Genomic DNA, 54,626 nt, shown 5'->3' on the forward strand with positions numbered 1-54,626 from the left:
CAGGCCGGGCGATGCGCAACGTGCGCCAGATGGTCAAGCGGATCGAGCGCAACGGCTACTCCTGCCAGGTGCGGCGGGTCGCCGACCTCACGCCGGACGAGAAGTACCGGATCGCCGACGCCGCCTCCCGCTGGCGCGGCACCGACACCGAGCGCGGCTTCTCGATGGCCCTCGGCCGCTTCGGCGACCCGGGCGACGACGCCTGCGTGGTGGTCACCGCGCACAAGGCGCCGGAGGAGGGCGAGGACGGCGACGACCTGAAGGCCGTGCTGCACTTCGTGCCCTGGGGGCCGGACGGCATCTCGCTGGAGCTGATGCGCCGCGACCGCGCCGCCGACCCCGGTCTGAACGAGCTGCTGATCGTCGCCGCGCTGCAGGCGGTGCCGGCGATGGGCGTGCGCCGGGTCTCGCTCAACTTCGCGATGTTCCGCTCGGCCCTGGCGCGCGGTGAGCGGATCGGCGCCGGCCCGGTGCTGCGGGCCTGGCGCGGGCTGCTGGTGTTCCTGTCGCGCTGGTTCCAGATCGAGTCGCTGTACAAGTTCAACGCCAAGTTCCAGCCCGAGTGGGAGCCGCGGTTCCTGGTCTTCCCGAACACCCGGGACCTGCCCCGGATCGGGTTCGCCGCGATGCAGGCGGAGGCCTTCATCACCCTCGGCATGCCGCGCTTCGGCCGCAAGCCGCAGCGCCAGGGCCCGCTGCCGGCCCCGGGCCGCCCTGAGGTCACCGAGGCCGCGTAGGCCGGCGCCCGCCCCCGGACCCCCGTCGGAGACCCGGCGGGGGTCCGGTCGTCTCCGGGGGAGCGGGGACTTGAACTGATAATGGGGTTATGAGCACTTCGCTGTCCTTCTCGCTGCCTGCCGGACTGCCGCGGCTCGACCGCTGCTCCGTGATGGGCGTGGTCAATGTGACCCCCGACTCCTTCTCGGACGGCGGGATGTGGCACGACCCCGCCCGGGCCATCGCCCACGGCCTGGCGCTCCGGGCCCGCGGCGCGGACCTGGTGGACGTCGGCGGCGAGTCCACCCGCCCCGGCTCGCAGCGGGTGCCCGAGGAGGAGGAGCTGGGCCGGGTGCTGCCGGTGGTGCGCGAGCTGGCCGACTCCGGGGTGGTCGTCTCGGTCGACACCATGCGCGCCTCCGTCGCGGAGCGGGCCGTCGCGGCCGGTGCCCGGATCATCAACGACGTCTCCGGCGGCCTGGCCGACCCCGCGATGGCCCGGGTGGTGGCCGAGACCGGCGTGCCCTTCGTGGTGATGCACTGGCGCGGGCAGTCCGCCGACATGGACAGCCTGGCCGTCTACGGCGACGTGGTCGCGGACGTGGTCGGCGAGCTCACGGCCCGGATGGACGCGCTGCTGGCGGCCGGCGTCAAGGAGGAGCAGCTGATCCTGGACCCGGGCCTGGGCTTCGCCAAGACCGCCGAGCACAACTGGGCCCTGCTCGGCGGGCTCCCGGCGCTCACCGCGCTCGGCCGTCCCGTCCTCGTCGCCGCATCGCGCAAGCGGTTCCTGGGTACGCTGCTCGCCGACCCGGAAACCGGGGAACTGCGCCCGGCCAGGGAGCGCGACGACGCGACCGCCGCGGTGTCGGTGCTGTCGGCCGGGGCCGGGGCCTGGGCGGTGCGGGTGCACGACGTGGCCGGCACGGCGGACGCCGTCCGGGTGGTCGCCGCCTGGCAGCGGGCGGCCCGGCAGGACCCCTCCGGCCCGTCGGCGGGCCGGAGCGGCAGGTGAAACGGGAGGGTCTGTGGCAGGTGACGGCAGGGTGAGCGGCGAGACCGCGGGTCAGCGCGCCCGGGAAGCGGACCGGGAGGCCGTACTGGAGGCCAACCGGGCGCTGTACGAGGCGTTGGAGAACGGCGATCTGGAGGCCGTCGAGGAGGCCTGGCTGGGGGCCGACGAGGCCGACGACAAGGGCGGCGTGGTCTGCGTGCACCCCGGCTGGCCGGTGCTGCGCGGGCGGGCCCAGGTGACCCGCTCCTACATGTTGATCATGGCGAACACGGAGTACATCCAGTTCATCCTAACCGACGTCGAGGCCGAGGTTCAGGGGGATGTGGCCCTTGTCACGTGCACCGAGAACATCCTTTCCGGCGGCGAGGCGGAGGAGGAGGGCGAACTCGGCCCGCTGGTCGGCGGAAAGGTCGTCTCGACCAATCTCTTCCGCCGCACCCCGGCGGGCTGGAAGCTCTGGTCCCACCACGGTTCACCCGTTCTGACCAGCGGGGACGACGAGGACGAGGACTGACCCGGGGCCCGCTGGGGAAATGCCCGCCGGAGGCGGCCCGGGAATTCCCGGAGAGCCACCGAACGTTCACGTCAATCGCCGATCCGGCGCGCGTGGCGTCGGTTCGTGCCGGGTAGGACGGTCAGGCGTTGTCGGCGCTCGCGGGTAGATTCGAAACGCAGTGGCGGCCGTCGTGTCCGCCTCCGCCCTGCCTTCCCCCCGCTTTCCGGGGCAGGGCCCGTCCGAGTGGGAGCAGTGATTCGTTTGCTGGACCGCGTCACCCTGCGGGGCCTGCGTGCCCGGGGTCACCACGGTGTCTTCGAGCGCGAGCGCGTCGAGGGCCAGACCTTCGTGGTGGACCTCGTGCTCCACCTGGACACCCGCCCCGCCGCGTCCGGCGACGACCTCACCCGCACGGCGCACTACGGCGTCGTGGCCGAGGAGGTCACCGCGATCATCGCCGGCGAGCCGGTCGACCTGATCGAGACCCTGGCGCAGCGCATCGCGGACCAGTGCCTGGCGCACGAGGCGGTCGAGGAGGTCGAGGTCACCGTGCACAAGCCCGACGCCCCGATCACCGTGCCGTTCGACGACGTGACCGTGACCATCCACCGGGGCCGCGCATGACCCGCACCGCGTACCCCGTGCCAGCCGCAGAGCCCGTTCCAGTTGTAGGGGAAGCCCGATGAGCACCAGCGACCCGACCGCCTCGCCGAGCACGTTCGACCTGGAGAACCGGGTGGACTCGGCCGACGCCACGCTGCACAGCCAGCGCTGCGCCGTGATCGCCCTCGGCTCCAACCTGGGCAACCGCCTGGACACCCTCCAGGGCGCCGTGGACGCCCTCGCCGACACCCCCGGGCTCAAGATCAAGGCCGTCTCCGGCGTGTACGAGACGGAGGCCCTCGGCGGCCCCGACGAGCAGCCCAACTACTACAACGCGGTGGTGGTGCTGCGCACCACCCTGCCCCCGCGCGACCTGCTGGAGCGCGGCAACGCGATCGAGGACGCCTTCGGCCGGGTCCGCACCGTGCGCTGGGGCCCGCGGACGCTGGACGTCGACATCCTGGCCTACGAGGGCGTCACCAGCGACGACCCGCAGCTGCTGCTGCCGCACCCGCGCTCGCACGAGCGGGCCTTCGTGCTCGCCCCCTGGCTGGACGCCCAGCCGGAGGCCGAGGTGCCCGGCCACGGCCAGGTCGCCGCGCTGCTCCAGGCGCTCGGCGGCGCCGACGCCCAGGGCGTCCGGCGGCGCGAGGACATCGGGCTGACCCTGCCGGAGTAGGCCCCGCCGGCCCGTACGGCCGGGAACTCGGACGAGGTCCCGGCCGTACGAGTAGGTGTCCGCCATCCGAGCGGGTGCCCGCCGGCCCGGGCCCGGTACGGTGGCCTGGCGCCGTCGTACCGTCCGCCCCGCCCCGTCGCCGGGTCGGGGCGCCTCCCAGCCGTCGGCCGGGGGGAGCAGGGCCGGGCCCGGGGGCGGCCGCCCGACACCGCAACCCCGGGAAGGACCACGTCCGAGTGAAGCTGCTTCGCCTCCGTCTGCTGGTCGGCATCACCGCCGCGACCACGGCGCTGTCCTGGGCCGGTGCCAAGCTGTGGGCCTCCCTGGACACCCTGCCCGCGGTGCCGGGTGCGGCTCCGGTGGTGCTGGCCGCGGTGGCGGTGATCCTGCTCGCCACGGCGATCTCGCTGCGCTCCCGGCTGAAGGCGGCGCGCGAGCGCCAGCCCGGGGCGAAGGGCGTCGACCCGCTGGGCGCCGCCCGGGCGGTGGTGCTGGCGCAGGCGAGCGCGCTGGTCTCGTCGGTGGTCACCGGCATCTACGCGGGCGCGGGCGTCTACCTGCTCGGCGAACTGGACGTGCAGGCCCGCCAGGACCAGGCCGTCACGGCCGGCTTCGCGGTGCTGGCCGGGGTGGCGGTGATCGCGGCGGCGCTCTGGCTGCAGCACGTGTGCAAGCTGCCGGAGGACCACGACGACCCGAGCGGGCCGGCGGCGACCTCGCACCGCTGAGCGGACCCGCTTCGGTGATCTTGGGTGAGGGCCCGGGCACAAGCGGTAAAGCTTGCGCAGTGTCAAGGGCCAAAGCGGACCCTGGGCTGACACGGCCCCAATTCGCACGCTAGTTTCTTGGCATGTCTCGCGGACGCCACCGTCATTCCTCCGTCCTCGGCCGGATCCTTCCTCCCACCGCCGCCGGCGTGCTCATCGTCGCCGCGGTGGCCGCGCTGCTCTTCAGTCAGGACACCGTCCTGGTCCGCTCGGTGGGCGTCGCCGCCGTGCTGGCCTCGCTCGGGATCGCCGTGCTGCTGCGCCAGCGCGACCGGGCCGCCCGGGCGGCCGCCGAGGTGTCCGTCGCGCAGCGGCTCCGGGCCGAGGAGCGCTTCGAGGAGCAGCTCGCCGAGGCCGAGTACGCGGCGGAGGTCGCCGAGGAGCGGGCCACCCGCTTCGGGCGGCGGCTGACGGCCGAGAAGTCGCGGCTGGCCAAGGCCGAGACGGAGATCGCCAGGCTGCTGCGCGAGCGCGCCGTGGCGGTCGCCGAGCAGGCGCTCAAGGAGGCCGAGGCGGCCCAGCGGGCCCTCGCGGCCGCCCGCCCCAAGTACCCGGCCAGTCCGGCCGCGTTCGTCCGCGCCGCGGCCGTGCTGCGGCAGCTGCAGCGGCAGGCGGCGGCCCGGGACGCCCAGCGTGAGCGCGCGGCCGGTGCGGAGGTCGCGCTGCGGGCCCGCACCGCGCCGGCGACCGTCCCGGCGTCCGCGCCGGTGGCGCCCGCCCGTCCGGTGCCGGCTCCGGTGGCTCCGGCCGTCCCCACCCCGGCCGCGTCGGTGCCCGCGGCGGCCGCCCCGGCAGCCGTCGCTCCGGCGCCCGCGCCGCGGCCCGCGCTGACGGCGACGGTGGGCCAGCTGGGCGGGACGCCCAGCGCTCCCGTGGTGGCGGCCGAGCGGCAGCGCCCGCGCCCGCAGCAGGCCCGTGGGCAGGGCTTCAGCTTCTTCGGCCGCTCGGGAGCGGCCGGCCGTCCGGCGGCCCCGGCACCGGCCCTGGGCAGCGTCGCCGAGCTGGGCGAGCGCGCCGACCTGGCGGACGTGGTGGGCGACGAGGCGGTGGCCGCGGTCAGGGCCGTGCCGCCGGCCGCCCTCCCGGACCGGGTGCGGCCCTCGGTCGAGCCGGCCGACCTCGACCCCGAGGCCGGGCAGGCCGAGGCCGAACCGGCCGACGCGGACCAGGACGCCGAGCCGGAGGGCGTCGAGCCGACCGTGGTGGACCTGACCCCGGACGAGGAGACCGAGCTGCTCCAGCTCCCGGAGCTGCGCGCCTCCCGCTGACCCAGCCCGGGCGGCGCGCCGGGGCGTTCGTGGCCGCACCTCCGGGGTGGTGCGCGGCGCGGGAACGGCGAAGCGCCCGGCCGCCGAGATGGAGGCCGGGCGCTTCAGCGTGGCGTCAGAGCTGGACGCCGAAGTCCTGGGCGATGCCCGCGAGGCCGGAGGCGTAGCCCTGGCCGACGGCGCGGAACTTCCACTCGGCACCGTTGCGGTAGAGCTCGCCGAAGATCATGGCGGTCTCGGTGGCGGCGTCCTCGGAGAGGTCGTAGCGGGCGATCTCGGCACCGCCGGCCGCGTTGATCACGCGGATGTAGGCGTTGCGGACCTGGCCGAAGTTCTGCGAGCGGGCGACCGCGTCGTAGATCGAGACCGGGAAGGTGATCTTGACGGCCTCGGCCGGCAGGCCGGCGAGGTTGACGTTGATCGCCTCGTCGTCGCCGGCGCCCTCGCCGGTGCGGTTGTCACCGGTGTGGACGACGGTGCTGTCCGGGGTGCTGGTGTTGTTGAAGAAGACGAAGTGGCTGTTGGACAGCACCTTGCCGTCGGCGTTCAGCACGATCGCGCTGGCGTCGAGGTCGAACTCGGCGCCCGTCGTGGTCCGGACGTCCCAGCCGAGACCGACGGTGACCGCGGACAGGCCGGGGGCCTCCTTGGTCAGCGAGACGTTGCCACCCTTGGAGAGGCTCACTGGCATGGTGTTTGCTGTCCCTTCGTTGCTTTGCCGGGATAACGCGGGAGACCGTGGACTTGGTTCCACGCCGCGCGGCACACATTCTTCGGAGCGGATGACCGGTGGGCAATGGCCGGGGCCGAGCTCGCTCAGATTCGGCGGAAGCGGCCCTGAAGTGACCAGATGTTCGGATTGTCGGCCAGCTCGGGGTGCATGTCGAAGAGATCGGCCAGCGTGTCCTGGAGGAAATCCCGGGCCTCGCGGCGCAGGTCGCCGTGGCGGACCACCGCGGGCGCCTCGTCCGGCAGCCAGGTGGCGCTCACCTCGACCCAGTTGAACCGGCGGGCGAACCGCAGCAGCTCGGTGTTCTGGGTGAAGTCGAGGTCGCAGGCCTGCACCCGGGCGGCGCGGCCGCCGTCCGGGTCCCGGTCCAGCTCCTCGACGATGTCGCAAAGCGCCCAGGCGAAGTCCAGCACCGGCACCCAGCCCCAGGCGGTGGAGAGTTCCGAGCCGTCGGCGTCCAGGTAGACGTCGCCGCAGAAGAGGTCGTACCGCAGGGCGTGCACCGAGGCGCTGCGGTAGTCGGTCTGCGGGGGGTCGGGGAAGCGGTTGGAGAGGGAGTAGCCGAGCTCGATCACGTACGCCATTGTCGGGGCTGCGGGCGGTCCCGGATAACCGGGTGACCGGATAACCGCGTGACCGGGGGCGCGGGGCACGGGATGATGGACGCATGCCCGAGCCCATTCGCGTCCGGGGATCGGTGGTCGTCCCCGACACCGAGCTCGTCTGGCGCTTCTCCCGTTCCTCCGGCCCCGGTGGCCAGCACGTCAACACCTCCGACACCCAGGTCGAGCTGCGCTACGACCTGGCCGCCTCCGCGGCGCTGCCCGAGGTGTGGAAGCAGCGCGCCCTGGAGCGGCTGGCCGGGCGGCTGGTGGACGGGCGGGTGCTCGTGGTGCGCGCGTCGGAGCACCGCTCGCAGTGGCGCAACCGCGAGGTCGCCGCGGCCCGGCTGGCGTCCCTGCTGGGGGAGGCCACCGCACCGCCGCCGAAGGCCCGCCGGGCGACGAAGCCCAGCCGGGGCATGGTGGAGCGGCGGCTGACCAACAAGCGGCACCGCGCCGAGCTGAAGCAGGGCCGGCGCTCGCCGAAGGGCGAGTAGCGCGTCGGCCGTGGTCAGCCGAGCTGCCGGTAGCCGCCGTGGAAGTAGAGCAGCGGGCGGCCGCCGGCGTGCGGTACCGCGGCCTCCAGGACGCGGCCGAGCAGCAGGGTGTGGTCGCCGGCGGCTATCCGCTGCTCGGTGCGGCACTCCACGGTGGCGAGCGCGCCGTCGATCAGCGGCGCTCCGCTGCGCCGGCCCCGGTGGTGCGGGGCGTCGGCGAACAGCAGCCGGTCGCTGAGCCGGCCCTTCATGGCGAACCGCGAACCGAGCGCCTTCTGCTCCTCGGCGAGCAGGGAGACCGCCCAGGTGTCGGCGCGGGAGAGCACCTCGTCCATCCGGGAGTCCTCGCGGACGGAGATCAGCACCAGCGGCGGTTCCAGCGAGACGGAGAGGAAGGACGTGGCGGTCATGCCGACGTCCTCGCCGTCCTCCGGGTCGTGGACGGTCACCAGGCTCACGCCGGAGGCGAGCTGGGAGAGGGCCGCCCGGAACTCGTCGGGCGTCGCTTGGGAGGCAGCTTCGGGCTGCGGAGCCGAGTACACGTACCGCACGGTAGTCGGCGGCCGCGCGAAACGGCATCGGGCCGTGGTCGTAGGACCATCGGCGCAGAGGTTACGTTCCGCGCCGAGGCTCACCCTCAGGGGTGAAGTGGAGGGACTGCCGGGCGGCAGGCGGCTTCAGTGCACGGGCAATGCGGCCGACCACCAGAAATGTTCCTATAAAGCCTTATGTCCCGTTATGGGGCGGATGAGCTGATTAAGGGCGCATAAGTGTCGTGTGATTTAAGTCACAAGTGGTGGCCTATTGCTGACCGAGCGTGCCGAACGCTGTGCTCCCTGTGATTCAGTTCTTCTGGCAATCGGACGATAACCATTCAAGAACTATCCGAAGCAGCCGGGGAGCCCCCGCATGGAAGCCGAGTCGGAGCCGTACGTCCGCCTCGCGACCCTCCGCACCTTGCACCGGGTCGTGGCGGACCTCAACGCTGCCCGCAGCCTGGCGGGCACGCTGCAGGCTGTGGTCGAGGGTGCGGTCCACGGGCTCGGATTCGACGCCGCGGCGGTCAGCCTGGTCCGTCCGGACGGCGACCTCGTGGTGGCGGCCGTCTGGGAGCTGGAGGAGAGCGCCATGGGCGGCCCCTCCGTCCTGCTCGGCCAGGTCGGCTCGCGCGAGTCCTGGGACCGGCTGCTCGGCGTCAGCGACCACTGGGGCACCCTGCGATTCCTGCCCTACGACCGCGGCTGGGCCGTGGCCAGCGACATCCCGCGCTGGATCGGTGACGGCCCGATGCCCGTCTACGCCAACGACTGGCACCCCGCGGACGGGCTGCTCGCCCCGATGTACAGCGCCGGCGGCGACCTGCTCGGCGTGCTCTCGGTGGACCGCCCGCGCAGCGGCAAGCGACCCGGGGCCTGGACCCGCGAGGCGCTGGAGATGTTCTCGCTGCAGGCCTCCATCGCGATCGGCAACGCCCGGCTGCGGGCCGAGATGCAGCGCGCGCTGGCCCGCCTGGAGAAGGAGCAGCAGGCCCTGCGGGCCAGCGAGGAGAGCTTCCGCCAGGCCTTCGAGTACGCGCCCAGCGGGATGGCCATCACCGAGCTGCACGGCGCCGGGCGCGGCCAGCTGACCAGGGTCAACGACGCGCTCTGTCGACTGCTCGGCCGCCCCCGCGCGGTGCTGCGCCAGCAGAGCTTCGCCGACCTCGTCCACCCCGACGACCGGGCCCTGCTGGAGCGCACCAGTGCCGAGAGCGGCCGGGCCGAGCTGCGGCTGTCCCGCCGGGACGGCGGATACCAGTGGGTGTGCCTGCGCAACTCGATCGTCGCGGACGCGGCCGAGGGCCCGAGCTTCCTGCTCACCCACGTCGAGGACATCGAGGACCGCAAGCGCCACGAGCTCCAGCTCGCCCACCGGGCCAGCCACGACGCGCTCACCGGACTGCCGAACGGTGCCGAGCTGAAGGCCCGGCTGGGTCGGCGGCTCTGCAACGAACCGCAGACGGTCGGCGCCGTCGCCGGACACCCGGCCGGACACGGCGAGGGGGCGTACTCGCCGGCGTACGGCGGCTACGCCGTCGACTCCTACAGCGCGCACGCCGCCTACGAGGGGCTGGACGGGGCCGACCCGCGGACCGGCGGGACGCACGGCTACGGGCTGCCCGACGGTTACCCGGTGGCGGCCGCCGGCTACGGCGAGCACGAGCACGCGGTGGTCCCCGCCGACCACGGCCCGGGCGGGGACGTCTGGTCGGGCCCGTTCCGGTCGGGCGGCGCGGCCGCGGCGGACAAGGGGCTCGCGGTGCTCTTCTGCGACCTCGACGGCTTCAAGTCGATCAACGACCGGTTCGGCCACAACGCGGGCGACGCGGTGCTGGTCGAGGTCGCCCGCCGGCTGAGCCAGGCCGTCCGGGAGGGCGACACGGTGGCGCGCCTCGGCGGCGACGAGTTCGTGGTGCTGGCCGACGGCATCGGCCGCGAGGAGGCCAAGGACCTCGCCCACCGGCTGCGCAACGCGATCATCCCGCCGATGCGGATCGACGGCCGCGGGATGCGGGTCGGGGTCAGCCTCGGCGTCGGCTGGGCCGGCTGCGGGATGAGCATCGAGGAGGTGCTGCACACCGCCGACGAGCGGATGTACGACGAGAAGCGGGCCCGGGGCGGCGCGGTGCGCGGGGCCCGGGGCGAACGCTCCCACCGCCGGGCGGGTTAGGCCCGGACGACGGCCCGGGCGCCCGGTGTCCCGTGGCCTGAGGTGAAAGCTACTCGCAGGTTGTCAAGGGGTCTTTTCGGCGGATCGGCTGCGGCAGGTAGGGTTCCCGGGTACGAGCGACCACCACGTGCGCCGACGGCAGGGAAGTCCGGCGGCGCCACCGCGATGGGGAGTTGACCACCGTGACGACCGCCGGCAGCAACGGAGTGCCCGAGGGCCCGGAGGGCGGTGCCCCCCAGGACGACGATCCCTTCGGCTACCTCTACCGTCCGGCCGGCGGCGGCGCCGCGCAGCCGGCCGAGCCGCAGCAGGGCGTACCCCGTACGTCGTACAACCGGCCGATGGAGGTCGGCCGTGCGCAGTACGGGCAGCAGCGCCAGCAGCCGTACCCGCCGCAGCAGGGCTACCCGCAGGGGCAGCCGTACCCGCCGCAGCAGGCCGAGTACGGCGGTGCGCCCACGCAGCACCAGCCGCCAGTGCCGCACCAGCCCGCGCAGCACCTGGAGTACGGCGGCGACGCGCCCACCCAGCAGACCCGGTACGCCGAGCGCTCCCGGCCGCAGCCGGGTGAGGAGCGGGCGAGCAGCGGGAGGAGCAAGGGCGCGGTGATCGGCGCGGTGGCGGTGGTCGCGGCCATCGCGATCGGCGCGGGCATAGCGCTCTCCACCGGAGATCCGGACGGCGGCAAGAGCGGAAAGAGCGGCACCCAGACCACGGCCCCGCCGGCCCCGAGCGCCACCACCGCGGGCCCGTCCGCCTCCGGCACGGCCTCGCCCGGCGCCACCGCCACCTCGGGTCCGGCCACCGTCGACGCGGGCCAGCTGCAGGGCCAGAACGCCCCGTCCGGCAACACCGTCAAGGGCGCCAAGTCGGCGGACGGCAGCTACCTGACCCTCCAGCCGGGTGCGATCGTGAGCTGGACCGGCGACATCGCCACGGCCGGCACGTACAAGCTGACCGTGCACTTCAACAACGCGGGCAGCGACGTGAAGGCCTCGGCCGCGGTCAACGGCAAGGACTGGCCGAGCGGGCTGTCGCTCAAGAACTACTCGCCCGGCAAGGACCCGGCGTCCTCCTGGTACACCACGTTCATACTCCCGCAGTTCCAGGCGGGCTCGAACACCGTCGCCATCATGAACCCGAGCGGCGGCCCGGTGCTGATCGACCAGCTGACCGTCGAGCCGTACGGCGGCTGACCGGCGCGCGGACGCGAAACGGCCGCCCGTTCCCGAGGGGGAGCGGGCGGCCGTCGGGCGTCCGGTGTCAGGCGGGCCGCACGGCGGCGAAGGTGTCGCCGCCGGTGATCCACTCGCCCCGGCGCATGACGGCGACGAGGTCGTAGCCGTCGGAGTCGAGGACGACGAGGTCGGCGTTCTTGCCGGCCTCCAGCGAGCCGGTCGAGTCGGCGAGACCGAGCAGGCGGGCCGGGACGGTGCTGAGCGATTCGACGGTCTCGGCCAGGGAGAGGCCGTTGACGGTGACGGAGCGCTTGAACGCGACGTCCAGGGTGAGCGTCGAGCCGGCGATCGCGCCGCCCTCGACCAGCCGCGCGACGCCGTCCTTGACCTCGACCTGGAGCGGGCCGAGGGGGTAGAGGCCGTCGCCCATCCCGGCGGCGCCCATGGCGTCGGTGATCAGCGCGACCCGGGAGGCGCCGGCCGTGCGGTAGGCGAGGTCGAGGACGGACGGGTGCAGGTGCACGCCGTCGTTGATCAGCTCGACGGTGACCCGCTCGTCCTCCAGCAGCGCCACGATCGGGCCCGGGGCGCGGTGGGCGATGCCGGGCATGGCGTTGAACAGGTGGGTCGCGACGGTGGCGCCGGCGTCGACGGCTTCGAGGGTCTTGGCGTAGTCCGAGTCGGTGTGGCCGACGGCGGCGATCACGCCGAGGTCGGCGAGCATCCGCACCGACTCCAGGCCGCCGGGCAGCTCGGGGGCGAGGGTGACCATCTTGGCGTGGCCGCGGGCCGCGTCGACGAGCTTGCGGACCAGCGCGGGGTCCGGGTCGCGCAGTAGGTCGGGGCGGTGCGCGCCGCAGCGGTTGTGGGAGATGAACGGGCCCTCGAAGTGGATGCCGGCCAGGACGCCGTCCTCGACGAGTTCGGACAGCACGCCGGCCTGGCGGGCGACCTCGTCGATCTCGCCGGTGACGGTGGAGGCGACCGTGGTGGTGGTGCCGTGTTCGAGGTGGACGCGGGCGGCCCGCAGGGCCTCCTCGGCGATCCCGGAGGCGTAGGAGGCGCCGCCGCCGCCGTGGACGTGCAGGTCCACGAAGCCGGGGACGACGGTGTACCCGGTCAGGTCGAGATCGCCCGGCCGCGCCGCGCCGCCCGTGATGCCGGCGATCCGGTGGCCCTCGACCGTGAGCCGGTCGCCCTCGACGACACCGCCCGGCAGGACCAGCCGGGCGCCGGCCAGGGCGATGCCCGCGGGCCGGGCCGCCGATTCGATTCGCGCGGTGGTCACGCGGTCACCTCCATGGAGAGCAGATCCCAGGCGAGCAGGCCGGCGCCCAGGGACGCGGCGGTGTCTTTGAGCATGGCGGGTACGACCTCGGGGGGCATCTGGAAGGTCAGCCGCTCGGAAACCGCCGCGCGCAGGGGCGTGAAGAGGGTGTCGCCGGCCTCGGCGAGGCCGCCGCCGACGATCACCGTGGACGGGTCGAGCAGGCTCTGGGCGAGCACGATGCCGTCGGCGAGGGCGTCCACCGCGTGCTGCCAGACCGCGACCGCGCGGGGGTCCCCGGCGTCCACCGCGACGGCGCAGGATGCCGCGTCGGCGTCGGGGTCCCCGCTGGCCGCGGCCCAGGCCCGGGAGACGGCGGAGGCGGAGGCGAGGGTCTCCAGGCAGCCCCGGGCGCCGCAGCCGCACCGCGGCCCGCCCGGGCGGACCACGACGTGGCCGATCTCGCCGCCGTAGCCGTGGGCGCCGGCCTCGATCCGGCCGCCGATGCCGATGGCGCCGGCGATCCCGGTGCCCAGCGCGACGAACAGGAAGCGCTCCACACCCCGCCCGGCGCCGAGGCGGCCCTCGGCGAGCCCGCCGGAGCGCACGTCGTGGCCGAGTGCGACCGGCATCGCGGTGCCGCCCGCCCCGGCCAGGCGCGCGCCCAGCAGTTCGCGCATCGGGAGGTCCCGCCAGCCGAGGTTGGCGGAGAAGACCGCGATGCCGTTCTTCTCGTCGATCGTCCCCGGGACGGCGACGCCCGCCGCCAGCGGGGCGACGCCGAAGCGGCTGCGACCTTCGTCCGCCAGGTCGGCGGCGAAGTCGAGGATGGCGGCGACGACGGCATCAGTGCCGTGCTCCCGCCCGGTCGGTCGGCGTGCCTCGAACAGCACGGAGCCGTCCTGGGCGAGCAGCGCGGCCTTCATGCCGGTGCCGCCTACATCGAGTGCGATGACGTGCTTCACGGAGGACAGTTTCCCTTGGCTGGGTCGGAGAGGTCTAGTCCAGTTGTCGGATTGGTCTGGTCCAAAGTAGGTGAGCTTTGTCGCAGAACCATGTGGTGTGCGGCACTTTGCGCCCGCCCGGAGAGGGCGGTTTTCACGCGGATTCATTGCGCATCGTGCAATGACCTCCGCACTTCGATAACTACCCGGCGGGGACGGCCCACAGGTGTGGACCACTGTGCACCGCATTTGGCAGGGTTGCCGCCTCCCCTCCGCCGGATTCCCCCCTCCGGCCCCCCGCTTCCTTTCACCCCCCGAAGGCGGTACCCGCGTTGATCAGGCGCGCCCAGGCCCCCACCCGGCTGCTCGGCACCGCGCTGGCCGGAGCGCTGCTGCTCACCGGCTGCGGCGGCCAGGACGACAAGACCGTCACCCTCAAGCTCGTGGCGGCCGACTACGGCGAGGACGCGGCCACCAGCTCCAAGCTGTACTGGGACGACGTCGCCCGCCGCTTCGAGGCCGCCAACCCGGACATCCGGATCGACGTCGAGGTGACGAGCTGGACCGACATCGGCAAGCGGGTCGACGACCTGGTGGCCGCCGGCAAGTCGCCCGACCTGCTGCAGACCGGCGGCTTCGCCGACCAGGCGGTGGCGAACCGGCTGTACCCGGCGGGTGACGTCCTCTCGCTGGAGACCCAGGCCAACATCATGGAGTCGTTCGCGCACGCCGGCCAGGTGCTCGGGACGCAGTACGGCATCCCGTTCGTCTCCTCCTCCCGGGTGCTGTTCTACAACAAGGCGGTCTTCCAGAAGGCCGGGATCACCCAGCCGCCGGCCACCTGGAACGAGCTCCGGCAGGCCGCCGAGAAGATCAAGGCCAAGGTGCCGGGGGTCACGCCGTACGGGCTGCCGCTCGGCCCCGAGGAGGCCCCGGCCGAGTCGATGCTGTGGACGCTGAGCGGTGGCGGCAGCCTCTCCGACGACGTCGGCAACTACACCATCGACAGCACGGAGAACCAGGCCACCTTCACCTGGCTGCGCACCAACCTGGTCGACACCAAGCTGACCAACCCCGATCCCGGGAAGACCAACCGCACGCCGATGTTCACCGACTTCGCGGCCGGGAAGGTCGCGATGCTCAACGGGCACCCGACGCTGCTGCGGATGGCGGCCAAGGGCAAGATCGACTTCGGCACGGCGCCGATCCCGAAGAAGGACGGGCTGGCGAAGACCGGCAGCCTCGGGGTGGCCGACTGGATGATGGCGTTCAAGGCGAACGGGCACCGCAACGAGATCCGCAAGTTCCTCAGCTTCGTGTACGCCAAGGACAACCAGCTCAAGTTCGACGAGACGTACAACCTGCTGCCGGTCACCCAGGACGCCTTCACCGCGGTGACCAAGGACGGGAGGCACGAGGACCTCAAGCAGTTCGCGGCCGGCCTGACCAACGCGAGCTTCTACCCCTTCGGGGACCCGGCCTGGGCGGACGTCAGCAACCGGATCAAGGCGGGGATCGGCGGCGCCGTGACGGGCGACGCCAAGCAGGTGCTGGAGGGGCTCCAGGAGTCCGCGGTGAAGGAGGCGGCCCGGGTCCGCAAGTGACGGATCCCGGGCCGGGCGGCGGGTGCGGACGTCAGAGGGTGATGGCGTAGGCCTTGCGGAGGGTCTCGTGGACCGTCCACGTGGTGCGGTCGCCGGCCCGCAGGACGGCGCAGTCGCCCGGACCGACCTCCAGGGTCGGGCCGCCGTCGATCTCGACGGTGGCCCGGCCGCTGAGCACCACGAACATCTCGTCGGCCTCGACGTCGGTGACCACGCCGGGGGTGATCTGCCAGATGCCGCGCAGCTGGCGGCCGTCGGGGGACTCGGAGAGCACGCGGCCGGAGACCTCGGGGGTGCCGGAGACGATCTGGGCCGGGTCGAGCGGGTCGGGTTCGAGCTCGGCGGTCGGGATGTGCACGGCGAAGCTGGGCGTCATGGGGTGACGCTAGCCCGGGCGGGGACGCCGGCGGGGGCGCAAGGTGTGTCGCCTCGCCGGGGGAGAATGACACTCCGTAGTGCTGGACGGAGGTGGGTCGCGGATGGGTGCGGGGACGGACGGGCTCGACGAGCGGGACACGGCGGTGCTGGAGCTCGAAGGGCGGCAGTGGCGGACGGCCGGGGCCAAGGAGCGGGCGATCCGCGAGGAGCTGGGGCTCTCCAGCACGCGCTACTACCAGCTGCTGAACGCCCTGCTGGACCGGCCGGCGGCGCTGGCGCACGCGCCGGTGCTGGTGAACCGGCTGCGGCGGGTGCGGGAGGCACGGCGCGCGGCCCGGTAGCCCGGGTGGTCGCGGGCCGCTCGGGCCGCTCGGGCTACCGGGGCGTTCCCGGGTCCGGGGGCGGGTCGGGCCCGGAAGGCTGGGTAGGTTCCGGACATGGGTCTTGAGGACATGGGTCTTGAGGAGATGGCGGAGCCGGGGAACGAGGCCGGACGGGCGGGGCTGGAGGCGATCCTCCGGGCGCCCCGGGAGGCGGTGGTGGCGCTCGACTTCGACGGGACGCTGGCGCCGATCGTGGCGGATCCGAGCCGGGCGCGGGCGCATCCGGGAGCGGCGGGCGCGCTGGCGGAGCTGGCGCCCCGGGTCGGCGCGATCGTGGTGGTGACCGGCCGGCCGGCCGCCCTGGCGGTGGAGTACGGCGGGTTCGGCGACGTCGACGGCGTGGTGGTGCTCGGGCACTACGGGGCCGAGCGCTGGGAGGGCGGCGAGCTGACTGCGCCGCCGGCGCACCCGGGAGTGGCACGGGCGCGGGCCGCGCTGGACGGCGTACTGGCGCGGGTCGGAGCGCCGGCCGGGACGTGGGTGGAGGACAAGGGGCGCTCGCTGGCCGTCCACACCCGGCGGACGGAGGCGCCGGAGGAGGCGTTCGAGCTGCTGCGCGCCCCGGTGGAGGCGCTGGCCGCCGAGCACGGGCTGGTGGTGGAGCCGGGCCGGCTGGTGCTGGAGCTGCGGCCGCCGGGGGTGGACAAGGGCGCCGCGCTGATCGGGTTCCTGCGCGAGCGGGGCGCCCGGGCGGTGCTCTACGCGGGGGACGACCTGGGGGACGTGGCGGCCTTCGCGGCCGTGGAGAAGCTGCGCGGCGAGGGGCTGGCCGGCCTGCTGGTGTGCAGCGGCACGGTCGACGGCGACGCGCCGGTGCGGGAGCTCGCCGACCGGGCGGACCTGGTGGTCGCCGGCCCGGCCGGCGTGGTGGGGCTGCTGACGGCGCTGGGAGCGGCGCTCGGGGACCGGGCCCAGGGCTCCTAGGGCCGGCCGTGCCGGCCGGCGGTCGAGCCGCCGGCCGGCGCGGCGGCGGTCAGTCCAGCGCCGTCAGCTGGTCGAGGAACCACTGCTGCGGCGGCAGCGCCGTCGAGGCGGCGGCGAGGCGCTTGGTGCGGTCGGCGCGCTCGTCCTCGGGCATGGTGAGCGCCGTGTGCAGGGCCTCCGCCGTGGCGATGACGTCGTACGGGTTGACGCACAGGGCGTCGTCGGCCAGCTCCGCGTGGGCGCCGGCCTCGCGGGAGAGCACCAGGGCGCAGCCGCGGTCGGAGACCACCGGGACCTCCTTGGCGACCAGGTTCATGCCGTCGCGGATCGGGTTCACCAGGGCGACGTCGGCCAGCCGGTAGGCCGCGAGGGAGCGCGGGAAGTCGTCGTCGACATGCAGGATCAGCGGCTGCCAGTCGGCGGTGCCGAACTCCGCGTTGATCTCGGCGGCGATCCGCTCGACCTCGGCGGTGTAGGCGCGGTACTCGGCGAGGTCGGTGCGCGAGGGGTAGGCGAAGGCGATGTGCACCACGCTGTCCAGCCACTCGGGGCGGGTGCGGAGCAGGTGCCGGTAGGCCTGGAAGCCGCGGACGATGTTCTTGCTCAGCTCGGTGCGGTCGACCCGGACGACGGTGCGCCGCCCGCCGACCGCCTCGCGCAGGGTGGCGAGCCGCTCGTCGACGTCCGGGCGGTGGGACCGCTCGCGCAGGAAGTCGGCGTCGGCCCCGAGGGCGTGCACGCCGAGCCGGGTGGTGCGGCCCGCGTGCGTCACGGTGAGGGCCTCGCGGTCGATGTCCGCGCCGAGGACGTCCGCGCAGCAGTCGGCGAAGGCGAGGGCCCAGCGGCGGGTGAGGAAGGCGGCCCGGTCGGCGCCGAGGATGCCGGTGAGGACGCTCTCGGCGACGTCGTCCGGCAGCAGCCGGAAGTACTCGGGCGGGGCCCACGGGGTGTGCGAGAAGTGGCCGATGCGCAGGTCGGGGCGGGCGGTCCGGAGCAGGGCCGGGGCCAGCGAGAGGTGGTAGTCCTGGATCAGTACCGCGGCCCCGGGCGCGGCCTCGGCGGCGAGGGCCTCGGCGAAGGCGGCGTTGTAGGCGCGGTAGGACTGCCATTCGGAGCGGAACTCCGCGCCGAAGGAGGGGGCCGTCGGGGTGGCGTAGAGCAGGTGGTGGACGAACCAGAGGGTGGAGTTGGCGACGCCGTTGTAGGCGGCCGCGAAGGTCTCCGGGTCTATGTCCAGCATCCGGACGGCCTGTCCGCCGACGTCGTGGCCGGCCCGGTCGAGGCGGCCGTCGGGGGCCTCCCGGGCGGCCCGGCGGTCGGCGTCGCCGAGCGCCGCGCAGACCCAGACGGCATGCGGGTCGTCGATCGCGGAGAGTCCGGACACCAGCCCGCCGCCGCCCCGGCGCAGGGTCAGGGTGCCGTCGGCCGCGGTACTGAATGACACCGGTCCCCGGTTGGAGGCCACCAGTACGGTGGCGGAACCGGTCGCACTCGAACGTTCGGTCGTGAGATCGCCCATGGTTGGTACGTTGCCGTGGGCCCGGGTCGGCAAACCCCCGTCCGGCGTCAGGCCTGGTGGCCGTGGTGGGCGGCGTACTCCGGGACGGTGTGCATCGGGGGCCGTTCCTCCGCCGTGATCGCATGGGTGTGCGGGGTGAAGATGGCGGCGCCGCCGGCCGGGGGCCCGGCCGCGGTGCGCGGGTCCCGGGTGAACTGGGTGAGCAGCGGGTGGACCAGGTCGGCGGAGGCCTTCAGCCGGTGGGTCCGGTCCAGGCGTTCCAGGGCGGTGCGGTAGATGGTGGCGGCCATCCGGCCGAGTGCCTGGCTGTCCTGGTGGCGGTGGTGGCGTACGCCGACGTCCACCTGGGCGAGGGCGTCCAGGCCGGCGAGCTCCAGGGCGTCCACCAGGAGGCCGAGCTCGACGCCGTAGCCAGTGGGGAACGGCAGCCGTTCGAGCAGCGAGCGGCGGGCCGCGTACTCGCCGCCGAGCGGCTGGACGAAACCGGCGAGTTCCGGCCAGTGCAGGTTGAGCAGGGGGCGGGCGACCAGCTCGGTGACCCGTCCGCCGCCGGAGGGGACCACGGCGGCGTCGCCGGAGCCGGAGCCGTTCGTCACTTCGAGCGGCCGGTCGTACATGGCCTTGACCAGCTGGATGTCCGGCTCGGTGAGCAGCGGGCCGATGATGCCGGAGACGAAGGCGGGGTCGAAGGAGCGCAGGTCGGCGTCGACGAAGCAGACGATCTCGCCGCTGGTGACCAGCAGCGAGCGCCAGAGCACCTCGCCCTTGCCGGGGGCGGCGGGCAGCCGGGGCAGGATGTCGTCGCGGTGGACGACCCGGGCGCCGGCCTCGGCGGCCGCGGCGGCGGTGCCGTCGACGGAGCCGGAGTCGACGACGACGAGTTCGTCGACGAGGGGCAGGCGTTCCATCAGCTCGCGGCGCACGGTGCGGACGATGTCGCCGACGGTGGCCTCCTCGTCCAGGGCGGGCAGCACCACGCTGACGGTGCCGGCCCGACCCGCCGCCTGCTTGGCCGCCAGCAGGGCGCCCACCGGGCGGTCGGCCGCGCTCCAGGAGCGGCGGCGCAGCCAGGACGCCGCCTTCGGGAGGAGCGCGGGTGTCGGTTCGGCGGGCACGGAACTCTCCTCGACGGATCGGGGTGGGACGGGGCATCTCGCGTGGCGGACGGTCCCGTTCAGGGTTGACGCCTTCGGATACAGTCTTCGTACAGCGATCGGACCTTCGCACGCCGGGGTCGTCGCTGAGCAGGACCACAACTTCACAGAGCTCATCCAGAGGGACTGAGGGAACGGCCCGTTGACGTCCCGGCAACCTTCTCGCACGGCAGGCCTCCGGCCCCGGCGGGACAGGTGCCAATTCCGGCCTGTGGCGCGCCCGCGTCACGGGGAAGATGAGGAGAGAGGCCTCCGCCATCATGGCTATCGACACCGCCGCAGCCGCCCCCGCGACCGTTGATCTCGGTCCCGCCGTCGCACTGTCCTGTCGGGAGTGCGGTACCCGGTTCCCGCTCGGTCCCAGCTTCGCCTGCCTGGAGTGCTTCGGGCCGCTGGAGATCGCCTACGACTTCGGGAGCGAGGGCGCGGAGGAGCTCCGCAAGCGGATCGAGGCCGGTCCGGCGTCGATCTGGCGCTACGCCCCGCTGCTGCCCGTCCCGGCCGACGTGGCCGACAAGCCGAACCTCAACCCGGGGTGGACCCCGCTGGTGAAGGCGGACAACCTGGGCCGCGAGCTCGGGTTCACCGCCCAGCTGCACGTCAAGGACGACTCCGGCAACCCGACGCACTCCTTCAAGGACCGGGTGGTCGCCTGCGCGATCGAGGCGGCCCGGGCGTTCCACTTCACGACCCTCTCCTGCTCCTCGACCGGCAACCTGGCCGGCGCGGTGGGCGCGGCGGCGGCCCGGGCCGGGTTCAAGTCCTGCGTGTTCATCCCGCACGACCTGGAGCAGGGCAAGGTCGTCATGGCCGGTGTCTACGGCGGCGAGCTGGTCGGCATCGAGGGCAACTACGACGACGTGAACCGCTTCTGCTCGGAGCTGATCGGCGACCCGGCCGGTGAGGGCTGGGGCTTCGTCAACGTCAACCTGCGCCCGTACTACGGCGAGGGTTCCAAGACGCTGGCGTACGAGATCTGCGAGCAGCTCGGCTGGCGGCTGCCGGAGCAGATCGTCATCCCGATCGCCTCGGGCTCGCAGCTGACGAAGATCGACAAGGGCCTGCAGGAGCTGATCAAGCTGGGCCTGGTCGAGGACCGGCCGTACCGGATCTTCGGCGCCCAGGCGGCGGGCTGCTCACCGGTGTCGGCGGCCTTCAAGGCCGGCCAGGACGTGATCCGGCCGGTCAAGCCGGACACCATCGCCAAGTCGCTGGCGATCGGCAACCCGGCCGACGGCCCCTACGTGCTGGACATCGCCCGGCGCACCGGCGGGGCGGTCGAGGACGTCACCGACGCCGAGGTGGTCGCCGCGATCAAGCTGCTGGCCCGGACCGAGGGCATCTTCGCCGAGACCGCGGGCGGGGTGACCGTCGGCGTGCTGAAGAAGCTGGTCGAGACCGGACAGCTGGATCCGGCCAAGGAGACCGTCGCGATCAACACCGGTGACGGCCTGAAGACGCTGGACGCCGTCTCCGACTCCGGGATGACCACCGTCATCCGCCCGACGCTGGCCTCGTTCCGCGACGCCGGCCTCGCGTCCGCCTGACCCGCCCGCAGCCCCCGCAGCCCGTACCGGCCGCCCGGCCGCACCGCCCGAGGAGATCCCCCATGAGCGCCACCGTCCGCATCCCGACCATCCTGCGCACCTACACCGGCGGCGCCGCCGAGGTGGCCGCCGAGGGCGCCACTCTGGGCGACGTCATCGCCGACCTGGAGCGGAACCACGCCGGGATCGCCGCCCGGATCCTGGACGACGCCGGCAAGCTGCGCCGGTTCGTCAACGTCTACGTCAACGACGACGACGTCCGGTTCGCCGAGGGCCTGGCCACCGAGATCAAGGACGGCGCGAGCGTTTCGATCATTCCGGCGGTGGCCGGCGGCTGCTGATCCGCCCCTTTCCGACCAGGCCTTTCATCGGCCGACCCGTTTTCGACCGGGCCGTCCGTGCGTACGGAATTCCGATCTCCGTACGCGCGGGCGGCCCGCCGCATTCCGGCGGGAATATTTCGCAGTCCGGGGGAGTAGAGTGTGGCTCGTCCGGGAAGAGGGCCGCCCCATCCCCCTCGCGCCGGTACTCGAACTCCGTCCGCGCCCGTACCGCCGGTGTCTGTCCGGCCGCTGAGACCGGCGCCGGGGCCGTGACCGTGAAACATGTCAGGCCGATGTCAGAATTCTCGAAGGCATTTGAGTAATTCGTCCGCTATGTCCGGCGTGAAATGCCGATTTCCTCCCGCTTTGGTCTGGCCTGTCCCCTGGCGGACCTAGGGAATTCCCAGCGGTTGACCCTGTTGCAGAGGGCGTCGATCCGGATACATTCAGCCGCGGTCGACGCAATCACCCGCTCACCGGAGGCCTTCCGGTGGTCTCCGCGGACGATTGTGGCGTGCACGGCTGCGCCCAGGGGGGGTTCCCCGGGCCGGCCTCAAACCAGACCCGGGCCCGCGACCTGCGGGCGCGTGAAGGGCCAGCACAGCACTAGGGGAGTTCGGAATGGCTCAGGGCACCGTCAAGTGGTTCAACGCGGAGAAGGGCTACGGCTTCATCGCGGTCGACGGTGGTGCGGACGTCTTCGTCCACTACAGCGCGATCCAGATGGACGGCTACCGCACCCTTGAGGAGGGCCAGCGGGTCGAGTTCGAGATCTCTCAGGGGCAGAAGGGCCCGCAGGCGGACATGGTCCGCGCCGCGGTCTGACCTTTCCGACCCCAGGAGTTCGGCTCGGCCCATTCGGCTGGTGCACCTCTTGCTTCACGACGGGCCCGTACGACACATGTCGTACGGGCCCGTCGGCATGTCCGGCGGGGGGCCCGCGCGGCGTCCGGCGCGGGGGTGCCGGACACCCGGCGGCGGCCCATCGGGGGCTCGCCGACGGCGGCCGCAGGGGGCGGACGCGGCTCGCGGGTTGGGCGATTGGGCTTGCACTCGCCTACCCGGAGTGCTAATCATTGGCGTTAGCACTCACAGTGTGAGAGTGACAGCGGACTGGGTCGGTGAGGCCCCCGGGAGCGGTAGGGGAAAGGACCCCCGCACACCAGGGCCGTCCGTCGCGGGCACCCCTTGGTCCGAGCAGTCGACCGTGTCCCGGAGGACCACTTCTGATGGCCAAGATCATCGCCTTTGATGAGGAAGCTCGCCGCGGCCTTGAGCGTGGCATGAACCAGCTCGCCGACGCGGTGAAGGTCACGCTCGGCCCCAAGGGCCGCAACGTCGTGCTGGAGAAGAAGTGGGGCGCCCCCACGATCACCAACGACGGTGTCTCCATCGCCAAGGAGATCGAGCTCGAGGACCCCTACGAGAAGATCGGCGCGGAGCTCGTCAAGGAGGTCGCCAAGAAGACCGACGACGTCGCGGGTGACGGCACCACCACCGCCACCGTGCTGGCCCAGGCGCTCGTTCGCGAGGGTCTGCGCAACGTCGCCGCCGGCGCCAACCCGATGGCCCTGAAGCGCGGTATCGAGAAGGCCGTCCAGGCCGTCTCGGACCAGCTGCTGGCCCAGGCCAAGGACGTGGAGACCAAGGAGCAGATCGCCTCCACCGCCTCCATCTCGGCCGCCGACACCCAGATCGGCGAGCTCATCGCCGAGGCCATGGACAAGGTCGGCAAGGAAGGCGTCATCACCGTCGAGGAGAGCAACACCTTCGGTCTGGAGCTCGAGCTCACCGAGGGCATGCGCTTCGACAAGGGCTACATCTCCGCCTACTTCGCCACTGACCTGGAGCGGATGGAGGCGACGTTCGAGGACCCGTACATCCTCATCGCCAACTCCAAGATCGGCTCGGTCAAGGACCTGCTCCCGCTGCTGGAGAAGGTCATGCAGAGCGGCAAGCCGCTCGTCATCATCGCCGAGGACGTCGAGGGCGAGGCCCTGTCGACGCTGGTCGTGAACAAGATCCGCGGCACCTTCAAGTCCGTCGCCGTCAAGGCCCCGGGCTTCGGCGACCGCCGCAAGGCCATGCTCGGCGACATCGCCATCCTCACCGGTGGCACCGTGATCTCCGAGGAGGTCGGCCTCAAGCTGGAGAACGCCGGCATCGACCTGCTGGGCACCGCCCGCAAGGTGGTCATCACCAAGGACGAGACCACCATCGTCGACGGTGGCGGCGACAGCGACCAGGTCGCCGGCCGCGTGAACCAGATCCGTGCCGAGATCGAGAACAGCGACTCGGACTACGACCGCGAGAAGCTCCAGGAGCGCCTCGCCAAGCTGGCCGGCGGCGTGGCCGTCATCAAGGCCGGCGCGGCCACCGAGGTGGAGCTCAAGGAGCGCAAGCACCGCATCGAGGACGCCGTCCGCAACGCGAAGGCCGCCGTCGAGGAGGGCATCGTCGCCGGTGGTGGCGTCGCGCTGCTGCAGGCCGGTGTCGCGTTCGACAAGCTGGAGCTGGAGGGCGACGAGGCCACCGGTGCCAACATCGTCCGCGTGGCGCTGGAGGCCCCGATCAAGCAGATCGCGACCAACGCCGGCCTCGAGGGCGGTGTCGTGGTGGAGAAGGTGCGCAACCTCCCCGCCGGCCACGGCCTGAACGCCGCCACCAACACCTACGTCGACCTCATCGCCGAGGGCATCATCGACCCGGCGAAGGTCACCCGTTCCGCGCTGCAGAACGCCGCCTCCATCGCGGCGCTCTTCCTCACCACCGAGGCCGTCATCGCCGACAAGCCGGAGAAGGCCGCCGCGGCCGCCGGCGGCGGCATGCCGGGCGGTGACATGGACTTCTGATCCCCTCCGGGATCGGTCGTTTCCCGATCGCACGGGCGGTTCCCCTCGGGGAGCCGCCCGTGCGGCGTTGTGTCCGGCGCCGTTTTGGGACAATGGACGGATGGCTGCCACCGCTGATGACATCGAGACCGCCCTGCACAACGCGCGGGCGCTGATCCTGGCCGACCTGACCGCGCGGGACGTGGCGGACGCCGCCGTGGTGTCGCTGGTCGAGGACGCCGTGACGCACCGCCGGTGGTGGCTTGAGCAGTGGCCGGACGGCGCCGAGTACGTGCTCGGGCTGGTCGCCCAGGACGTCCAGGACGCGCTGCTGGAGGCCTACGGCCGCTGGCCGCTCTGCACCTCCTGCGCGGCCGACGGGGACCCGCACGCGTTGGGCGTCGAGCCCGAGCTGGGGCCGGAGCCGCACTGGGTCTGCGGCAAGGCGGGGGCGGTGGTGGCGCCCGTCGGCCGGCTCGACGGCTGATCCCGCCCCGGCCCGGCTCCGGCGCTCCGTGCGCCGGGCCGGGCCTTCGCGCGTCCCGGGCGGGTCGGCCGCTCAGTGAGTCATCGAGTCGGCGCGTCAGCCTTCGAGCCGGTCGAGTTCGGCCGCCAGGTTGGCCCGGGCGGCGGCGTCGAAGCGCTCGCGGGCGAGGGGTGTGCGGTAGAGCGCGGGCAGGGCCAGGAGCCGGCGCAGGATGTCGGCCCGCCCGGCGCGGAAGTCCGGCTCCGGGACGAAGGCGTACTCCTCGCGCACCGCGGCCGCGTAGGCGGCGTACGCCCGCGGGTCGCCGCCGAGGACGGCGAGGTCCGCGTCGCAGAGCACCTCGCCGTCCCGGTCGCCGGGTTCGGGGCGGTGCGAGACGGTGAGCCGGACCAGACGGGCCACCTCGGCGGTCCGCGGCTCGGACAGGCCCGCCTCGGTGAGCGCCCGGACGGCGAGGGCGGCGCTGCGCTCCTCGTTCTCGGAGCGGTCCGGGCGGTAGACGGCGTCGTGGAACCAGGCGGCCAGCCGGACGGTGTCCGGGTCCTCGGCGTGCGCGGCGAGCACGTCCACGTGGCCGAGCACCGCCCGCAGGTGGGCGGTGGTGTGGTAGCGGCGCTGCGGTTCGGTCCAGCGGCCCAGCAGGTCGCGGCCGTACGGCGCGGGGTCGGCGCCGGCGCCGCAGCGGCGCAGCAGGGCGGTCCAGTCGGCGAGCAGGTCGGCCGGGACGGGGGCGGCGGGCTGGTTCGGCATGGGCTCATTCTGGCGGGTGCCGGTCGCGGCACGGGCGGAGTCCGGCGGGTCCACTGGACGCATATGTAGTTTGACGATATATGTAGTCCTATGACAGAACGAGCCATGCAGGAGCCGACGCTGCTTCTGCTCACCGCGCTGGCCGACGCGCCCAGACACGGCTACGCGCTCATCCAGGAGGTCGCCGCGATCTCCGACGGCCGGGTGAAGATGCGCACCGGCACCCTCTACGGCGCGCTCGACCGGCTGCTCCAGCAGGGCCTGATCGAGGTCGCCGCCGAGGAGGTCGTGGACGGCCGGGCCCGGCGCAGCTACGCGCTGACGCCGGCCGGCCGCGGCGCGCTGGCGGCCGAGGCGGGGCGGCTGCGGGCCGTCGCCTCCGAGGCCGAGCGCCGGCTCTCCGCCGTGCTCTCGATGGTCAGGGGGGTCTTCGCGTGAGCATGCAGACCATCGACCGGCCGGTCGCCCTGCGGGCGGCGCTCCAGCTCTACCCGGCCCGCTACCGCCGCGAGCGCGGCGAGGAGCTGGCCGCGGTCTTCGCCGACACCACGGCGGAGGCGGACCGGCCCACCCTGCTGCGGGAGGCGCTGGACCTCGCCGCCTACGGCCTGCGGATGCGCGCCCGGCTGACCTCGGCGTCGGCGGCCGGGCGGCTGCTGGCGCTGGCGGTTCCGCTGGTGGCCGGCACCGCCGCGGGGGCCGCCCTCTACCCGTGGGTCAGCGACCCCGACCTGATCGCCTGGCGGATCCAGGGGGCGCACTCCTCGGTCCTGCTGGCGCTGACCGTGTTCGCGCTGCCGGTGGCCTCGCTGCTGCTGGCGGTGGCCGCGGTGCTGGGGCACTGGACGGCGGCCCGGGTCCTGTCGGTCGCGGTGATCGGCGCCGGTCTGCTGAACCTGGCCGACTCCGTCCTGAGCGTGGAGTTCGTCGACTGGTGGTGGTTCTCCTACAGCTCCACCTCCGCGCTGCCGTTCGTGCTGTCCGGTCTGCTGGTGCTCGCCGCACCGGGGGACCTGCTGGGCCGGCCGACCTGGCGGACCGCGGCCCTGGTGCCGCTGGGCGCGGTCGGGGGTCTGCTGGTGGTCAGCGCCCAGGGCGGCTGGGACACCCGGTACCTGATGAACGACCCGTGGGCCGCCCTGCTGCTGGCGGTTCCGCTGCTGCTGGTGTGCGCCGCGGCGCGCGGTTGGCTGGTGCCGGCGGCGATCGGGCTGGCGGTGCTGCCGCTGACCCTCTCGTTCAGCCTGTTCAGCCTCTGGGAGTCGGCCGGTGGGATCTGGAACCTGTTGGGGGTCGGCGCGGTCGGCGCGGCGTTCGTGGCGGTGGCCGGGATCGGCTGGCGGGGCATCGAGGGTCTGCGCCGCTCGGCTCTGTGACCGATCGGCCGTACGGGCCTCGCCGGGCGCCTCGCGATGTGGCAGGCTGTCTGATATGTCTAGACCAATTTTCGAAGTCATCGCGCTGACGCCCCAGGACGCCCAGGCCGCCGAGTCGGGCGGCGCCGACCGGCTCGAACTGGTCACGGACATGGCCGCCGACGGCCTCACCCCGTCGGTCGAGGACTTCGCCAAGATCCGGGCCGCCGTGGAGCTGCCGCTGCGCGTCATGCTGCGCGTCCGGGACGGCTTCGCGCCGGGCGACCTGGACGAGCTGGTGGCCCGGGCCGCCGCGCTGCGGGCCGAGGGCGCCGACGAGTTCGTCTTCGGCTTCCTGACGGCCGACGGCGCCGTCGACCTCGCCGCCACCGAGGCCGTCGCCGACGCGGTGGCGGGCTGCCGCTGGACGTTCCACCGGGCGATCGACCACAGCGCCGACCGGACCGCCCTCCGGGCGGCCCTCGGCGCGCTGCCCGGGCTGGACACCTACCTCACCTCGGGCGCGGTGGCCGGGGTGGACGCGGGCCGGGAGGTGCTGCTGGCCGAGCTGGCCAGGGCCGGCGAGCCGGGGTACGGGCAGCGGATCCTGATCGGCGGCGGCCTGCGGGCCGAACACCTGCCCGGTTTGCGGGCGGCGGGCTTCGACGGCTTCCACGTCGGCGGAGCGGTGCGGGTCGCCGGATGGCAGTCCCCCGTGGACGCCTCCAAGGTCGCCGAGTGGCGGTCCCTGATCGATGGCTGAGCGTGAGAGCGCCGACAGCTGAGCGATCGGCGGTCCGCGACTCGACGCGCGAAGGGGACCGGCGGATACCGCCGGTCCCCTTCGCGCGTCCCGGGCCCGGCGCGGTCAGCCCAGCCGGTCGGGCAGCGGCTCGGCGTGCAGCACCGTCAGCCCGGAGACGGCACGGGTCAGCGCCACGTACAGGCGGCGCAGGCCGGTCCGCTCGTCCGGCTCGCCGGCGACCACCGCGGCCGGCTCGTCCAGCACCACGTAGTCGTACTCCAGACCCTTGGCCAGCGAGGCCGGGACGAGGGTCAGCCGGGCCTCGGCGCTGGTCTCGGCGCCGGGGGAGAGGAACGGCAGGCCGGCCGCCGTCAGTGCCGCGGCGAGCAGCGGGACGCGCGCGTCGGCGGCGATCAGACCGGTCGAGCCCTCGTGCTCCAGGGCCCGGTGGCAGGCCTCGACGACCGCCTTCTCCAGCCCGTCGTCCGGGACGCGGGTGATCGTCAGCGAGCCGGGCGCCGCACGCACGGACGTCGCGGGGGCGAGACCGGGGGCGATCGCGGGCAGCAGCCGGGAGGCGTAGGCGATGACCTCCTCGGGGACGCGGAAGCCCTTGGTCAGCTCCTCGATGTGGGCGGCCGGCTTGCCCAGGTGGTGCAGCGCGTCCGGCCAGCTCGCCGTCGCCCAGGGGGTGGTGCCCTGGGCGAGATCGCCGAGGACGGTCGCCGAGCCCGTGGTGCAGCGGCGGCCGACGGCGCGGTACTGCATCGGGGAGAGGTCCTGGGCCTCGTCCAGCACCACGTGGCCGAGCGAGGGCGTGCGCTGGACCAGGTCGGTGGCCTCGTCCACCAGGACGGCGTCGGCCGGCGTCCAGCGGGCGGTCCGCACCGAGCGGCCGGGCTTGGACCAGAGCACCGTGCGCTGCTCCTCGGGGGTGAGGACGCCCTCCGCGCACCGCGCCAGGAACTCCGGGTCGGAGAGCAGCCGGTGCACCAGCCTGGCCGGATCGACCGGCGGCCAGCACTCCTTGACCGTCGCCTTCACCGCCGCGTTGCGGGCCACCGCGTCCTGCACCCGGTCGTCCGGCGCCTCGCCGCCCTGCTCCATCTTCAGCAGCACGGCGTGCGCGATCCGCTGGGGCAGGGCCTCCCGGGCCGCGCCGTAGCGGATGTCGCGGGCGGTCAGCTCCTCGACGATCTCGGTGAGCTCGTACACCGGCACGCGCCAGCGGCGGGAGCCGCGGACCACCACGCAGGGCTCGGTGGGCGCGGTGATGCCCGAACGCACGGCCCGGCGCAGCACCTCGGCCATCCGGGCGTCGCCCTTCAGCCGGGCCGCCTCGGCGGTGTCCTCGCCGCGCACCTCCACGTGCGCCACCAGCTGCTGCACGGTGGCCTGGGCCACCTCCAGCTCGCCGAGGGCGGGCAGCACCTGCTCGATGTAGGAGAGGAAGGCGTTGTTGGGGCCGATCACCAGGGTGCCCGTGCGGGCGAGCCGCTCGCGGTGCGCGTACAGCAGGTACGCCACGCGGTGCAGGCCGACGGCGGTCTTCCCGGTGCCGGGGGCGCCCTGGACGCAGACCGTGCCGGTGATGTCGGCGCGGACGATCTCGTCCTGCTCGGGCTGGATGGTGGCGACGATGTCGCGCATCGGGCCGACGCGGGGCTTCTCGATCTCGGCGGCGAGCAGCGCGGAGGAGGTGTCCGTCTCGGCCGGGTCGGTGAGGTGCTCGTCCTCGTAGGCGGTCAGCTCGCCGCCGGTGTAGCCGAAGCGGCGACGGCGCTCGACGTCCATCGGCGCGGTGCGGCTGGCCCGGTAGAACGGCTGGGAGACCGGCGCGCGCCAGTCGATCACCATCGGGTCGCCGTCGTGGTCGTGGACGTGGCGGCGGCCGATGTAGAAGTTCTCGCCGCCGGAGCCCTCGGAGAGGTCCTCGCTGATCGCGTGCAGGTAGTCGAGGCGGCCGAAGAACAGCGGGGTGTGCGAGAGGTCGGCCAGGGCGGCGATCCGGGCCTCGATCTGGTTCTGGAGCACGGCGGCGGTGACCCAGGTGCCGGTCACGTCGCTGATGTCCAGGGACTCGACGTCCTCGCGCATCGCGCGCAGCGCGGCCCGGGAGGCGGCCAGGTGGTCGCGTTCGCGCTGGAGGGGGTCGGTGGTGGGGGTGGCGGGCACAGCGAACCTTCCCGGCTGCCCCGGAGACGGGCGCAGCGGATCGTTGGAGCTCACGGTGGATACAGCCGACCGTCCCTCCTTGCCCGGCGACGGGCAGGAGGGGCCCATCCGTGCGGTCGGCGCCTCCCCCGGCTGCCTGCGCGACTCAGCAGGTACCACGGTTCGGGAGGGGGCAGACGAGTGATCCTAGACCCGGCGGCCTCGGGGTTCCACCCCGTTCCCCCTCCGGGGCCCTCAGGGCCTGCGTACACCTGGAGGACGACCTACGTCCTGCCCGGTACGGCCTTTGGGGTGATGTGCTTCGGGCGGGCGGAAACTACCGTGGAACACATGAGCACCGTACACATCACGGCGCCGCGAGTGCCGTCCCAGAAGTCCGCCCCCGCCCGCCCGGCCGGGGCCACCGCCGCGGTCGGCCCCGGACACCGCCGCTCCCCGCTGACCACGGCCGTCCGCAACGTCGGCATCGCGCTCGACACCGCCGCGCGCGTGGTCTTCCTCGGGCGCGACGGCGTCAAGTACTGAGCGCCGCCGGGAGTTACAGCACGTCGCCCGCGTCGATGATGCGGTAGGCGTAGCCCTGCTCCGCCAGGAAGCGCTGGCGGTGGGCGGCGAAGTCCTGGTCGACGGTGTCGCGGGCCACCACCGAGTAGAAGTGCGCCGAGTGCCCGTCCGCCTTGGGGCGCAGGACGCGGCCGAGCCGCTGGGCCTCCTCCTGGCGGGAGCCGAAGGTCCCGGAGACCTGGATGGCGACGGTCGCCTCGGGCAGGTCGATGGAGAAGTTGGCGACCTTGGAGACGACCAGGACGCTGATCTCCTTGGTGCGGAAGGCCTCGAAGAGCTTCTCCCGCTGGGCGTTGCTGGTCTCGCCCTTGATCACCGGGGCGTCCAGCACCTCGCCGAGCTCGTCGAGCTGGTCGATGTACTGGCCGATGATCAGGGTCTGGTCCTTCTCGTGCTTCTTCACCAGCGCCTCCACCACCCGGCGCTTGGTCGCCGTGGTGGCGCAGAACCGGTAGCGCTCCTCGGGCTCGGCGGTCGCGTAGGAGAGCCGCTCGGAGTCGGTGAGGGTGACCCGGACCTCGCAGCAGTCGGCGGGCGCGATGTAGCCCTGCGCCTCGATCTCCTTCCAGGGCGCGTCGAAGCGCTTGGGGCCGATGAGCGAGAAGACGTCGCCCTCGCGCCCGTCCTCGCGGACCAGGGTGGCGGTCAGGCCGAGCCGGCGGCGGGCCTGGAGGTCGGCGGTGAACTTGAAGACCGGCGCGGGCAGCAGGTGGACCTCGTCGTAGACGACCAGGCCCCAGTTGCGGGCGTCGAAGAGTTCGAGGTGGGCGTAGACGCCCTTCCGCTTGGTGGTCATCACCTGGTAGGTGGCGATGGTGACCGGGCGGATCTCCTTGCGCGTCCCGCTGTACTCGCCGATCTCGTCCTCGGTGAGCGAGGTGCGCTTGACCAGTTCGTGCTTCCACTGCCGCGCCGAGACGGTGTTGGTGACCAGGATCAGGGTGGTCGACTTGGCCTCGGCCATCGCCGCCGCGCCGACCAGCGTCTTGCCGGCGCCGCAGGGCAGCACGACCACGCCCGAGCCGCCGTGCCAGAACCCCTCGACGGCCTGGGCCTGGTAGGGGCGCAGCTGCCAGCCGTTCTGGTCCAGCTCGATCGGGTGCGCCTCGCCGTCCACGTACCCGGCGAAGTCCTCGGCGGGCCAGCCGAGTTTGAGTAGGACCTGCTTGATCTGGCCGCGCTCGGAGGGGTGCACGACGACGGTGTCCGGATCGATCCGGGCGCCGACCAGCGGGGCGATCTTCTTGGAGCGCAGCACCTCCTCCAGCACCGGCCGGTCGGTGGTGGAGAGCACCAGCCCGTGGACGGGGTGCTTGGTGAGCTTGAGCCGGCCGTAGCGGGCCATCGTGTCGGCCACGTCCACCAGCAGCGCGTGCGGCACCGGGTAGCGGGAGAAGTTGACCAGGGCGTCGACCACCTGCTCGGCGTCGTGCCCGGCGGCACGGGCGTTCCACAGCCCGAGCGGGGTCACCCGGTAGGTGTGCACGTGCTCGGGCGCGCGCTCCAGCTCGGCGAACGGCGCGATGGCACGACGGCAGTCGGAGGCCCTGGGGTGGTCGATCTCCAGAAGAAGAGTTTTGTCGCTCTGGACGATGAGCGGTCCGTCGTTCACGCGGGGAAGCCCTCCACTGGCTGACAGGTCTGCAGGGACGCAGACCCTCCAGTGTCGCGCATTCCGCCGCGAACCCGGAGGGCTACTTCCACTCGTGCACGGTGACCTTGCCGGTGCCGCTGCCGTCGGTGTCGTACTCGAAGAGTCCGACGGTGTCGTTGAGCTGGGCGAAGGACTCGGACTGGCTCTCGAAGAAGATCGCGCCGCGCCACGCCATGGCGCCGCCGGGGCCGGTGAAGCGGCCGATGCCGCTGCCGTGCCAGCTGTAGCCCTCGCCGCGCTCGCTCATGCCCACGCCCTGGCCCTCGCCGAACAGCGTGCCGTCCGAGCGAAGCTGCGACTCGTAGGTGGCGAACTCCCTGACCCCGACGCCGAGGACGTCGCCGGTCGCCTCGAACGAGACCTCGACCACGGGATGGATGCCGTCCGTGGTGGCCAGCACCCGTCGGCCGGTGTCCCTGGTGGTCTGCGTGACTATCCGGTTGCCGAGCACGATGACTCCCTTCGCGAGCCCCCACCTTCCGGAGTACGCCGGGTGCGACCGGCTCGTCAACCGCGGGCAGTGACCGGTGGACCGGTCGGTCGTTGTGCGGGGCATGAACAAGTCGAAGCGCGCCCTCACCGCCCTCGCCCTCCTCGGTTCGGCCTTCGCCGCGACCGCCTCCTCCGCCGGTTCGGCGCACGCCCTCGCGGGCATCGGCGAGGGCCCGGGCGGGCTGATGGCCGCCCCCGCCTTCCTGCTCGCGGACACCGTCGGCGGCGGCAGCCTGCCGGTCGGCCAGGGGGACATCGCGGCCATGGCCGACAAGGCGATGCAGGAGAAGGCGAAGGAGCAGGCCGCCAAGCAGGGGCACTGACCGCCGGTCGCCGGGCGGTTGCCCCGGGAGGGCGCTACTCCTCCAGCTCGGCCACGCCGGTGATCCGGTGCAGGGCGAACGTGCGGAGTTCGTCCGCGTGGTGGTCGAAGGCGGTGACGAAGCCGCCTTCGACCTTGACCGGGTCGATGATGCGCTGGCTGGCGATCCCCTCGGCGTTCAGGTAGCCGATCCACATCCGCTCGCCGAGCAGGACGGCGGTCTGGAGCGAGGCGAGGGTCTCGGCCGCCGCCGTGCGGGGGAGCCGGCGCGGGTCGGGGGCCGGCTCCCGGCGGACGGCGGTGGCGGCGCGGTCACCGGCCCGGATCGCCTTGATGGCGGCGGCGAGCAGGACGTCGTCGGGCGTCGGGGGACCGTCCGGTACCGGTACGGGCGCCGCGCGCGGCGGGGTGCGGTGGCTGTCCGGGCGGGTGATCAGGACGTCGCCCTCGGCGGACTCGGCCGCGGGCGCGTAGCCCATGGTGCGCAGGGTGGCGAGCAGGACGTCCGGCGCGGCCTGGGAGGCCAGGACCGTCGGGGCGAGCAGGCGCAGCCGCAGGTCGACGGAGCGCCGGTCGGCCAGCACCTCGCCCAGCAGCGCCGGGTCGTCGCAGCGCAGGTACGAGGAGGCGGCGCCGACCCGCAGGATGCCGTGCCGCCGGGCCACGTCGTCGATCAGGTAGCTGAGCGGCTGCGGGACGGGCGTGCGGGAGTGCTGCTCCAGGAAGGCCTGGAGGTCGGCGGCGCTGCGGCCGGCGTCGAGGGCGCGGCGGACCGACTCGGGGGTGAACCGGTAGACGGTCGCGCCGCCCTTGGACTCGATGTCGGCGCAGAGCGCGAGCGCCTGGGCGAGCGGGGTGAGCAGCGGGCCGGGCGCGATCGCGGTGAGGTCCGGCTGGAGGATCACGTGGTCCAGCGGGCGCGGCAGCAACGGGGCGAGCACCTCGGCCGGGTCGGCCTCGGCGGTGAGCAGCGCGCGGCCGGGGGAGGCCAGTGCGCCGCGGCCGGTGATGCCGAGCAGTTCGGCCTCGGCGAGGGTCCAGCCGACGAGGTCGTCCCGGAGGTCGCGCCCCGGACCGGCGGCCGGGTGCGCCCCGGCGCCGCCGTGCGGCCCGTCGGCGGCGGGCCGGGCGGTGACCGGTCCGCCGCGCAGCGGGCGCTGCCACCGCAGGGTGGGCAGCAGTTCGTCGGCGGTGGCGGGGGTGCCGGGCGGCAGCTCGGCGAGCAGGGCGAGGGCGGCCCGGCGCACCGACGGGGCCAGGGTGCGGTCGAGTTCGGGGCCGAGGGCGGCGCGCGGCTTGCCCTTGCCGTCCGGGGTGCCGGTGAGGGCCGGGACGCGGGTGGCGGTGAGCCAGCCGGCGGCCAGGACGGCCCAGCGGTCGGCGGTGTCCTGCTGGAGCCAGCCGTCGTACGCCGGGGTGGGGGACCAGCGCTCGTCGGCCTCGCCATCCGGGGCCAGCAGGCCCGCCGTGTAGGCGAGTTCGAGCCAGAACGCGGTCTGCTGCTCGGTGCTCTCCAGGGTCTGGGCGGTGCGCTTGAGGTCGCGGACGCCGAGGCCGCCGGCGCGCAGGGTCGGCGGCGGGTTGAGGCCCCAGAGGTCGAGCAGCTCCTCGACGGTCCGGACGGCGGTGTACGCCTGCCCGGCGGCGGCGCCGTCCACAGCCTGGGGATCGCGCGCGGCGGCGGCCGGGGCCGGTTCGGGCTGGACCGGCTCGACCAGGCGGTGGGTGCGGCCGCCGCGCAGGTGCAGGGCGAGCTCACGGGGCAGCACCACGCTGCCGGGGCTGCTCGGCAGCAGCAGGCCGCGGGCCAGCAGCCACTCGACCGGGCTCTGCGCGTCCTCGGCGGTGACCGGGCGGGTGGCGTCCGGGACGGTGCCGGTGGGCGGGCCCCAGACCAGGCGGTCCAGCAGGCGTAGGGCCGGCTCGGGGGCGGTGGCGAGCAGCGCGTCGCACCGGGCGCGGTCGGTCAGCAGGGCGGTGAGCGCGGCGACGGCGGTCACCGGGTCGGGCGTCGGCGGCTGCCCGGCGGAGACCAGCAACTGCTGGATCCGGGCCGGGGACATCCCGGCGGTCGCGTCGGCGAGCGTCGGGCCGAGGCCGGTGCGGCCGGGGTTCGCAGCGGTCGGCGCGAGTGCCTCGCGGGCGGCGATGACCAGTCGCAGCCCGTTGTCGGGGCCCCAGAGCAGCGCCCGGTCGCGCAGGGTGGCGAGGGCGCGGGGGAGCGCGGCGGTGACGGCGGCCCGGTCGGCGGTGCTCAGCGGGGTGGCGCCCGGGTGCGGCTTGACCTTGGCGGGGCCGGTCAGCAGGGTCCGGACGGTCGCCGGGGGCGCGCCGTCGGGGGCGGCGGCCAGGGCCTCGGCGACCTGGAGGGTGAAGCGGTCCAGCCGTTCCAGGGCGCGCAGTGCGGAGGCCCGGGAGGAGAGCCGGGCGGCGAGCTGGGTGAGGTCGCCGGGGACGGGGTTGAGCAGGTCGGGGCGGGACCGGAGCAGGGCGGCGAGGTCGTCGTCCGCGCGGCTGCGGAGCTCCTCGGCGAGGGTGCGGGGGCCGGCGGGCGCTTTGCCGGTGCGTTGGGGGCCCTGCTGTGTGGTCATTCGACCTAGGTTAGTCGGGTCGGGTGGTGGTGGGGATCCGTCGTCGGAGGGTGATCCGGCCGTGGTCGCCCGGGAGTGCGAGGCGGTGGACCGGCCGGTGGGCGGACCGGGCTCGCGTGGGCGGGGGCCGGGTGGGTAGCGTCACGAGCAGCGGGGATCCGCGGGGCCCGGCGCGGTCCCGCGCGGTGCCGCGAGGTCTTCGGGGACGGGCTCGGGCGAGGCGGGGTGCTGGGTAATGGCGGACGGCGAGTGGTGGCGCAGGCGCGGGCCGTGGAGCGAGCCGTCCGGCGGCGGTGACGGCGCGCGCGGTGGGACGGGTGACGGCGCGGGCGGTGCCGGTGCGGCCGGTGGTTCCGGCGGCCCGGCGAACGAGGACAGCGTGTACGCCACGGGCGCGCCGGTGGTGCCCCCGCGCCCCTCCGCCCCGCCCGCGCCCCCGCGGTCGGGGCGGCCGGCCGGTCCGGAGGACCAGGGCTCGCCGTGGGTGGCGGAGTCGTTCCGGGACGCCCCGGCCGACCCGGACGCCCTGCCGTCCCCGCAGCTGTACGCGTCCTCCGACGCCGGGGGCTGGGATCTGGTGATGCTCAACTTCTCGGACGGTCCGGGGGCGGCGATCACGCCGATCCCGGAGCAGCGGGCGGAGGACGGGGAGGCGGCCGCGGCGGCCGGGCCGCCCGCCGAGCCCGACCCGGCCGAGGGCAAGGACAACGGCAAGGGCAAGAACAAGGACAAGGGCGCGAGCAGGGCGGGAGCCGGGGGCCGGGCGCGGAGCCGGGGGAGGACGCCGCCGCCCGAGCCCGCCGCCGCGCCCCCGAAGCCGTCGGCGATGGCCGGCCGCCGCCCGTCGCCGCTCCTGCTGCTCGCCTCGGTGACGCTGGTCGGCGGAGCCGTCAGCGGCCAGATCGTGGTGATGCTGGTGGGCTGGGCGCTCGGCTACATGTCCCGTCAACTGAGCGATCTCACCAGGAAGTTCGCCATCCTCGGGATCCCGCTGGCGACGATCAGCGGGACCAGTCTCTGGTACTGGGGCCGGGCCCAGGGGCGCTGGGGCGGGGGGCTCCAGCCCGGGCAGCCGGCCGGCGAGATCGCCTGGTCGGCGGCCCCGGGCGTGATCCGCCTCGCGGCCGTGCTGTCGGCGCTGTTCCTGCTCGGCATGGCGCTGAAGAAGCGGGCCCAGCCGGAGGGTTGAGCCGCCCCCGGCCGGGGGGCGCGCCGGCCCGGCCCGGTCCGCTCCTGGCCGTCCCGGTGCGCTCAGCCGCGCTCGCGCTCCACCCGCAGGGCGCCGAGCAGCCCCGGGAAGGCCTCCTCGAACTCCTCGCGGCGCAGCGCGTTCAGCCGCGAGGTGCCGACGTAGTACTGGCGGATCAGCCCGGCCTCGCGCAGCACGTGGAAGTGGTGGGTGGCGGTGGACTTGCTGACCGGCAGGTCGATCGTCCCGCAGGCGAGGTCCTCGACGGCGGTGTCCAGCTCGGCGACGATCCGGCGCCGGACCGGGTCGACCAGCGCCTCCAGGACCTGCTGAAGACCGATCTCCCGGACGTCCGGGTGCGGCGGGATGCGGTGCTGCTGCCCGCCGCGCTGTGCTGCTGCCATGGTTCGGCCACCTCCGGCGCACATGGTACGGCAGTCGTCAAAGTACGATGGCGGTCGAAGTTTGACAGCTGACGCCCTTTCGGATCTAGTGGGACGCGGCGGCGCGTGCTCCGCACCGCCGTCACCGACCGGAAGGGGGCGATGCGCGATGGCCAGGACAGTGCGGTTCCACGAGCACGGCGGGCCGGAGGTACTGCGGCTGGAGGACGTCGAGGTCGGCTCGCCGGGCCCCGGCGAGCTGCTGATCCGGGTGGACGCGATCGGGATCAACCGGGCCGAGGCGCTGTTCCGCCGCGGCACCTACCTGGAGGCGCCCCGGAGCTTCCCCGCCGGGCTCGGCGCCGAGGCGGCGGGCGTGGTCGAGACCGTCGGGGCCGGGGTGGCCGGGTTCGAGCCGGGGCAGCCGGTCAGCGTGGTGCCCGCGTTCTCGATGAACGACTACCCCGTCTACGCCGAGCGCGCGATCGTCCCCGCGGCGGCCGTGCTGCACCGGCCCGCCGGGCTCGGCGCGGTCGAGGGCGCGGCGGTCTGGATGCCCTATGTGACCGCCTACGGCGCGCTGGTGGAGGTCGGCGGCCTGCGGGCGGGGGACACCGTCGTGCTGACCGCCGCCTCCAGCAGTGTGGGCCTGGCTGCGATCCAGATCGCCCGCCGGGCGGGGGCGGTCCCGATCGCCACCACCCGGACCGGGGCCAAGCGGGAGGCCCTGCTCAAGGCCGGGGCGGCCGAGGTGATCGTCACCGAGGAGGAGGAGATCAGCGCGCGGGTGCTGGCCCTGACCTCGGGCCGGGGCGCCGAACTCGTCTTCGACGCCGTCGCCGGCCCCGGTGTGACGGACCTCGTCCGGGCGACCGCCGCCGGCGGCACCGTGCTGCTCTACGGCTGGCTGAGCGGCGAGCCGACGCCCTACCCGAACCTCGACCTCGGCATGCCCGCGGTGAACATCCGCAGCTACGTGATCCACGAGACGACCCGCGACCCGGAGCGGCTGCGCCGCGCGGAGGCCTTCGTCACCTCCGGCCTGCGCACCGGCTCCCTCGCCCCGGTGGTGGACCGGGTCTTCGGCCTGGACGAGGTCGCCGAGGCCCACCGCTACCTGGAGGCCGGCAACCAGCTCGGCAAGATCGTGGTCTTCGTCGACCACTGAGGCGCCGCGGTGCCGGGCCGGCGGCGCGGATTCGCCGCCGGTGCGGGAGCGGGAAGTCGGCGGGTCCCACGTCCCGCTCCCGGCGCCGACCCGGAGGTCAGTCGTCCTCGGGGAAGAAGAAGTCCTGGGTCTGCCGCCGGTAGGGCGCCGGCACGGCGGCCAGGCGGTGCGCCGGCCAGAGGTCGGAGCGCTCGCTCAGGGTCAGTTCGCCGCCCTGGCGGACCAGCCAGACGTCCTCGTAGTCGAGGTGCAGCGCGGCGTCGCCGGGGACCTGGCCGAGCAGGCCGAGCGTCAGCCGGACGGTGTCGTCCTGCTGGGCGGAGACGTCGGCCGCCTTGTCGAGGCGGAAGGCCACCGAGACGGTCGCGCCGAAGGGGCGGCCGCCGATCAGCGGGTCCCCCCACGGGATCGCCTTGGTCGCCACCACCCGGATCCAGGTGCCGCGGGCGGTGACGGCGCCGTCGGCGACCAGGGTGCCGGCGTCCTCCCCGGCACCGAACAGCGCCTGCGGACGGGCGATTTCGTCGAGCTTCTCTGCGACCTCGGCCGCGGTGAGCGGGGTCACCAGGTCGAGGCTGTAGGCAATAGCCATGCTGGGCGTCTCTCTCGGTTCGTCTAGGGGTAGAAGTGGACCACGTTGCCGGACGAGTCGATGACCTTGATCTCCTTGAGACCCTCGATCGGCCAGTCCTGGAGCTGCTTGCGCATGGCGGCCGCGTCGACACCGCTGTCGGAGAGGTTCAGCACGATGCGGTCGGCCTGGCCCGAGTCCACCTTCTTCTGGATGCCGGTGGAGATGGAGCGCGGGTTCGAGGCGGTCGGCGCGTAGCAGTCGAACACCTCGCCCTCGATGCGGTAGTCGGGGTTCTTGGTCGTCCCGGTGACGTTCGGGTTCTGCTCGACCTTGTAGCCGTTGCGCGCCATGATCTCGGCGGACTCGTTCTCCCGCTCGAACGCCCGGCGGGTCGTCGCGTCGGCGTTCCTCGGGATGTTGGTGGTGTGCCCCTCCGGGGTGGCGGCCGGGTCGGCCCCCTTCGACGGCTGGGTGTGCAGCTCGCCGGACCCGCCGCCGCCACCGCCCTCGCCCTCCATGTGGACCCGGCTGGAGCCCATGGCGTCCTGGGCGATCTCGCCCGCGCCGATGCCGGCCATCCCGAGACCGGTGGCGATGACGCCGGCCGAGAGCACGTTGACCGGTACGCCCACCACCGCGCCGACGCCGGTGAGGTCCAGGCCGACACCGAGGACCTCGCCGCCCGCGCCGACCGTGGCGAGGGCGAGCCCGCCCGCGACCTCCAGCGCGGCGCCCGGGTTCTGCAGCATGGCGTTGCCGACCGAGGCGAGGTCCTCCACGACGACCTGGCCGACGTCCCCCAGGAAGTCGCCCGCGTCGGAGAAGAAGTCACCCACGTCGTCCCAGAAGCCGGGCTCCTCGGGGGCCTTGTCGCGCGCGGTGGCGACGGTCCTCGCCGCGGTGTCGCCGGCCGACTTGAGCTGGCCGCGGGCGTTGGCCAGGGTCTGCCGCGCGCCGTCCCGGGTGCTCTCGCCGGGGTCGGTGAAGGGCAGTTCGTGGCCGGCGTTGCGCTCCGCCTCCTGGTGGTCGCCCTTCGCCCGGCTGCTGGCGCTCTGGCCCGCGTCCCACTGCCGGATCGCCTCGGCCGCCTGCCCCTGCGCCCAGGTCAGGGTCGACTGGTAGGCGGTGAGCGCGGTGGCGGCGTTGTGGAAGCAGTCGCCGGCCTCCAGCCACTTGCCCGGCTCGCCCTCGAAGGCCTTCCGGAAGGCGTCGCCGGCCTTGCCCGACCACCCCTCGACGGTGTCGATCCGCTTGAGGCCCTCGCCGGTCGAGTGCAGGGTGTCCCCGTAGCTCTTGAGCCAGGCACAGGTGGAGGCGATCGCCTCCGGGTCGCCCGGGACGAGCTCCTTCGGGTCGGACGTGCCGCCCAGTTCCTTCGCCATCACTTCGCTCCCGGGTCCTCGCCGCTGTCGCGGCTCAGGGTGCCGTTCAGATGGCCGACGACGTGTCCGTCGACCTCGCGGTAGGCCTTCACGCTCGCGTTCAGCCGGGCCGTGACGGCCTGCGCGTCCTTGGCCAGGTTCTCCACGCCCAGCTGCCAGCGGGTACAGAACTTCTCGACGACGTCGGCCAGGTGGCCGTGCCCGAAGTCCTCCTTCTTCGGGTCGAGGTCGCTGACCTTCTTGAACTGCATCTTCGCCAGGGTGTTGGTGATCCCCGAAGCCGCGTCGTCCAAGGCACCCAGATCGACCTTGAATCCGTCTGCCATGAGCCCTCCCGTCTGTGCCGAGCAGGCGTCCTGCGGGCGCCCGGGAACAGTGACGCGGGGCCGTGCGGTCCGGTTCCGGTGCGGCGCGGTGACCGGTCGGGGCCCCGGTCGCACCGGTCACGCACCGTCAGGCCCCGGCGCGGGGCGCGGTCCAGGCCCCGGACCGGTCCCGGCTCAGGCCCCCAGGAAGCGCTGGAGCTGGGCGAGCACGTAGTTCGCCCCGGTGTACCCGATGCCCTGGAACCAGAGCCGGTCGTCCACCTCGAAGGCCCGGTGGGCGCGTACGGCGCCGAGGCCCTGCCAGGCCGGGGAGGCCAGTACGGCCCTGGTGCCGGCCCGTTCCGGGTCGCCGTAGGTGGCGTACAGCAGCAGGTCGCCGTCGGCCCGGGCGATCTGGTCCGCCGGGATCTCGACGTCGAACTGGTCGACGTTCTGCGCGTCCGGCCGGCCGAGCTGGACGTCCGCCAGCACCGTGCCGGGGAAGTTCTGCCGACCGTACAGTCTGATGCCCGCGCCCTCGACGAACCGCACCAGGCCGACCCGGCGCCCGGCGGCCTTGGCGTTCGAGAGCGCCTGGACGACCTGGGAGACATGCCGCTGGTAGGAGCCGACGAAGGCCTCGGCGGCGTCCTGGCGGCCCAGCGCCTGCGCGTGCAGCTGGACGTTCGCCTTCCACGGGTAGCCGGTGGTCTGGGTCAGCACGGTGGGGGCGATCTCGCGCAGCTGGTCGTAGCGGCCGCCGTCACGGGCCTGGTTGGAGAGGATCAGATCGGGCCGCAGGGCGCGGATCGCGGCGAGGTCCGGGGCACCGGCGTCGCCGACCCGGGTGAGCCCGGCGACCCGCGAGGCGGGCCAGTAGTCGGGGAAGCCGGTGTCCAGCGGCGCCAGGGCCGCGCCGACGGGGGTGATGCCCAGTGTCAGCGCGGAGTCCAGCTCGGCGGTGTCCAGGGTGACCACGCGCATCGGCGCGCCCGGCACCGCGACCGGGCCCGTCGCGGCGCCGACGGTGGCGTCGGGCACCGGGGTCGGGGTCGGGGTGACGCTCGCGGCGGCGGCGGCGCCGTCGGCGGGCGGGGCGGTGTGCCGGGTGCTGCACCCGGCGAGGGCGGCGGCGCCGAGCCCCGCGAGCAGGGTGCGGCGGGTGAGCGGGGGCATCGGCGGTCCTCGGGCGGGCGGACGGGGAACGGGCGCGCCCGCGGTGGCCGCGGGCGCGTCGATTATGTCCGAATTGCCCGCTAGGCGTCGGCCTTCACCGCCCACGGCGCGCCCGGGACCACCAGCGGGGTACCGGTCACCGGGTCCGGCACGACCACCGAGTCCAGGCCGAACACCTCGCGCACCAGCTCCGCCGTCACCACCTCGGCCGGCGGACCCTGGGCGACGATCCGGCCGGCGCGCATCGCCACCAGGTGGTCGGCGTAGCGGGCGGCCTGGTTGAGGTCGTGCAGCACGGCCACCACCGTCCGCCCGCGCTCGACGTTGAGCCGCCGGACCAGGTCCAGCACCTCGACCTGGTGCGCGATGTCCAGGAACGTCGTCGGCTCGTCCAGCAGCAGGATGTCGGTGCCCTGGGCGAGTGCCATCGCGATCCAGGCCCGCTGGCGCTGGCCGCCGGACAGCTCGTCCACGCTGCGCTCGGCCAGTTCGGCGGTGGAGGTGCGCTCCAGCGCCTCGGCGACCGCCCGCTCGTCCTCGGCCGACCACTGCTGCCACCAGCTCTGGTGCGGCTGGCGGCCGCGGGAGACCAGGTCGGCCACCGAGATGCCCTCGGGCGCGGTCGGGGACTGCGGGAGCAGCCCGATCCGCTGGGCGATCCGCTTGGTCGGGACGCGCGCCAGCTCGGCGCCGTCCAGCAGCACCGCGCCCCGCACCGGCTTCAGCAGCCGGCCGAGCGCGCGCAGCAGCGTCGACTTGCCGCAGGCGTTCGGGCCGACGATCACCGTCACCCGGCCGTCCGGGACGGTCAGGTCCAGCCCCTCCACGACCGTGCGCGCCTCGTAGGCGAGGGTCAGGCCCCGGGCTTCGAGACGGTGGGCCGGCGTCGGACGGGCGGACATCAGGAACCTCCACGGCGGGATCGGACGAGCAGCCACATCAGGTACGGCGCGCCGACCAGGCCGGTCACCACGCCGACCGGCAGCTCGGTGGGCGAGAGCAGCCGACGGGCCAGCAGGTCGGCCAGGACGACCACCAGCGCACCGGTCAGGGCCGAGCAGAACAGCGGGATCTGCGCCGAGCGGGCCAGCCGCAGCGCGATCTGCGGGGCCATCAGCGCGACGAAGTCCACCGGCCCGGCCGCGCCCGCCGCACAGGAGGCCAGCACGACGCCGAGCAGCCCCATGCCGAGCCGGATCCGGTCCAGCCGCAGGCCGAGCCCGACGGCGGTGGCGTCGTCGAAGGAGATCGAACGCTGCGCCCGCGCCGCCCAGAGCGCCACCGGTACGGCGGCCAGCAGCACCCAGGCGAGCCAGCCGGCCTGGTCGTACCCGGAGCCGTTCAGGCTGCCGGTCATCCAGACCTTCGCGGCCTGCGCCTGGAAGCCGTCGCCCTTGGTCAGGAAGACCGAGGTGAGCGAGGAGAGCGCGACGCTGATGCCGATGCCGATCAGCACGAACCGCTGGGCGTGCAGACCGCGCCGCCAGGCCAGCGCGTACACCAGCACCCCGGCCACCAGGCCGCCGGCGACCGCCGCCCACGGCACCTGGCCGGCGGAGCCGACCACGCCGTACGCCATCAGCCCGACCACGGTGGCGGTGGCGCCCCAGGAGACGCCGACCACGTCGGGGCTGGCCAGCGGGTTGCGGGCGACGGTCTGCACCAGCGCGCCGGCCAGGCCGAGCGCGGTGCCGACCAGGAGCCCGACCACCACCCGGGGCAGCCGGAACTCGCCGACCACCAGCTCGTGCGGGCTGGGCCGCCCCAGCACCACCTTCACCACCTCGGCCGGGGAGACGGTGGACTCCCCCAGGCAGAGCGAGGCGACGACGGTGGCGGCCAGCGCCAGCAGCAGGCCGAGCACCGCGACGGCGGAGCGGCGGTGCAGCAGGAAGGAGGCGCGCCCGGCGCGCAGCACGGTGTAGCCCCGCAGCGGGACGACGGAGGCGCTCACGCGGCCACCACCTTGCGGCGCCGGACCAGCGCGACCAGCACCGGCACCCCGACCAGGGCGGTCATCACCCCGGCGGGCACCTCGGACGGCGGGAAGAGCACCCGGCCGAAGGCGTCGGCGAGGAGCAGCAGCGCCGGGCCGAGCACGGCGGAGAAGGTGAGCACCCAGCGGTGGTCCGCCCCGGCCACCGCCCGGGCGGCGTGCGGCACGGCGAGTCCGACGAAGGCGATCGGACCGGCGGCGGCGACCGCCGAGCCGGTCAGCACGGTGGCCCCGAGCGCGCCGACCGCCCGCACCAGGCCGGTCCTGGCACCGAGCCCCTTGGCGGTGTCGTCGCCGAGCGCCAGCGCGTCCAGCCCCCGCGCCACCGCGAACACCAGGACGGTGCCGACGAGCAGGAAGGGCAGCAGCTGCCAGGCCACGTCGGCGGTGCGTCCGGAGAGCGACCCGACGTGCCAGAACCGGAACTGGTCCATCGCGGCGGCGTCGGTGGTGAGCACCATGGTGTTGAGCGAGGCGATGAACGCCGACATCGCCGAGCCGGCCAGCGCCAGCTTGATCGGGGTCGCCCCGCCCCGGCCCCGGCCGGCCAGGCCGTACACCAGCACGGTGGCGATCACCGCCCCGGCGAAGCCGAACCAGACGTACCCGGTGAGGGTGGAGACGCCGAACGCGGAGATCGCCAGCACCACGCCGGCCGCCGCGCCCTGGCTGACGCCGAGGATGCCCGGGTCGGCGATCGGGTTGCGGGTGATGCCCTGCATGACGGCGCCGGCGAGGCCGAGCGCCGCGCCCACCGCGAGACCGACCACCGTGCGCGGCACCCGCAGCTCGCGGACCACCACGGCGTTGGTGGTGTCCCCGCCGTGCCACAGGGCGTCGAGGGTCTCCCCGAGCGGGATGGTGCGGCTGCCGACGGCCAGGCTGAGCAGGACGGCGGCGGCCAGCAGGGCCAGTGCGGCGGCGAGCCACAGTATTCGGCGGCGCGGCAGCGGGCGCGTGCCGGGCGCGGGTGCGGACCGGGGTGCGGCCGTCGGCGCGGTGGTGTCGGTCATGGCTCTCTCTCGCAGATAGCTCAGGCAAACCTAAGTTCCACGGAGAAGCCGGGGCAAATCGCTCCGGCCCCCGGCCGGGAGCCGGACCGGGACGGAGCCGGCCGTTCCGGCGGCGGGGTTGGATAGCCTGGCGGCATGCCTGCGACCCCGGACGTCCCGCTCACCGTCGGCTTCGACCTCGACATGACCCTGCTGGACACCCGGCCCGGGATCCGGGCCACCTATCTGGCGCTCGCGGCGGAGACCGGCGCGCACATCGACGCCGACCTCGTGGTCACCCGGCTCGGCCCGCCGCTGCTGGACGAACTGCGCAACTGGTTCCCGGCCGAGCGGGTGCAGGCGGTCGCCGACCGCTACCGCGTGCTGTACCGGGACCTCGCCTTCGCCCCGACCGTCGCCCTGCCCGGCGCGCACGCCGCGATCGACGCGGTGCGCGCCCACGGCGGCCGGGTCGTGGTGATCACCGGCAAGTACGAGCCGAACGCCCGGCTGCACCTGGAGCACGCCGGGCTGCACGCGGACGCGCTGGTGGGGGACCTCTGGGCGGAGACCAAGGGTGTCGCGCTGCGCGAGCACGGCGCCTCGGTGTACGTCGGCGACCACCTCGGCGACATCCGGGGGGCCAGGCACGCGGACGCCGTGGCGGTCGGCGTGGCGACCGGGCCGTACGGCGCCGAGGACCTGCTGGCGGCGGGCGCGGACGTGGTGCTGGCCGACCTCACCGGCTTCCCCGAGTGGCTGGCCGGCCACCTGGCCGCGCGGCCGGTCGGCTAGGGCGCGGGCCGGTCAGGCCCCGGCGTGCACCCGGCGGCGCTGGGCGCGGGCGGAGAGCAGCAGGCCGGTCAGGGCGAGCAGGAAGCCCAGCGGCATCAGCATGCTCAGCCAGTACGCGGCCGTCGGCAGCGGCGTCAGGTGCAGGAACAGCGGGACGAAGGTGACCAGGGTGGCGAGCGCGCCGAACCCGAAGACGATCGCTCCGGCCTTGACGTAGGCGTCGCCGCGGTCGGCGCTCTGGCTGCTCACTGGGTGCTCCTCTGCGGTCGGTCGGCCGTCCCAGTCTGGCAGAGGACGCCGCCCGCGCCGGCGGCGGACCGTTTCGGGGGCGACCCGTCCGGTCACGTTGCGCAGTTTCCCGGAAGCTGGGAGTTTTGATCCCTGCTGGGCAGGGGTATGCACGCTGTGCCGAGGGGTGCGACAGGTGCGCCCCGTCTCCTCAGACCGGGGGTGTGAGCCAGTGGAAAGCGCGAAGCCGCGTCCCGGCCGTGCCGGTACCTGGTCGCCGGTGGCCACCAGAGCCCGGTACGGATCCTCCGCGGATCGCGGATGAGGCAGTGACTGACCGTTAGTCTGCTCTCCACAGCGTGCTGACCATGAGCGCCCCACGGGCGCGGAGCCGAGGTCGGCCCGCCCTCCACCACCCAGTGATCCCCGGCCAGGGCCGGGATCCCTCACACCCACATCGAGGACTGTTCGAGATGCCCACCGGCCAGGTGAAGTGGTTCAACGAGACGAAGGGCTTCGGCTTCCTTTCGCGCGACGACGGCGGCGACGTCTTCGTCCACACCAAGGCGCTGCCCGCCGGTGTCACCGTGCTGAAGCCCGGCCAGCGGGTGGAGTTCGGCGTGGTCGCGGGCCATCGCGGCGACCAGGCGATGGCCGTGCAGCTGCTGGACGCGCTGCCGTCGGTCGCCGCCGCCACGCGCAAGAGCGCGGACGACATGGCGGCGCTGGTGCAGGACCTGATCACCATGATGGACGCGGTGCTGCCCGGGCTCCAGCACGGCCGCTACCCGGCCAAGCCGACCGGCCAGAAGCTGGCCGGGGTGCTGCGCGCGGTGGCCGACCAGTTCGACGTGTAGGCCGGTCCGGCCGTCCTCAGGCGTCCAGCGCACCCGGGTCGAGCGGGGGTACCAGCCCCTCGGCGGCGGCCCGGGTGAGCAGCGCCCGCACCGCGGCGTAGCCGTCCTCGCCGAGGTCGGCGGTGAACTCGTTGACGTACAGGCCGATGTGCTGGTCGGCGACGGCCGGGTCCATCTCCTGGGCGTGCGCGAGCACGTACTCCCGGCTGGCCGACGGGTCGGCCCAGGCCTGGCGGACGGAGGCGCGGATCGCCTCGGTGACCGCGCGCAGCCGTTCGGCGCCGAGCGAGCGCCTGGCGATGATCGCGCCGAGCGGGATCGGCAGGCCGGTCTCGCGCTCCCAGGCCTCGCCCATGTCGGCCAGGCTGCGCAGGCCGTACTGCCGGTAGGTGAAGCGGGCCTCGTGGATCACCAGGCCGGCGTCCACCCGGCCGTCCCGGACAGCGGGCATGATCTCGTGGAACGGCAGGACGACGATCTTCCCCAGGCCGCCGGGCACCGCCTTGGCCGCCCAGAGCCGGAACAGCAGGTAGGCGGTGGACCGCTCGGAGGGGACGGCGACCGTCCGGCCGCTCAGGTCGTCGCCGGTCTCCGGGCGGGTGAGCACCAGCGGGCCGCAGCCGCGGCCGAGCGCGCCGCCGCAGGGCAGCAGCGCGTACTCGTCCAGCACCCAGGGCAGCGCGGCGTAGCTGACCTTCAGGAGGTCCAGTTCGCCGCGCTCGGCCAGGCCGTTGGTGACGTCGATGTCCGCGAAGGTGACCTCGGGGGCGTCCGCGCCGGGCACCAGGCCGTGCGTCCAGGCGTGGAACACGAAGGTGTCGTTCGGGCAGGGCGAGTGGGCGATGGTCAGCCGTTCAGCCACGGCGGGCCTCCTCGGACGTGGTCAGGAGCTCCGGGTAGGGGAGCGCGGTGAAGGCCCGCTCCAGCGCGGCGAGGGCCTCGCCGATCCGCCAGGCGGCCCGGTCGCGGGGGCCCACCGGGTTGGAGACGGTGCGCAGCTCGAAGACCGGCACCCCGTGCCGGGCGGCGGCCTCGGCCACCCCGAAGCCCTCCATCGCCTCGGCCACGGCGTCGGGGTGGCGGGCGGTCAGGGCGGCGGCGCGGGCGGCGCTGCCGGTCACCGTCGAGACGGTGAGCACGGTGCCGGTGACCACCGGGGAGTCGCCGGCGGCGGCGCCCAGCGCCTCGGCGGCGCGGGCCACGGCGGCCCGGGCGGGGGTGTGCCGGACCGTCCCGAAGCCCAGTTCGGTGACGTCGGCGAAGCCCTCCGGGGTCTCCGCGCCCAGGTCGGCGGCGACGATCGCCTCGGCGAGCACGGTCGCGCCGACCGGCGCGGCCGGGGCGAACCCGCCGCCGATGCCGGCCGAGAGCACCAGGTCGTACCGGCCGACGGCGAGCGCGGCGGACGCGGCCGAGGCGGCGGCGGCCGGGCCGACCCCGCCCGCCAGCACGTCCACCGTGACCCCCGAGGGGTGCTCGGCGCGGTGCAGCCCGCCGCCGGGCACCGGCACCGGGGCGGCCTCCGCGCCGTCCTCGCGGCGGCCCAGGCCCCGCAGCACGGCGGCGGCCTCGGCCGGCACCGCGACGACGACGAGCAGTCGGCCCCGCCGGGGGGCCGACTGCTCGTGGTCGTGGAGTCGCGCGGTCATCGGACGGCCGGTCAGGCGTCCTGGGTGTTCAGCTGGAAGTACCAGACGCCGTAGATCGCGTCCGGCTGCTTCGGGTCCGACTCGACCACGGTGACCAGGGTCTTGCCGGAGGCGTTGAGGGCCTTGGAGGCCGACACCGAGCCGGAGTAGGTCGAGCCCTTGGCGGCCGAGGCGAGGATGAAGCGGCCGCCCTGGGCCTGCTGGCCGCCGTTGGTGTTGGCCCACCAGCCGCGGTCGGCCACGTCCGGGGTCACGCCGAGGCCGAGCTGGTCGCTGGCGACCACGTCGGAGGAGGGCAGCTTGCCCTCGTCCAGCGCCTTGCTCGCCCGGTTCTGGCACTCCTCCTGCTGCTCGTCGGTCAGCGGCTTGCCGTCGTTGAAGCAGAACGGCCCGACCTCCATGGAGGACCGGCCGACCGTGAGGGTGACACGGTGGCTGGAGGGTTCTTCCTGGCCCGTCGCGTAGGCGATGGACCCGCCGACCGTGCCGGCGCCGATCACGACGACGGCGCCGACGGCGGCGATGACACGGGTGCTGAGGCTCATGCGTCAGAGGCTACCGGGCTTTGCCGATCACGCTACGCGGGGGTCGGCAACCGCGTGTTGCGGCCCCGGGGCGGTGCGGGGGGCGGCGCGGGGGGCGGCGCGGGGCTAGGCCACCCGCGGGGCGGTCGCGCGGCGCCGGGTGCCCACCTTGAACAGCGCGCGAACCGTCCAGAGCAGCACCACGCCGACCACGCCGGCCGCCACCGAGAGCCCCAGTGCGCCGTCCAGCGGCAGCAGGATGCCGACCGCGCCACCGGCCACCCAGGACAGCTGCAGCAGCGTCTCCGAGCGGGCGAAGGCCGACGTCCGCACCGACTCCGGGACGTCCCGCTGGATCAGCGCGTCCAGCGCCAGCTTGCCCAGCGAGGCCGCCACCCCGGACGCGGCGGCGACCACCACCACCGTCACCACGCCGTACCAGAGCGCGGCGGCGGCCGTCGCGCAGGTGGCCAGCAGCAGCATCGCGGTGACCGTCGCCTCCGAGCCGCGGGTCCGCAGCCAGGAGCCGAGCACCGAGCCGAGCGCGTTGCCGGTGCCGGCGGCCAGCGCCACCAGGCCGAGCGCCAGGGTCGGCTGCAGCCCGCCGACCGGATCCTCGCGCAGCAGGAACGCCAGGAACATCACCAGGAAGCCGACCAGCCAGCGCAGGGCCGACATCGCCCGCAGGGCCAGAATCACCGACGGGCCGACGGTGCGCAGGGACGCCTTCGGGGTGTCGGCGCTCCTGGCCTCCTCGGCGCCCGGCACGGCGGCGGGCTCGCCGTGCGCCTCGGCGTGCAGGACGGCCCGCTGCTCGCCCTTGGCGGAGTCCACCTCGTGCGGCAGGTGGAAGGCCATCAGGGTGCCGACCACGAAGACCAGGAAGGCGCCGCGCAGCGGCCAGCCCGGCCCGATCAGGTGCAGCACCCCGCCGACCCCGCCCGCCACCATGGTGGCCAGCAGCCCGGCCAGGGTGACCCGGGAGTTCGCCTTCACGAGTGACAGCCGGCTGGGCAGCAGTCGTGGCACGACCACGCTGCGCACCACCCCGTACGCCTTGGACGCCACCAGGACGCCCAGCGCCTCCGGATAGAGCGCCAGCCCGCCGCCGGACACCGTGCCGGCCATCGTCCACGCCAGCACCGCGCGGGCCAGCATCGACATCGCCATCGCGGCCCGCCGGCCGTGCGGCAGGCGGTCCAGCAGCGGGCCGATCACCGGCGCCAGCAGCGCGAACGGCGCCATGGTGATCAGCAGGTAGAGGGCGACCCGGCCGCGCGCCTCGCCGGTGGGGACGGAGAAGAAGATGGTCGAGGCCAGCGCCACGGTGATCAGCATGTCGCCGAAGGAGTTCAGCGCGTGCAGCTCGATCAGCTTGGCCAGGCCGGACTCCCCGGCGCCCTCGGCGGAGGTCGCCCGGCGGATCCGCCGGCCGGTGCCGTGTACGACCTTTCCGGTTCGGGCGCCGGCGGCGGAGGCGGTGCGGACCAGGAAGTGTCGGCGGGCCTCGGGCGCGCCGTCGAGTTCTCCGGCGGCGTCGGACGCTTCGTCGGCCGGCCGGTCCGGGCGCTTCACGAGATCCACCGGCGGCCCGTCGCCGTCCCGTCCGGGCACCGTCGAGGCGCCCACCTGGTGCGGTTCGCCCGCACCGGGGGCCGGAGCCTGCTGTCGCGGCACGGCGTTCGCCTCGTCGGGGCTGCCGGCCTGCGAGGCGCGCAGTGCGTGCTGCGACGGTTTTTCGTCCGCCACAAGCCCATCCTGCCCCAGAATCGGTACTGCGACGCGGGATTCCGCTCCGCTCGGCGCGGCCCTTCCGGAGCCGGCGGGCGCCCCGGACTGTGCCGGGTGGCCGACCGGCGGGTAGCCTGCCCAGGGTCCGCCCGAACGCGCGCCGGACTCCGGAGGACCGGACGGGCGGCGCGGCCGGTATCCGTGGCGGCCCGTGGTCGCGCAGAATGGTCGAGGGAAACCGAGCCGCGACGGAACAGGCAACACGCCGTGGGCAACAGAAGAACTGGGAGAGAATCGACGCCGTGAGTGCTGCGATGCGAAGCCGTACCCCCGATCGGCTCTGTGCCGAGGCCGTCGAACTCGCCCGGCAGGCAGCGGACGAGGCCGTCGGAGCAGAGACCGTAGGGGCGCACCTCGGCGTCCAGGCGGATGCCGACCGCGTCGTCACCCACACCTTCGAGTGCCTGGACGCGGCATACCGGGGCTGGCACTGGGCGGTCACCGTGGCCCGCGCCCCCCGCGCCAAGAACGTGACCCTGGACGAGGTCGTGCTACTGCCGGGCGACGACGCCGTGCTGGCCCCGCAGTGGGTGCCGTGGAGCGAGCGGCTGCGCCCCGGCGACATGGGCCCCGGGGACCTGCTGCCCACCGACGCCGACGACCTGCGCCTGGAGCCGGGCTGGACCGGCGAGGACGAGCCGGCCCCGAACTCCGTGGTGGCGCTGGCCGAGGAGGACGTGGTCGTCTCCGACCCGTCGGTCCAGCCGGCCCCGGCCCGCGCCCAGATCGGGGCCCTCGCCGAGGAGCTCGGCCTGGGCCGCAGCCGGGTGCTCTCCCGGCTCGGGCTGCACCTGGCCGCCGACCGCTGGGAGAAGGCGCACGGCCCGCAGACCCCGATGGCACAGGCCGCGCCGGCCTCCTGCGCGAGCTGCGGCTTCCTCGTCCCGATCGGCGGCTCGCTCGGTCAGGCCTTCGGCGTTTGCGGCAACGAGTTCGGCCCGGCCGACGGTCAGATCGTCTCCTTCGCGTACGGCTGCGGCGGGCACTCCGAGGCGGCCGTCATCCCGGCCCCGCCGGCGCCGTCCGAGCTGATCCTGGACGAGCTGGTGATCGAGCCGCTCCAGCTGCACCCCGACCGCACCTCCGGTTCGGTGGAGCCCGACGCCCCGGCCGAGGAGCTCGGCCACTCCTGAGTCCGGTGGCTCCTGAGCCCGGCCACTCGTGAGCCCGGCCGCGCTCCCGAGCCCGGCTGTTCCCGGGCCGGGCCCGGGAGCGGCCCGGAACCGCCCCCGCCGGGCGGAACGGCGCGGACCGGGCCCGGTCCGCAGGGGGTGCCCGGGCGGGGGAGAATGCCCCCCGTACGAAGTACAGGGCGGCGGAGGGTGGCAGTTCCAGTGGAACCTCGGATCATCGGCAGCGGCACGGACGAGCACCACGCGGACCCCTTCGGCAGCGCCGTCCTGCGTCGCCGGGTGCTGGACGCCTGGGCCGCCTCCCCGGCTCGGTTCCGGGAGGACGCCAACGCCGAGGAGGAGCTCGCCCTCGGCGGCTACCGTGACCGGCTGGTCGTCGAGTTGGCGCAGAACGCGGCCGACGCGGCGGCCCGTGCGGGCGGTGCCCCGGGCAGGCTGCGGCTGACCCTGGCGGACGGTGTGCTGGCCGCCGCCAACACCGGTGCGCCAGTGGACGCGGCCGCCGTCGAGTCGCTCTCCACCCTGCGCGCCTCCTCCAAGCGCGCCGACGAGCAGCCCACCGTCGGCCGGTTCGGCGTCGGCTTCGCCGCCGTCCTCGCCGTCACCGACGAGCCCGCCGTGCTGGGTGCCGCCGGCGGCGTGCGCTGGTCGCTCGGCGAGGCCCGCGCGCTGGCCGAGGCGCAGCCGGCACTCGGCGAGGAGCTGCGCCGCCGCGACGGCCACGTGCCGCTGCTGCGGCTGCCGTTCTCGGCCGAGGGCCCGGCCCCGGCCGGGTACGACACGGTGGTCGTGCTGCCGCTGCGCGACGCCGCCGCCGAGGACCTCACCCGCCGGCTGCTGGCCGGGATCGACGACGCCCTGCTGCTCACCCTGCCCGGGCTCGCCGAGATCGTGGTGGAGACCGAGGAGGGCACCCGCACCCTCACCCGCGGCGCCGCCGAGGCGCGCCCCGACGGCGTCGCCGAGGTGACCGTCACCGACGACGCCGGCGGCCGGCTGCGGCAGACCGTCTGGCAGACCGCCGGCGCCTCCGGCACCCTGGACGCCGCGCTGCTCGCCGACCGCCCCACCGAGGAGCGCGCCCGTCCGTACTGGACGGTGACCTGGGCCGTCCCGGTCGCCGCCGACGGCAGCCCGCAGCCGACCGGGATCGCCCCGGTGCTGCACGCGCCCACCCCCAGCGACGAACCGCTCGGCCTGCCCGCGCTGCTGATCGCCTCCTACCCGCTGGACTCCACCCGCCGGCACGTCGCCCCCGGCCCGCTCGCCGACTTCGTCACCGAGCGCGCCGCCGACAGCTACGCCGACCTGCTGCGCGCCCGCGGCGGCGACCTCGGCTCGCTCGGGCTCGTCCCCGGCCCGCTCGGCCAGGGCGCGCTGGACAACGCGCTGCGGGCCGGCATCCTCGCCCGGCTGCCCGGCACGCCGTTCCTGCCGCACACCGCACCGGTCGAGGAGGGCACGCCCGCGCTGCGGCCCCGAGACGCCACGGTGCTGGAGGGCGCGGACCACTCGGTCGTCGAGGCGCTGGCCCCGATCTTCCCCGGCCTGCTGCCGGCCGGCCTGGAGCGCCGCACCGAGCTGCGGGTGCTGAACGTGCGCCGGGTGCCGCTGGCCGACGTGGTCGACCAGCTCGGCGGCCTGGACCGCGAGCCCGCCTGGTGGCGCAACCTCTACGCGGCGCTCGGCGCGGCCGACCCGGAGGCGCTCGGCGCGCTGCCCGTGCCGCTCGCCGACGGCCGGACGGTCACCGGTCCGCGCCGGGTCCTGCTGCCCTCGGAGGACGCCGACTGGGCGGCCTTCCCCGGCTACCCCGAGGCGCTGGCCGGCGCGCTGGCCCTGCTCGACCTGCGGCTGGCCCACCCGGAGGCGGCGCACCCGCTGCTGGCCAAGCTCGGCGCCGGCACCGCCACCCCGGCCGGGGTGCTGGACACTCCCGAGGTGCGGGCCGCCGTGGCCCGCTCCTACGAGCTGGCCGAGGACGACCTGGACGCCGCCACCGACGTCGCCGAGTCCGTGCTCGCCCTGGTCAAGGCGGCCGCTCCGGCGGTCGGCGAGCACCCGTGGCTGGCCCGGCTGGCGCTGCTGGACGACGAGGGCGAGCCGGCCCGCGCGGGTGAGCTGATCCTGCCGGACAGCCCGTTCGCCGCACTGGCCCGGGAGGAGGACGCCGGCTGGATCGACGACGAGCTGCTGGACCGCTGGGGCCCCGAAGTCCTGACCGCCGTCGGGGTGTTGGCCGACTTCGTGCTGGTCCGCGCCGAGGACGTGGTGCTCGACCCGGACGACCTGGAGCGGCTCGACCCGACCGCCCCCGCCGACCGCGCGGCCGGCGGCCACCCCACCGGGCTGCTGGACGAGGCGCCCGACGGCCTCGCCGAGTGGGCCGAGGACGCCCTGGAGGCACTGCACGCCGACGACGCCGACCCGGTCGGTGTCCCGCCGGTCGCGGCCGAACTGCTGGTCATCCGCGACCTCGACCTGGTGGACGACGACGCGTGGCCGCAGGCGCTCGCCGCCCTCGCCCGCCCGCCGTACCGGGAGGCCGTGGTCAACCCCGTCCGCACCCTGCTGCCCGACGGCTCGTACGCGGACCTGCCGCCGTACACCGCGTGGTGGCTGCGCGACCACCCGGTGCTGGACGGCCGCGAGCCGGCCGGGCTGCGGGCGGCAGGTGCCGACCCGCTGCTGCGCGGCCTCTTCGAGGAGGCCCGGACGACGCTGGACGAGCAGTTCCTGCACGCGCTCGGGGTGCGCACCACGCTGACCGCGCTGCTGGCCGAACCGCACGGGCCGGACGAGCTGCTGGACCGGCTCACCGACCCGGCCTCCGTTATCGGGCACCGTCAACTGCACGGAATCCACAGCGCGTTGGCCCGGGTGGCGGCGGACCGGATCGAGCCGCTGGACGTCGTCCGGGCGCTGCCGCCGCTGGACCGGGAGACCGGCCGCCGGCCCGCGCACACGGTGCTGGTGGACGCCACCGAGGCGGTCGTCGCCGACGCCCCGGACCTCGTCCAGCTGCTCCACCCGTACCCGCTGCTGCCGGTCGCCCCGGCGCTGGCCGCCGACCTCGCCGAGCGCCTGCACGTCTCGCTGGCCAGCGAGGTGGCCGGCGGCCGGGTGCTCTCCGAGGGGCAGCTGCACCGGGTGCCCGCCGTGGTCCGCGAGCTGCTGCCCGGCTGCCCGGTGGCCTACGAGGAGCACGAGGAGC

Annotated in this window: 55 protein-coding genes and 1 riboswitch (2 of these 56 cut by a window edge); of the genes, 29 read left to right on the forward strand and 26 right to left on the reverse strand. The window is 74.4% G+C overall.

What is annotated here, in order from left to right; genetic code table 11:
* From ABZ495_RS11625 to ABZ495_RS11655, 7 genes are all read left to right on the forward strand, one after another.
* On the forward strand, nt 1-737 hold the final stretch of the coding sequence (locus ABZ495_RS11625) for a phosphatidylglycerol lysyltransferase domain-containing protein (RefSeq protein WP_359835502.1). Its footprint begins 1,102 nt before the window's first position; the window shows 737 of its 1,839 coding nt (coding positions 1,103-1,839); its start codon lies off the left edge, out of view; the stop codon is at nt 735-737.
* Between the two features lie 89 nt (nt 738-826).
* Nucleotides 827-1,732 carry a dihydropteroate synthase gene (gene folP, locus ABZ495_RS11630; protein ID WP_329489127.1) on the forward strand — a complete coding sequence of 302 codons (906 nt, stop codon included), beginning with the start codon at nt 827-829 and terminating at the stop codon, nt 1,730-1,732.
* A 31-nt stretch (nt 1,733-1,763) separates the two neighbouring features.
* Nucleotides 1,764-2,246, forward strand: a complete 483-nt coding sequence (locus tag ABZ495_RS11635) for a nuclear transport factor 2 family protein (protein WP_329489128.1) — start codon at nt 1,764-1,766, stop codon at nt 2,244-2,246.
* A gap of 246 nt (nt 2,247-2,492) precedes the next feature.
* Nucleotides 2,493-2,852 (forward strand): dihydroneopterin aldolase, encoded by a 360-nt coding sequence (gene folB, locus ABZ495_RS11640; protein ID WP_329492204.1) that lies wholly within the window; start codon nt 2,493-2,495, stop codon nt 2,850-2,852.
* 58 nt (nt 2,853-2,910) lie between these two features.
* On the forward strand, nt 2,911-3,510 hold the full coding sequence (gene folK, locus ABZ495_RS11645; protein ID WP_329489129.1) for a 2-amino-4-hydroxy-6-hydroxymethyldihydropteridine diphosphokinase: 600 nt from the start codon (nt 2,911-2,913) through the stop codon (nt 3,508-3,510).
* Between the two features lie 236 nt (nt 3,511-3,746).
* Entirely contained in the window at nt 3,747-4,238 is a 492-nt protein-coding gene (locus tag ABZ495_RS11650; protein WP_359803832.1) for a DUF3180 domain-containing protein, read from the forward strand.
* 122 nt (nt 4,239-4,360) lie between these two features.
* Complete coding sequence (locus tag ABZ495_RS11655; RefSeq protein WP_359835504.1) at nt 4,361-5,545, forward strand: hypothetical protein; 1,185 nt, start codon at nt 4,361-4,363, stop codon at nt 5,543-5,545.
* 115 nt (nt 5,546-5,660) lie between these two features.
* Here the strand turns inward: ABZ495_RS11655 and ABZ495_RS11660 are convergent, their stop codons facing one another.
* Both ABZ495_RS11660 and ABZ495_RS11665 read right to left on the reverse strand, forming a co-directional pair.
* Nucleotides 5,661-6,236 (reverse strand): TerD family protein, encoded by a 576-nt coding sequence (locus ABZ495_RS11660; protein ID WP_329489133.1) that lies wholly within the window; start codon nt 6,234-6,236, stop codon nt 5,661-5,663.
* A 125-nt stretch (nt 6,237-6,361) separates the two neighbouring features.
* Nucleotides 6,362-6,850: a hypothetical protein gene (locus tag ABZ495_RS11665; RefSeq protein WP_359835506.1), complete on the reverse strand. Its 489-nt coding sequence runs from the start codon at nt 6,848-6,850 to the stop codon at nt 6,362-6,364.
* 92 nt (nt 6,851-6,942) lie between these two features.
* Here ABZ495_RS11665 and arfB point away from each other — a divergent pair, with 92 nt between their 5' ends.
* Nucleotides 6,943-7,374 (forward strand): alternative ribosome rescue aminoacyl-tRNA hydrolase ArfB, encoded by a 432-nt coding sequence (gene arfB / locus ABZ495_RS11670; protein ID WP_359835507.1) that lies wholly within the window; start codon nt 6,943-6,945, stop codon nt 7,372-7,374.
* 14 nt (nt 7,375-7,388) lie between these two features.
* Here arfB and ABZ495_RS11675 read toward each other — a convergent pair whose 3' ends face one another.
* The gene (locus ABZ495_RS11675) at nt 7,389-7,916 is read right to left on the reverse strand and encodes a flavin reductase family protein (protein WP_359835509.1); all 528 of its coding nucleotides are present in this window, start codon (nt 7,914-7,916) and stop codon (nt 7,389-7,391) included.
* Between the two features lie 367 nt (nt 7,917-8,283).
* Here ABZ495_RS11675 and ABZ495_RS11680 point away from each other — a divergent pair, with 367 nt between their 5' ends.
* Nucleotides 8,284-10,083 (forward strand): diguanylate cyclase, encoded by a 1,800-nt coding sequence (locus ABZ495_RS11680; RefSeq protein ID WP_359803828.1) that lies wholly within the window; start codon nt 8,284-8,286, stop codon nt 10,081-10,083.
* Nucleotides 10,084-10,256: 173 nt separating this feature from the next.
* Entirely contained in the window at nt 10,257-11,279 is a 1,023-nt protein-coding gene (locus ABZ495_RS11685; protein WP_359835511.1) for a hypothetical protein, read from the forward strand.
* A gap of 67 nt (nt 11,280-11,346) precedes the next feature.
* On the opposite strand, the gene nagA is transcribed toward ABZ495_RS11685, so the two are convergent.
* Together nagA and ABZ495_RS11695 are read right to left on the reverse strand one after the other, a co-directional pair.
* Nucleotides 11,347-12,549, reverse strand: a complete 1,203-nt coding sequence (gene nagA, locus ABZ495_RS11690; RefSeq protein WP_359835513.1) for an N-acetylglucosamine-6-phosphate deacetylase — start codon at nt 12,547-12,549, stop codon at nt 11,347-11,349.
* Nucleotides 12,546-13,493, reverse strand: coding sequence for an ROK family protein (locus ABZ495_RS11695; protein WP_359803826.1), 948 nt, complete (start codon nt 13,491-13,493; stop codon nt 12,546-12,548). The genes nagA and ABZ495_RS11695 overlap by 4 nt, the downstream gene beginning before the upstream one ends.
* 311 nt (nt 13,494-13,804) lie before the next feature.
* Between ABZ495_RS11695 and ABZ495_RS11700 the strand changes: the two genes are divergently transcribed.
* Nucleotides 13,805-15,076 (forward strand): extracellular solute-binding protein, encoded by a 1,272-nt coding sequence (locus tag ABZ495_RS11700; protein ID WP_329489141.1) that lies wholly within the window; start codon nt 13,805-13,807, stop codon nt 15,074-15,076.
* A gap of 31 nt (nt 15,077-15,107) precedes the next feature.
* Here ABZ495_RS11700 and ABZ495_RS11705 read toward each other — a convergent pair whose 3' ends face one another.
* Nucleotides 15,108-15,452, reverse strand: a complete 345-nt coding sequence (locus ABZ495_RS11705; protein WP_329489142.1) for a cupin domain-containing protein — start codon at nt 15,450-15,452, stop codon at nt 15,108-15,110.
* Between the two features lie 103 nt (nt 15,453-15,555).
* On the opposite strand from ABZ495_RS11705, the gene ABZ495_RS11710 reads away from it, so the two are divergent.
* Both ABZ495_RS11710 and otsB read left to right on the forward strand, forming a co-directional pair.
* Nucleotides 15,556-15,795, forward strand: coding sequence for a DUF3263 domain-containing protein (locus ABZ495_RS11710; RefSeq protein ID WP_329489143.1), 240 nt, complete (start codon nt 15,556-15,558; stop codon nt 15,793-15,795).
* Between the two features lie 96 nt (nt 15,796-15,891).
* Complete coding sequence (otsB, locus tag ABZ495_RS11715; protein WP_359835515.1) at nt 15,892-16,761, forward strand: trehalose-phosphatase; 870 nt, start codon at nt 15,892-15,894, stop codon at nt 16,759-16,761.
* Between the two features lie 49 nt (nt 16,762-16,810).
* On the opposite strand, the gene ABZ495_RS11720 is transcribed toward otsB, so the two are convergent.
* A complete protein-coding gene (locus ABZ495_RS11720; protein WP_359835517.1) occupies nt 16,811-18,280 on the reverse strand; it encodes a trehalose-6-phosphate synthase in 1,470 nt (489 codons plus the stop codon).
* 47 nt (nt 18,281-18,327) lie between these two features.
* Nucleotides 18,328-19,395 carry a glucosyl-3-phosphoglycerate synthase gene (locus ABZ495_RS11725; RefSeq protein WP_359835519.1) on the reverse strand — a complete coding sequence of 356 codons (1,068 nt, stop codon included), beginning with the start codon at nt 19,393-19,395 and terminating at the stop codon, nt 18,328-18,330.
* A gap of 149 nt (nt 19,396-19,544) precedes the next feature.
* Nucleotides 19,545-19,677, forward strand: a riboswitch (SAM riboswitch).
* A gap of 17 nt (nt 19,678-19,694) precedes the next feature.
* Between ABZ495_RS11725 and thrC the strand changes: the two genes are divergently transcribed.
* The 5 genes from thrC to ABZ495_RS11750 all read left to right on the forward strand — a co-directional run bounded on the left by thrC (nt 19,695) and on the right by ABZ495_RS11750 (nt 24,622).
* On the forward strand, nt 19,695-20,981 hold the full coding sequence (gene thrC, locus ABZ495_RS11730) for a threonine synthase (RefSeq protein ID WP_329489147.1): 1,287 nt from the start codon (nt 19,695-19,697) through the stop codon (nt 20,979-20,981).
* Between the two features lie 62 nt (nt 20,982-21,043).
* Nucleotides 21,044-21,322, forward strand: a complete 279-nt coding sequence (locus ABZ495_RS11735; protein WP_329489148.1) for a ubiquitin-like small modifier protein 1 — start codon at nt 21,044-21,046, stop codon at nt 21,320-21,322.
* A 603-nt stretch (nt 21,323-21,925) separates the two neighbouring features.
* Nucleotides 21,926-22,129, forward strand: coding sequence for a cold-shock protein (locus ABZ495_RS11740; protein WP_030289665.1), 204 nt, complete (start codon nt 21,926-21,928; stop codon nt 22,127-22,129).
* A 404-nt stretch (nt 22,130-22,533) separates the two neighbouring features.
* Complete coding sequence (groL, locus tag ABZ495_RS11745) at nt 22,534-24,156, forward strand: chaperonin GroEL (protein WP_359803823.1); 1,623 nt, start codon at nt 22,534-22,536, stop codon at nt 24,154-24,156.
* Nucleotides 24,157-24,256: 100 nt separating this feature from the next.
* On the forward strand, nt 24,257-24,622 hold the full coding sequence (locus ABZ495_RS11750; protein ID WP_329489150.1) for a hypothetical protein: 366 nt from the start codon (nt 24,257-24,259) through the stop codon (nt 24,620-24,622).
* Between the two features lie 96 nt (nt 24,623-24,718).
* Here ABZ495_RS11750 and ABZ495_RS11755 read toward each other — a convergent pair whose 3' ends face one another.
* Nucleotides 24,719-25,372 (reverse strand): hypothetical protein, encoded by a 654-nt coding sequence (locus ABZ495_RS11755; protein ID WP_359803822.1) that lies wholly within the window; start codon nt 25,370-25,372, stop codon nt 24,719-24,721.
* A 90-nt stretch (nt 25,373-25,462) separates the two neighbouring features.
* Between ABZ495_RS11755 and ABZ495_RS11760 the strand changes: the two genes are divergently transcribed.
* The 3 genes from ABZ495_RS11760 to ABZ495_RS11770 are packed head-to-tail and all read left to right on the forward strand — an operon-like array spanning nt 25,463 to nt 27,490.
* A complete protein-coding gene (locus ABZ495_RS11760) occupies nt 25,463-25,810 on the forward strand; it encodes a PadR family transcriptional regulator (protein WP_352297299.1) in 348 nt (115 codons plus the stop codon).
* Complete coding sequence (locus ABZ495_RS11765; protein ID WP_359803821.1) at nt 25,807-26,748, forward strand: hypothetical protein; 942 nt, start codon at nt 25,807-25,809, stop codon at nt 26,746-26,748. Before ABZ495_RS11760 ends, ABZ495_RS11765 begins: the two co-directional genes overlap by 4 nt.
* 55 nt (nt 26,749-26,803) lie before the next feature.
* Complete coding sequence (locus ABZ495_RS11770) at nt 26,804-27,490, forward strand: copper homeostasis protein CutC (RefSeq protein ID WP_352297294.1); 687 nt, start codon at nt 26,804-26,806, stop codon at nt 27,488-27,490.
* 105 nt (nt 27,491-27,595) lie between these two features.
* Here ABZ495_RS11770 and ABZ495_RS11775 read toward each other — a convergent pair whose 3' ends face one another.
* On the reverse strand, nt 27,596-29,647 hold the full coding sequence (locus ABZ495_RS11775) for an ATP-binding domain-containing protein (RefSeq protein WP_359835521.1): 2,052 nt from the start codon (nt 29,645-29,647) through the stop codon (nt 27,596-27,598).
* 330 nt (nt 29,648-29,977) lie between these two features.
* Here ABZ495_RS11775 and ABZ495_RS11780 point away from each other — a divergent pair, with 330 nt between their 5' ends.
* Nucleotides 29,978-30,172 (forward strand): hypothetical protein, encoded by a 195-nt coding sequence (locus ABZ495_RS11780; protein ID WP_329489156.1) that lies wholly within the window; start codon nt 29,978-29,980, stop codon nt 30,170-30,172.
* Nucleotides 30,173-30,185: 13 nt separating this feature from the next.
* On the opposite strand, the gene ABZ495_RS11785 is transcribed toward ABZ495_RS11780, so the two are convergent.
* Nucleotides 30,186-31,823: a DNA repair helicase XPB gene (locus ABZ495_RS11785; protein ID WP_359835523.1), complete on the reverse strand. Its 1,638-nt coding sequence runs from the start codon at nt 31,821-31,823 to the stop codon at nt 30,186-30,188.
* An 82-nt stretch (nt 31,824-31,905) separates the two neighbouring features.
* Nucleotides 31,906-32,316 (reverse strand): hypothetical protein, encoded by a 411-nt coding sequence (locus ABZ495_RS11790; protein ID WP_329489158.1) that lies wholly within the window; start codon nt 32,314-32,316, stop codon nt 31,906-31,908.
* A 103-nt stretch (nt 32,317-32,419) separates the two neighbouring features.
* On the opposite strand from ABZ495_RS11790, the gene ABZ495_RS11795 reads away from it, so the two are divergent.
* Nucleotides 32,420-32,680, forward strand: a complete 261-nt coding sequence (locus ABZ495_RS11795; protein WP_329489159.1) for a hypothetical protein — start codon at nt 32,420-32,422, stop codon at nt 32,678-32,680.
* A gap of 34 nt (nt 32,681-32,714) precedes the next feature.
* Here ABZ495_RS11795 and ABZ495_RS11800 read toward each other — a convergent pair whose 3' ends face one another.
* Complete coding sequence (locus ABZ495_RS11800; protein ID WP_359803818.1) at nt 32,715-35,270, reverse strand: helicase C-terminal domain-containing protein; 2,556 nt, start codon at nt 35,268-35,270, stop codon at nt 32,715-32,717.
* Between the two features lie 235 nt (nt 35,271-35,505).
* On the opposite strand from ABZ495_RS11800, the gene ABZ495_RS11805 reads away from it, so the two are divergent.
* The gene (locus ABZ495_RS11805) at nt 35,506-36,459 is read left to right on the forward strand and encodes a hypothetical protein (protein ID WP_359835525.1); all 954 of its coding nucleotides are present in this window, start codon (nt 35,506-35,508) and stop codon (nt 36,457-36,459) included.
* A 62-nt stretch (nt 36,460-36,521) separates the two neighbouring features.
* Here the strand turns inward: ABZ495_RS11805 and ABZ495_RS11810 are convergent, their stop codons facing one another.
* Complete coding sequence (locus tag ABZ495_RS11810; protein WP_329489162.1) at nt 36,522-36,863, reverse strand: helix-turn-helix transcriptional regulator; 342 nt, start codon at nt 36,861-36,863, stop codon at nt 36,522-36,524.
* Between the two features lie 148 nt (nt 36,864-37,011).
* On the opposite strand from ABZ495_RS11810, the gene ABZ495_RS11815 reads away from it, so the two are divergent.
* Nucleotides 37,012-38,010 carry a zinc-dependent alcohol dehydrogenase family protein gene (locus tag ABZ495_RS11815; RefSeq protein ID WP_359835527.1) on the forward strand — a complete coding sequence of 333 codons (999 nt, stop codon included), beginning with the start codon at nt 37,012-37,014 and terminating at the stop codon, nt 38,008-38,010.
* Nucleotides 38,011-38,107: 97 nt separating this feature from the next.
* On the opposite strand, the gene ABZ495_RS11820 is transcribed toward ABZ495_RS11815, so the two are convergent.
* From ABZ495_RS11820 to ABZ495_RS11850, 7 genes are all read right to left on the reverse strand, one after another.
* The gene (locus ABZ495_RS11820) at nt 38,108-38,602 is read right to left on the reverse strand and encodes a SitI3 family protein (protein WP_359835529.1); all 495 of its coding nucleotides are present in this window, start codon (nt 38,600-38,602) and stop codon (nt 38,108-38,110) included.
* A 23-nt stretch (nt 38,603-38,625) separates the two neighbouring features.
* Nucleotides 38,626-39,966 carry a putative T7SS-secreted protein gene (locus ABZ495_RS11825; RefSeq protein WP_359835531.1) on the reverse strand — a complete coding sequence of 447 codons (1,341 nt, stop codon included), beginning with the start codon at nt 39,964-39,966 and terminating at the stop codon, nt 38,626-38,628.
* Nucleotides 39,966-40,292, reverse strand: a complete 327-nt coding sequence (locus tag ABZ495_RS11830; protein ID WP_329489166.1) for a hypothetical protein — start codon at nt 40,290-40,292, stop codon at nt 39,966-39,968. The genes ABZ495_RS11825 and ABZ495_RS11830 overlap by 1 nt, the downstream gene beginning before the upstream one ends.
* 174 nt (nt 40,293-40,466) lie before the next feature.
* Nucleotides 40,467-41,447 carry an iron-siderophore ABC transporter substrate-binding protein gene (locus ABZ495_RS11835; protein ID WP_359835533.1) on the reverse strand — a complete coding sequence of 327 codons (981 nt, stop codon included), beginning with the start codon at nt 41,445-41,447 and terminating at the stop codon, nt 40,467-40,469.
* An 80-nt stretch (nt 41,448-41,527) separates the two neighbouring features.
* Nucleotides 41,528-42,349 carry an ABC transporter ATP-binding protein gene (locus ABZ495_RS11840; protein ID WP_329489168.1) on the reverse strand — a complete coding sequence of 274 codons (822 nt, stop codon included), beginning with the start codon at nt 42,347-42,349 and terminating at the stop codon, nt 41,528-41,530.
* Nucleotides 42,349-43,401, reverse strand: coding sequence for an iron ABC transporter permease (locus tag ABZ495_RS11845; RefSeq protein ID WP_329489169.1), 1,053 nt, complete (start codon nt 43,399-43,401; stop codon nt 42,349-42,351). Before ABZ495_RS11845 ends, ABZ495_RS11840 begins: the two co-directional genes overlap by 1 nt.
* Nucleotides 43,398-44,456, reverse strand: a complete 1,059-nt coding sequence (locus ABZ495_RS11850) for an iron ABC transporter permease (RefSeq protein WP_359835535.1) — start codon at nt 44,454-44,456, stop codon at nt 43,398-43,400. Before ABZ495_RS11850 ends, ABZ495_RS11845 begins: the two co-directional genes overlap by 4 nt.
* Before the next feature lie 135 nt (nt 44,457-44,591).
* Here ABZ495_RS11850 and ABZ495_RS11855 point away from each other — a divergent pair, with 135 nt between their 5' ends.
* Nucleotides 44,592-45,230 (forward strand): HAD family hydrolase, encoded by a 639-nt coding sequence (locus tag ABZ495_RS11855; RefSeq protein WP_359835537.1) that lies wholly within the window; start codon nt 44,592-44,594, stop codon nt 45,228-45,230.
* A gap of 12 nt (nt 45,231-45,242) precedes the next feature.
* On the opposite strand, the gene ABZ495_RS11860 is transcribed toward ABZ495_RS11855, so the two are convergent.
* The gene (locus ABZ495_RS11860) at nt 45,243-45,479 is read right to left on the reverse strand and encodes a hypothetical protein (RefSeq protein ID WP_329489172.1); all 237 of its coding nucleotides are present in this window, start codon (nt 45,477-45,479) and stop codon (nt 45,243-45,245) included.
* A 452-nt stretch (nt 45,480-45,931) separates the two neighbouring features.
* On the opposite strand from ABZ495_RS11860, the gene ABZ495_RS11865 reads away from it, so the two are divergent.
* A complete protein-coding gene (locus tag ABZ495_RS11865) occupies nt 45,932-46,315 on the forward strand; it encodes a cold-shock protein (protein WP_329489173.1) in 384 nt (127 codons plus the stop codon).
* Between the two features lie 16 nt (nt 46,316-46,331).
* On the opposite strand, the gene ABZ495_RS11870 is transcribed toward ABZ495_RS11865, so the two are convergent.
* From ABZ495_RS11870 to ABZ495_RS11885, 4 genes are all read right to left on the reverse strand, one after another.
* On the reverse strand, nt 46,332-47,177 hold the full coding sequence (locus tag ABZ495_RS11870; RefSeq protein WP_329489174.1) for a 1,4-dihydroxy-6-naphthoate synthase: 846 nt from the start codon (nt 47,175-47,177) through the stop codon (nt 46,332-46,334).
* On the reverse strand, nt 47,170-47,964 hold the full coding sequence (locus ABZ495_RS11875; RefSeq protein ID WP_359835539.1) for a futalosine hydrolase: 795 nt from the start codon (nt 47,962-47,964) through the stop codon (nt 47,170-47,172). Before ABZ495_RS11875 ends, ABZ495_RS11870 begins: the two co-directional genes overlap by 8 nt.
* Nucleotides 47,965-47,975: 11 nt before the next feature.
* Nucleotides 47,976-48,509 (reverse strand): hypothetical protein, encoded by a 534-nt coding sequence (locus ABZ495_RS11880; protein ID WP_329489176.1) that lies wholly within the window; start codon nt 48,507-48,509, stop codon nt 47,976-47,978.
* A gap of 105 nt (nt 48,510-48,614) precedes the next feature.
* Nucleotides 48,615-49,979 carry an MFS transporter gene (locus tag ABZ495_RS11885; protein WP_359835572.1) on the reverse strand — a complete coding sequence of 455 codons (1,365 nt, stop codon included), beginning with the start codon at nt 49,977-49,979 and terminating at the stop codon, nt 48,615-48,617.
* 554 nt (nt 49,980-50,533) lie between these two features.
* Here ABZ495_RS11885 and ABZ495_RS11890 point away from each other — a divergent pair.
* Both ABZ495_RS11890 and ABZ495_RS11895 read left to right on the forward strand, forming a co-directional pair.
* Nucleotides 50,534-51,412 (forward strand): DUF3027 domain-containing protein, encoded by an 879-nt coding sequence (locus ABZ495_RS11890; RefSeq protein ID WP_359803867.1) that lies wholly within the window; start codon nt 50,534-50,536, stop codon nt 51,410-51,412.
* A 201-nt stretch (nt 51,413-51,613) separates the two neighbouring features.
* Nucleotides 51,614-54,626: the 5' portion of a molecular chaperone Hsp90 gene (locus ABZ495_RS11895; protein ID WP_359835541.1), read on the forward strand. The gene runs 293 nt beyond the window's last position; the window shows 3,013 of its 3,306 coding nt (coding positions 1-3,013); its start codon is at nt 51,614-51,616; the stop codon falls past the right edge of the window.

The organism is Kitasatospora sp. NPDC005748, from assembly GCF_040630735.1.
GTDB lineage: Bacteria > Actinomycetota > Actinomycetes > Streptomycetales > Streptomycetaceae > Kitasatospora.

Excerpts from the sequence above, each read along its gene's own strand:
- folP (WP_329489127.1), top strand. The coding sequence starts at position 827 with ATGAGCACTTCGCTGTCCTTCTCGCTGCCTGCCGGACTGCCGCGGCTC.
- folK (WP_329489129.1), top strand. The coding sequence starts at position 2,911 with ATGAGCACCAGCGACCCGACCGCCTCGCCGAGCACGTTCGACCTGGAG.
- ABZ495_RS11655 (WP_359835504.1), top strand. The coding sequence starts at position 4,361 with ATGTCTCGCGGACGCCACCGTCATTCCTCCGTCCTCGGCCGGATCCTT.
- ABZ495_RS11660 (WP_329489133.1), bottom strand. The coding sequence starts at position 6,236 with ATGCCAGTGAGCCTCTCCAAGGGTGGCAACGTCTCGCTGACCAAGGAG.
- arfB (WP_359835507.1), top strand. The coding sequence starts at position 6,943 with ATGCCCGAGCCCATTCGCGTCCGGGGATCGGTGGTCGTCCCCGACACC.
- ABZ495_RS11680 (WP_359803828.1), top strand. The coding sequence starts at position 8,284 with ATGGAAGCCGAGTCGGAGCCGTACGTCCGCCTCGCGACCCTCCGCACC.
- ABZ495_RS11705 (WP_329489142.1), bottom strand. The coding sequence starts at position 15,452 with ATGACGCCCAGCTTCGCCGTGCACATCCCGACCGCCGAGCTCGAACCC.
- ABZ495_RS11710 (WP_329489143.1), top strand. The coding sequence starts at position 15,556 with ATGGGTGCGGGGACGGACGGGCTCGACGAGCGGGACACGGCGGTGCTG.
- otsB (WP_359835515.1), top strand. The coding sequence starts at position 15,892 with ATGGGTCTTGAGGACATGGGTCTTGAGGAGATGGCGGAGCCGGGGAAC.
- ABZ495_RS11720 (WP_359835517.1), bottom strand. The coding sequence starts at position 18,280 with ATGGGCGATCTCACGACCGAACGTTCGAGTGCGACCGGTTCCGCCACC.
- thrC (WP_329489147.1), top strand. The coding sequence starts at position 19,695 with ATGGCTATCGACACCGCCGCAGCCGCCCCCGCGACCGTTGATCTCGGT.
- ABZ495_RS11735 (WP_329489148.1), top strand. The coding sequence starts at position 21,044 with ATGAGCGCCACCGTCCGCATCCCGACCATCCTGCGCACCTACACCGGC.
- ABZ495_RS11740 (WP_030289665.1), top strand. The coding sequence starts at position 21,926 with ATGGCTCAGGGCACCGTCAAGTGGTTCAACGCGGAGAAGGGCTACGGC.
- groL (WP_359803823.1), top strand. The coding sequence starts at position 22,534 with ATGGCCAAGATCATCGCCTTTGATGAGGAAGCTCGCCGCGGCCTTGAG.
- ABZ495_RS11750 (WP_329489150.1), top strand. The coding sequence starts at position 24,257 with ATGGCTGCCACCGCTGATGACATCGAGACCGCCCTGCACAACGCGCGG.
- ABZ495_RS11755 (WP_359803822.1), bottom strand. The coding sequence starts at position 25,372 with ATGCCGAACCAGCCCGCCGCCCCCGTCCCGGCCGACCTGCTCGCCGAC.
- ABZ495_RS11760 (WP_352297299.1), top strand. The coding sequence starts at position 25,463 with ATGACAGAACGAGCCATGCAGGAGCCGACGCTGCTTCTGCTCACCGCG.
- ABZ495_RS11770 (WP_352297294.1), top strand. The coding sequence starts at position 26,804 with ATGTCTAGACCAATTTTCGAAGTCATCGCGCTGACGCCCCAGGACGCC.
- ABZ495_RS11780 (WP_329489156.1), top strand. The coding sequence starts at position 29,978 with ATGAGCACCGTACACATCACGGCGCCGCGAGTGCCGTCCCAGAAGTCC.
- ABZ495_RS11795 (WP_329489159.1), top strand. The coding sequence starts at position 32,420 with ATGAACAAGTCGAAGCGCGCCCTCACCGCCCTCGCCCTCCTCGGTTCG.
- ABZ495_RS11800 (WP_359803818.1), bottom strand. The coding sequence starts at position 35,270 with ATGACCACACAGCAGGGCCCCCAACGCACCGGCAAAGCGCCCGCCGGC.
- ABZ495_RS11805 (WP_359835525.1), top strand. The coding sequence starts at position 35,506 with ATGGCGGACGGCGAGTGGTGGCGCAGGCGCGGGCCGTGGAGCGAGCCG.
- ABZ495_RS11810 (WP_329489162.1), bottom strand. The coding sequence starts at position 36,863 with ATGGCAGCAGCACAGCGCGGCGGGCAGCAGCACCGCATCCCGCCGCAC.
- ABZ495_RS11815 (WP_359835527.1), top strand. The coding sequence starts at position 37,012 with ATGGCCAGGACAGTGCGGTTCCACGAGCACGGCGGGCCGGAGGTACTG.
- ABZ495_RS11820 (WP_359835529.1), bottom strand. The coding sequence starts at position 38,602 with ATGGCTATTGCCTACAGCCTCGACCTGGTGACCCCGCTCACCGCGGCC.
- ABZ495_RS11825 (WP_359835531.1), bottom strand. The coding sequence starts at position 39,966 with ATGGCGAAGGAACTGGGCGGCACGTCCGACCCGAAGGAGCTCGTCCCG.
- ABZ495_RS11830 (WP_329489166.1), bottom strand. The coding sequence starts at position 40,292 with ATGGCAGACGGATTCAAGGTCGATCTGGGTGCCTTGGACGACGCGGCT.
- ABZ495_RS11835 (WP_359835533.1), bottom strand. The coding sequence starts at position 41,447 with ATGCCCCCGCTCACCCGCCGCACCCTGCTCGCGGGGCTCGGCGCCGCC.
- ABZ495_RS11840 (WP_329489168.1), bottom strand. The coding sequence starts at position 42,349 with ATGTCCGCCCGTCCGACGCCGGCCCACCGTCTCGAAGCCCGGGGCCTG.
- ABZ495_RS11850 (WP_359835535.1), bottom strand. The coding sequence starts at position 44,456 with ATGACCGACACCACCGCGCCGACGGCCGCACCCCGGTCCGCACCCGCG.
- ABZ495_RS11855 (WP_359835537.1), top strand. The coding sequence starts at position 44,592 with ATGCCTGCGACCCCGGACGTCCCGCTCACCGTCGGCTTCGACCTCGAC.
- ABZ495_RS11865 (WP_329489173.1), top strand. The coding sequence starts at position 45,932 with ATGCCCACCGGCCAGGTGAAGTGGTTCAACGAGACGAAGGGCTTCGGC.
- ABZ495_RS11875 (WP_359835539.1), bottom strand. The coding sequence starts at position 47,964 with ATGACCGCGCGACTCCACGACCACGAGCAGTCGGCCCCCCGGCGGGGC.
- ABZ495_RS11880 (WP_329489176.1), bottom strand. The coding sequence starts at position 48,509 with ATGAGCCTCAGCACCCGTGTCATCGCCGCCGTCGGCGCCGTCGTCGTG.
- ABZ495_RS11890 (WP_359803867.1), top strand. The coding sequence starts at position 50,534 with ATGCGAAGCCGTACCCCCGATCGGCTCTGTGCCGAGGCCGTCGAACTC.